Below are 56805 nucleotides of genomic sequence, written 5' to 3' on the forward strand. Positions count from 1 at the left end.
GCTATCGCGAATGCTGGCCAGGAAGCCGAGAATGCTGGTGGCCATCGCATTGGCAAACAAGATGGCACGAACGATTTGGGCCATGTTGACGAAAGGACAAGATTATCAGAATCCGGCGGAGGTTGCTGCTGCATGACAGAGGTGCGGCTCGGGGCAGTCTAATGCCGGTGATGGAGGTGTGAGAACGTCGACGATCCATATGGGTAAAATGATCGAACAGATCTGGGTCAGGATAACCAGATAGGGGCTTGGAGCAATCAGCTCGCTGAATAGATTTGGACCTGATCCGCTGATCACCATATCGGCCAGCGGCTTCCTAAGTGCCGCAATTGGAGGCCTGACAGAAGACTGCACTCGATCGCACCCAAGGGTCAGAAACTTCTTGCACTACGAGCGGCAACCACAGAAGCCCCGAGTTTCGTGGACGCCCTCGGGTTACATTTCCTGCTGCCGTTCGAACTCGACGGGTGACAGCATCCCGTTCCTGACGTGCTTGCGCTTGGGGTTGTAGAACATCTCTATGTAGTCGAACACGTCCTTCCTTGCCTCCTCGCGTGTTCGGTAGGTCTTGCGCCGTATCCTCTCGCGCTTGAGGAGATTGAAGAAGCTCTCCGCCACGGCATTGTCATGGCAATTGCCGCGACGGCTCATCGAGTGCTCAAGATTGTGCTGCTTCAGGAACGCCGCCCAGTCCATTCTGGTGAACTGCGAGCCTTGATCGGAATGGACCAGAACCCTGCTCTTCGCCTTTCGACGCCACACCGCCATGAGCAACGCCTGCAGCACGACATCAGTGGTCTGCCGACTCTGCAGCGTCCAGCCGATGACGCGGCGCGAGAACAGGTCGATCACCACGGCCAAATAGGCAAAGCCCTCCTGGGGCCGGATATAGGTGATGTCAGTCACCCACGCCCTGTCCGGCGCATCGACATCGAACTGCCGAGCAAGGGTGTTGTCGATCACGACTGACGGCTTGCCGCCATAGGAGCCGGGCCGACGCTTGTAGCCGATCTGCGCCTTGATCCCGGCCAGCTTGGCGAGACGAGCGATGCGGTCGGGGCAACTGGTCTCTCCCTGATTGAGAAGGTCGTCATGCAGCTTGCGATAGCCGTAGACCCTGCCGCTTTCCTTCCAGGCCTTGCTGAGAAGCGCGGTCTGACGGACATCTTCCCGAGCCCATTTGCCCGGCGGGTTCTTCAACCAGGCGTAGAAACCACTGGGCCGGATACGCAGGCAGCGGCACATCGCCCGCACCGTGAACTGCTGGCGATGCTCGGCAACAAACGCGTATCTCACTTTGCATCCCTGGCGAAATACGCGGTGGCTTCCTAAGAAACACACTCGGCGTCGGGCATTGGCTCTAAGGAATATCCGAGCGTCTTGGCGCGGCGTTGGAGATTGGCGAGCACGCGACTGCGATGTCGCTCGTCATATGCTGTAGCGCCGGGATCACGATAGACCATGCCGAAGCGCAAGGTGTTGTAAAAGAGAACAGCGATCTTGCGAGCGGTAGCCGTGACAGCCTTCTGCTTTCCGATCCGCGCCGCCAGCCGGCGATAAAATGCACCCAGCGCCGTGTCGCTTCGACCAATCGTGACGGCAGCCAATCGCAGCAGAGCCGCCGCCCGGCTGGAAGATCGACGCGTCCGCGATGAAAGCAGCTTGCCGCCCGAGATCTTGTTGCCGGGCGCGAGGCAAAGCCAGGATGTGAAGTGCTTGGCACTTGGCCATGCCTTCAGATCCGAGCCACATTCGCCGATCAGCTTGAGCGCCAATGAAGGACCGAGACCATGGATTTGGGTCAGGTCAACGCCGAGCACACCATAAAGCGCAGCGCGAACGTCGAAGGATGGCGCATTCACCTGCTTTGTCTTCGTCCTCGCCTTCGGCAGAGGTGGCAGCTGATGTTCAGCCCGAACCGTCAAGTCCGAGATGGCCGCCTCCAGCTTTCGGTCACATTCCAGCATCTTGTCCTGATAGAAGTCATAGAGTTCCAAGGACTGGATCAGCGCGAACACGTGCTCGTCGCGGTCATTGCCGACTAACGAAGCACGGATAGTCTCGATTGAGGAATGGCACCGCACGTCGCGGAGTGACGCCAACACATCCGGATCGCGTTCACCCGCCGCTATTGCCCGGATGATCCGCATTCCCGTTGCACCAGTGATATCGGAGACGACGTGATGCAGTTGCAGATTCATCTCCACCAGGGCCTTCTGCATATGCTGGATATGGGCGGCGGCGTATTCCACCAATCGCTCACGTTGCCGTAGATAGGCCCGTAAGGTCGCAATCTCCGCAGCAGGTCTGAAGCTTCCCCGAAGCAGGCCGTAGGAGTGAAGCTGCCGGAGCCATCCAGCATCGCTGACGTCGGTCTTTCGGCCTGGAACGTTCTTGGCGTATCGGGCATTTACGAGGATCACCTCGAAGCCATGCTGCTCGAGAATCTCGAAAGCAGGAATCCAATAGACGCCGGTGGATTCCATTGCGACGCTAGTCACTCCGCAAGAGCGAAACCACTCGGCCAAATCATGTAGATTCTTCGTAAAAGTACCGAATGCGCGCACTGGCATGTCGTCAGTATCCGGGTTCACTGCGGCCATATGCATGGTCGAACCAATGTCGATTGCCGCAGCGCCCGGATTGACCATCTTCAAAGCTGGCTGGTCGTCGGTGGTAGTCTTCATCATGGCATCTCCTCCACTCATCCTGGAGGGGCTGGGCCGTGCAAGTCCGTCATCTTCCTAACCGGGATCACCGTCGAAACGGCGTCACCATTCTCAAGTGCGCATCGGCCCATGTGCCACGTTTTTTAACGGGGTCGAATGCCTCCAATAAGCCATCGGCAACTCCCCTCCGCATGCAAGAGTAGCAGGTGTTTCTACCGCGCACAGGCGGGCCACGGCCCTGCGACGGTTTTTTAAGATGTCGCGTTCCTCGGTGACGCGCGCCAGCTCCTTCTTCAGACGACGTATCTCTGCCGCCTGATCCCCATCGCTTTCTGATGGCTTCGAGAACTTCTTCTTCCACGCATAGAGCGAGTGTTGGCTCACGCCCAGGCTAACCCAAAATCGGGAACATCCCAGGGGAGAACGTCACTTCATCGCTCTCCGCTCCATTCCAGCCGGGGAAACCTAAGCGGAGAAATCTAACCATAAGCCATCCAATTTGCGGGGATCAGAGCACTCTCCGCCATCGCTCTCGCTGCAACCGTGATCTTCTGGCTCTAATCAATGAGCCCTGAGCCTAACGAAGAAATCTTCAGCTTGGCTTTCAAAGGGGTGCGGCAGAATGCGTGGAGGAAGCAGGTCTGCTCCGCGACTTCGAGCATCGTCTTCGCAAATGAGTCTGACTCATCACTTTGAATGTGAACATGAGTTTCGAGTGGTGCGGCTTCGCCGGCCTTGCCGGTTTTGCCTGTGGCACCTCCTCTTGAAAAGTGGAAATCCTGGATGATCTGGTAGCTCTTGAGAGGTTTCTTGATCATCGCTGCGTAACGACCGAACTGCGTCATAAAGCAGAATCCGATACCCGCACTGATCAATGCTGCAGCCGATGGGGCTCTGCCAGCTTCATCCGAAGTGAAGTGAAAAGCAGAGCCGTGCGGATTGTAAACGTGCTGGCGGATTTTTACGATGCCGTCCGGCTGGCGCTTCGCATGCACCCGCAGGTGAAGCATTCGATTTTGCGTTTCCGTCAACGCGCCGCCGGCAAATGTGGTGGTGTCCTCCATGATGGGGGAGGGCTGCCTCGTGTGTTCAATCACGGCATCCCAGTCACCCTCCATAATGTCGAATTTCTCATCATCGAAGGCAGGCAGCAAAGGAGCTGCTATCTCCTTGCCATTGGATATACCGATCTCGGAACCATTGTGGCAAAGCCGGAAAAGGCTTTCCTTCGCGCCCCTCATCAATCCGTTTAGCGGTGAAGATGCTATCGAATCGAGGATCAGCGATCGAAGTGTGTCGGAATCATGCCTGGATTTGATTTTGGCTTTCAGTTCAATGTCGTGCGCAGATGCAGTCATTGTGCCTTTGGCGAATGAGCCGTTCATCGAATAGAAATTGTCCTGTATGATCTCGATGTCATCAATTTCTATCTGTCGAATATCTGCCAGCGCATGGATTTCATTCAGATAGGACGCCACCATTCCCGCAGACAGATAGGCGAGAGGGGGAGGTGCTTCGTCATGGCCGTTCAAATACGCCCCTTCATCTGACAAAAGCCGCCAGGTCCGGTCGCTGTTCGCTTCGGATATGAGCGCTTCCTTCTGCATGACTGTCAACGAACGCACTACGGTTCGAGTTGAGTTTCCCAGTCGGGGAGACGGAGCCAGAAGAGTACCGGGAGCAGCCCGCAGCGGGATCGCCAGCGGGTGGTTTTGTTCAGCAATGATGTTCGCAGGTCTCATTGTTATGGAAGTCCGTCTGTTGAACCATGGTCCGTTAAACTAAGGCTGGTACTCCTGACTCGTCAATCCCGATCGAGCACTTTCTCGGTCTGAAACAGGCTTCAGAGTTTGCTTTCTGATTTTATGGACCGTGGTCCAAAAAATGTGTATGGCTATGATGAACGCACGGAGGCCGCGATGGCGGGTGTGTGGTCTTGATGCTGGGAGGGACGGGAATGCGATACGAGACGGATGTTGAAACAGGGATATTCATCGATGGTGTGGCTCGGTCCGCACAAGATGACCGAACCTATGCGGTCCACAATCCAGCGCGTCCTGATGAGTGTGTTGGCCATGCCGCGAGAGGTTCGGTATCCGATGTGGATGCTGCAGTCCGTGCTGCTCACAGAGCATTTCCGTCCTGGGCCGAACGATCTTATTCAGAGCGTGCAGAACTGCTGGGAAAAATAGCCGAACTTCTCGTTGCCGATGAGGAGGATGTTTCCTTCCGCTCAAATCTCTTTTGCCGCGAGCATGGCAAGATCCTGAAGGAAACCCGGCTGGAGATGACGCGTCTCGGTGATCGTTTCCTGCTTGCGGCCTCATATGCGGACAGGTTGCAGAAGGATGAGACACTTCCCGGACCTCCTTTTGATACGATCATCACGCGTCAGCCTCGCGGCGTCGCCGCCTTGATCGTGCCCTGGAACTGGCCGCTCTCAATCCTGGGTGCCAAGCTGCCACAGGCGCTCATTGCCGGAAACACAGTGGTCGTTAAACCATCACAGAATTCCGCCTTGGCACCCACGCTGACATTGCACAAGATGGCAGAACTCCTGCCACCCGGCGTGCTCAATGTGGTGACGGGAAACTCGAGCGAGATCGGCGATGCTCTGGTGGGGCATGAACTCGTTCGGCGTGTTAATTTCACGGGTTCCATCGCTGTTGGCAAACATGTCATGCGAACGGCGGCTGAGCACCTGACCCCGGTGACACTTGAGCTGGGCGGCAATGACGCGGGCATTGTCCTTTCCGATGCCACCCTCGATGCGGCCGCGTTCATCCGCATGTATCTGGGCGCCTTCATGTCGACCGGCCAGATCTGTATGGCGCTGAAACGGCTCTATGTGCATCGCTCGCGCTATGATGAGGTCGTCGATGGCCTCTCTGCTGTCTGCGCACGGCAGGTGGTGGGCGATGGTCTGCTGCCGGACACCACGATGGGGCCACTCAATAACCGCAAGCAACTCGGCATTGTCCAAAGCATGATTGCTGAGGCGCGCGGTTCGGGCGCTGACGTCAAGGAATTTGGCACGGTGCCTGATATGGAACTCTACGCGAACGGCTATTTCCAGAAACCGACGCTGGTCTTTGGACCGGAACCCAGCCTCAGCGTCGTGCGCGATGAGCAGTTCGGCCCGGTCCTGCCGATCATCCCCTTCGACGATGAAGCGGAAGCCGTGCGGCTCGCAAATGACAGCGATTTTGGCCTCTGTTCCTCTGTCTGGACAGAGGATCGGGAGCGCGCGCTGACCATCGTCCGACGGTTGGAGGCCGGCTATACCTATATTAACGGGCATGGCCCTACGGCGCAGGACAGCCGTGGCCCCTTTGGCGGGTTCAAGCAGTCGGGAATTGGTCGCAACCTCGGCTATGAGGGTGTGCTCGAATTCCAGGGTTACCACTCGATCTCAGCGCCGGCAGGCTGGTTGAACGGCGGCTGAAGACGCGTACGCTGCAGCCGGCCTGAGACTGGCCGGATGGGGTTTCGCTCGAACAATTTTCTATATGGACCACGGTCCATTATCAAATCAGATGCGCGACAGAAGACCAAAGGAGCACAGCGCATCCACGGAGGAGACTTTAATGCGCCTTTTTTCTCACTCTCAACGCCCGGTTCATCTTGGTCCATATCCCTCGGAAAAACTGGGCCGCATGCGGGAGGCGCCGGACCTGTCGCGGGTGAAGGGCAACGGCACGCTGCGCGCAAGCTTTGACAACGACCCGTTGCATCTGGGCAAGACCGTCAGTGACTATATGTGCGCGCTTGACGCCGTGCGCGACGGCGACCACAACCCCTCGCGTGCCGAAATTCCTGACAGTCCGCGAGAGCGCGCCCAGCATATGAAGGCGGCGGGCTATTTTCTCGACAGCGCGCTGGTCGGCATCTGCAGACTCGATGCCGCGCACCGCCTGAGCGAGCGTATCGAGCACCCGTTGCTACGCAGCACTTCCTACGCCCATTCGGAGGAAAAGCTGCGTCTGCGCTTCAATCCTGGCGCGGTGATACGCCAGATGGGCCGGGCATTGGAACTGGCCGACAGGTCGATAGATCATCATTCCCATGCGATTGTTTTCCTGGTCGAGTATCCACGCGATCCGGGGATCGATGAGCCGGGCGCAGACTGGATCACCGACCTGCAGGAGTGGCGCGCCGCATTGCGCAGCGCCGAAACCGCGGCGGTGATGGCCAATTATCTGCGTGTACTCGGCTACGAAGCCCGCAGCCACACGGCCACGACAACCAATTTTGATCTCAACAGACTGGCCGTTTCGGCCGGCCTTGCCCATGTTCGAAACAATGGCGAAATAACCAATCCGTTCATCGGCCCGCGCTTCGGTCTGGCCGCCGTGACGACGACGCTGGAGGTGGAGCACGACGCGCCGATCCGTGAACAAGGGCTCGCCGACCGCTTGCGCGCCAAAGGTGCGGCCTGGTGGATCGGTTACGGCAGCCCGAAAAATGCCCGCAACCGGACCGATTTCGCCAAGCGCAACTTCAAGGACAGCCGGTACCCGGTGGAGAAGCTGAAACGGGTCGAAAAGACCACCACCTATGTCGACGAGGAGCGCATTCCGCGTGTGCCCAAAAGCAGCGAGTTCTTTCTGCGCGCTGCCTTTGGTGATCTGGGCAAAGGCCCGATGGAAGCCTCGAAAGACGGACACTCGGTCGCCAAGGCCCCGTTGGCGGCGGCGTTGCGTCTGGCGCTCAACACCTATTCGCTTCTGCAACGCGGACAAGAAGCACCGCAGCGGGCCAAGGGTTATGAGGACCCGAAGCGCAATGCCGAACTGATCAAGGCGACCATGCACTTTCTCGGGGCGGACATTTGCGGCATTTCGCGTGCGCCCGACTGGGTCTGGTATTCGCACCGCCAGGACGGCAGCGAAATGAAGGTTCAGCATAAGCTGGCTGTCTCGGTGATGATCGATCAGGGCTATGAGACCATGGACGGCGCCAGCGGCGATGACTGGATCTCCAGCGCCCAGTCGATGCGCACCTATATGCGCGCTGGCCTTGTCTGCGGGGTGGTGGCTCAGCATCTGCGCTATCTCGGCTTCTCCGCAACGGCGCACTCGGCTGCTGACAGCGACGTCATCCAGACGCCGCTGGTACTTCTGGCGGGGCTGGGCGAGGTGAGCCGCATCGGTGAAACTATCCTCAACCCGTTTCTCGGGCCGCGGCTCAAGACCGGCATCCTGACCACTGACTTCCCGATGGAAGTGGACCAGCCGATCGATTTCGGCCTGCAGAAATTCTGCGGCTCATGCAACAAATGCGCCCGCGAGTGCCCCTCCGGCGCTATCTCCTCCGGTCCGAAGGTAATGTTCAACGGCTATGAGATTTGGAAGGCGGATGTGGAGAAATGCACCCGCTATCGTGTCACCAATCTCGGCGGATCGATGTGCGGCCGCTGCATGAAGACCTGCCCGTGGAACCTAGAGGGTCTGGTCCGCGAGGCGCCATTCCGCTGGGCGGCGATGAATTTTCCTTCTGCTGCAAAGCTGATCGCCCGCCTCGATGATGCGGTGGGGCGCGGCAAGATCAACCCGGTCAAGAAATGGTGGTGGGACATCGCGAATGACGGCACGGGCAAGGTGCTAAAGGCAGCTGAGACCAACCGCCGCGAGCTCAACCGCCATATCGACCTGAAATATGAAGACCAGACGCTGGCTGCATACCCCGCGCCGCTGGCCCCGCCGCCGCTGCCGATGCCCAACCCGGTCGACCGCGAGGCAGGCATTGCCGCCTACAAAGGCCTGCTTGATCCTCAGGACTATCAGGCGCGAGTGAAGCGCGGTGAAACCAAAGGGCTGACGCCTGGCCTGAAGAAGCTTGCCGGTCCCGCGCCCGTCATTGTCGCGCAGGTCAAAAGCCGACGTAGAAGCTCGGCGGATGGCAAGATCGACCTGTTCGAGATCGAGACGCGCGATGGCGCGCCGATGCCGGCCTTCACTGCTGGTGCCCATGTCGATATCACAGTGACGCCGCAGTTCATCCGACAGTTTTCACTGGCCGGTGATCCCCAGAAACTGGACACTTATCTGGTCGGTATTCTTCGCGAGGATGAGGGGCGCGGCGGGTCGAAGAAGATTCACCAGATGCTGAAGCCCGGCGCGCCGGTGGTCATCTCGCAGCCGCGCAACCATTTCCCGGTCATTGCCGAGGGCAAGCGGCATCTGTTGCTCGCCGGCGGTATCGGTGTCACCCCGCTGATCGCCATGGGGCACGAACTGCACCGGGCCGGAGCCGATTTCATCCTTTATTACAAGGCGCGCACACGCGCTCAGTCTGCCTTCATCGAAGAATTGGAACAGGTGCCGTGGATCGACCGCGTGCGTTTCCATTTCAGCGACGAGAACCGGCTCGACATCGCCGACGTGCTCGGCGACTACCGCCCCGGTGATCACCTTTATACCTGTGGCCCATCGCCCTTCATGGACGCGATCTTCGATACGGCGCTCGCCAAGGGTTGGGCGGAGGACGCACTGCACCGGGAGTATTTCTCCGTGCCGGACGGCATGGAGTATGAGAACCATCCCTTCACGCTCGAACTTGCCAGTTCGGGAACGGTGATCGAGGTGCCCGCCGAGCAAAGGGCGACCGAGGCTCTGAAAGAGGCTGGCTATAGCGTCGATGTCAAATGCTCGGATGGCCTGTGTGGTGTTTGCTCGACCGGCTATTTGTCGGGCGAGGTGGAGCATCGCGATTTCGTGCTGAGCAAGGAACAGCGCCAGAAGCGCTTGATCCTGTGTTGCTCGCGCGCAGCAACCGCTGATGGGCGCATCGTTCTCGATCTGTAGGTGCGGGAGTGGCCCGGCTTGTTTCAGCCGGGCCTGTCGGCCCCTGAAAAGCTGGAAATCAGTCGAGGCGCGTGAGGATCTTCTGCGCGAGAATGCGGTAGTCAGCCTTGTCGTTGTCGCTCAGGTCACCGAGCTGCAGGGCTCCGATGATCCCCTCCCATTCGGCCGTGGCCTGGGCCATGCGGCCAGAAAGACCGAGATCGGCGGCGGTCTTGGCTGCTTCCTCCATCTCAGCGGCGCGGCGGGTGCCGTGCACCATGGCGCGCTCCAGCATATAGGCTGTGCGTTCTGGCCATCCAAAGCCCGTAAAGGTTTCTTCCAGGGAGGACAGGACAATTTCGTCAACACCCTCGCGGGTCGCTGACAGGACGCATTCAAGAACCAGCGCTTCAATGCCCTTGACCATGATGCTGCGGATCATCTTGATCGCGGACGCTATTCCTACTGGACCTTCGGCGAGCGTCGGGCGCATGTCCATTGCCTGTAGGGCAGTCAGCGCTTCGGCTGCATGCGGGCCACTCACCAGAAGTGGCGCGTGATGGCGCAGGGGCAGAACGGGCGACATTACCGCCACATCGACATAGCGTCCCCCGTTGGCCTCGATTGCTTTTGCCGCTTCTCTCTTGGACGAGGGGGCACAGGAATTCATATCGCAATAGAGGGCGCCTGCGCCAAGGTGTTTGGCCGCCTCGCGTGCGGCTTTTCCCGCCTGATCGGCGGTTACCGTGCTGAAGATGACAGTTGCACCTTTCAGTGCTTCTTTCATGGTGGCGCAACCCGAAATGCCGGCGCGCAGGTAATCCGTGCGCTTGGCATGTGCCACAGATTCCATCGGATCGTCGGTTTTAATGTCGAATGCCCTGACGCCTTGATTGCGACTTGCTCCCCATCCTTCGGTGAAGGCGGTTGCCGCTTCGCCGAAACCGATAAAGGCTATGGTTTGCATGGCAGGTCCGCTTTCGTTTCTCAGTTTTGAAGAAGAGCGTTGATGCGATGAATGACACGCATGGCCGGCATGACCTCATGGATGGTCGACCGGGCCGGCTGGACGCCGTTTATGGCATCGATAAAGGCCTGGTCCTGATCGAGGAAAGCAGCGCCGGTCAGAGGTATCGGCTGATGTTCATGATCTTCCAGTGCATCGCGGAATACATGGAACGTGCCGCTGTCGCCGATATAGCGATAGAAACCGCCGAATGGACCGCGATTGTTGAACGACAGCGCAAGCGACAGCAATGCTCCGTTGGCGGCTTTGAGCGCGATGCTCATATCCATCGGACTTTTGAGCTCCGGATGCGGCGGCCCTGCCTGGCCGAAGGCTTGCGGCTTGGGATCTCCCGACAGCCAGAGGAACAGGTCGATTGTGTGGCAGGCATGATGCCACAGCAGATTGTCGACCCAACTGCGCGGCTCACCATGCATGTTGAGATTGGTGCGCCGGAAGAAGAATGTTTCCGCCACGAGATGCTGGAGCGTAAAGGAGCCGTCTTCGATCCGTGCCTTCAGATGTTTGTGGGCGGGTGAAAAGCGTCGGGTGTGGGCTGCCATCGCCACCTGCCGGGGCCGCGCGCCGGCGGTGGCCACCAATGCTTCGCATGCGGGAAGATCAAGGCCGATGGGGATCTCGGTGAGAACGTGTTTCCCGGATTCCAGAGCCTTGATCGTATGCTCGGGATGTAGCGCCGACGGGCTGGCCACGATGACCGCGTCTATCCCGTCGTGTTCCAGCACAGTGTCGAGATGCGATGAGGTCGCGGCAATGTTCCATTTGGCAGCGAAGGCAGCCCCCGCCTTCTCCTCGCCATAGATCAGAGTCGCGACCTCCACTCCGACGATGCGCGATAGTGACTGCATATGTGTGTCGGCAATCGCGCCCTCGCCAATGATAGCGATCCGCACCATGTTATTCCCCGCTTCTGGGCTCTACTTGTTGCGATAGCAGGCAAGGCCCGCCGCAGTCAGCGAGGCAGACACATGGTAGTGCTGGTAAACTTCCTCCACTTCCAGATTCATGGCACCCCGTGCAACAAGCCACATGATGAGCTCAGCACCCTCATGGCCAGCTTCCTTCATGAAGACGCCGTTGGGGATTTTTGTGAGAGCCATCGGATCGGTGACCATCTTGTCGAGGAACATGCGGTCGAAATTCGGCTGCATGAAGCCGGAACGCTCTCCTTGAAGCTGGTGCGACATGCCGCCCGTGCCCACGATCAACACACGCGTGTCGTTCGGATAGGCGTCGACCGCTTTTCTGATTGCCTGCCCGAGCTTGAAACAACGCGCCGCCATTGGCAGAGGAAACTGGATGGTGTTGACGGTGATGGGGATCACACGCGTGGGCCATTCCTCCACCTCGCCGGCCGGGCCGCCGAAGAACACGCTCATGGGAACGGTGAAACCGTGGTCCACACTCATTTCCTGAAACATGGTCATATCGAACTCCTGGGCAACCAGATGTTCGATCAGGTGCCAGCTCAGGTCCGGGTCACCCTGGAATGGGGGGATCGGGCGAGGGCCCCAGCCTTCATCGCCTGACAGATACTGTGCTGCAGCACCGATGCCGAAGGTTGGCACCCGGTCGAGAAACACTTCAAGGCCGTGATCATTGTAGACCACGATGGTGACATCAGGCTTGAGTTCCTTGACGAACTCCTTGGCCGGAAGATAGCCGTCGAATAGCGGCTTCCAATATGAATCCTGGGTTATCCCGGTGTCCATGGCGATACCGATAGAGGGGACGTGGCTTGTCGTGACGGCGGCGATGATTTCAGCCATGGAAACCTCCTACTGATCCCGGTGGGCGTTGAGTTTGGCGCGGAATTCCTCAAGCGTCATGCTGTTCTGCTGGGCGCCAACATGCTGCATCGAGACATGATTGATCGATGCAAGCTTGAACACGTAATAGATGTTGCCGCCTGAGCGGATCATGCCGATCCAGTCGCGCTCCAGAACCAGCTTCTTCGATTCCTCGCTGAGGCCAAACCGATCGCAATAAGCCGCCTCATCGGCGGCGAAGGCCTCGCGGTTCTCCGGCTTTGTCAGGGACATGCACATCTTGTTGAGGGGATAGTTCTTCTGGCTGCGCGGGCCATCAAACAGGTAGGTGCCTTCGAGTGAGCGGGCCAGCCGCTTGTCCTCCTCGATGCGTTCGGTGATCGACGGTGTGCTGCCGTTTTCTTCATTGGATGATGACATGAATGCCTCCTTGTTCGCACAGAAGCGGACACTGTCGTTCCGCACTAGCATCGGGGATGCGGCAACTGAAATTGGAATTGCGCGCACGATTATTCATTTTCTGCACAACCCTTGACGCATGATCTCAAAAAACTGTTGTTTCACAATGAGATTGCTTTTATTAGCAGTGAACGGCATGGGAGTTGTGAGATCAATCTTCAAACGGCAGTCCGATATATTGTTCGGCGAGAGCCGCCTGGGCGCGTTCCGACGCACAGAGATGATCGTAGTCGTTGATGCGAACCTTCTTTTCGAACGGGGTTTCCTGCGGGAAGACATGCAGGAGCTTGGTCAACCACCAGGACAAGCGCTCCGCTGACCAGACGCGTCGTAGTGCGGTTGCCGAGTAATCATCGAGATAGGCACTGTTGCCTTTGGCGTAATGTGTTTCGAAGGCGCGGGCCAGATAGTAGACATCCGAAACGGCCAGATTCAGGCCCTTCGCGCCGGTTGGTGGCACGATGTGAGCGGCATCGCCTGCCAGAAACATGCGTCCATACCGCATCGGTTCGGCGACGAAACTGCGCAGCGGGGCGATGGATTTCTCGATGGATGGGCCAGTGACAATCTGTCGGGACAATTCGTCAGGAAAACGCACCTTCAGTTCTTCCCAGAATCGATCGTCCGGCCAGTCGTTCAGGTCGGCGTTCACATCACACTGGATGTAGTAGCGGCTGAGCATGGGGTTGCGCTGGGAGGCCAGCGCGAAGCCATTGTCGTGCTGGGCGTATATGATGTCCGGCAGGGGCGGGGTCTCGGACATGATGCCGAGCCAACCAAACGGATAGACCTGCTCGTAGGTTCTCAGAATATCCGTGGGAATCGACTGCCGCCCGACGCCGTGGAAACCGTCGCAGGCGGCTATGAAGTCACAGTCGATCCGTTCCTGCCTGCCGTCCTTGACGTAGGTCACAAAGGGTTTGTCGTCGGTCAGATCGTGCAGTTTCACGTCGGCAGCTTCGTCGATGATCTCGGCGCCGGCTTTCTCACGCGCCGCATACAGATCTTCAGTGATGGCGGTTTGACCATAAGCCATCATCGGCTTGCCCGTGTACTTCACGGTATCGATGAAGAACGGGTCGCGCTCTTGCCAAACAATATGTGTGCCATCGTGGAGATGGCCCTCCCGGTCCATGCGGTCGCCGAGGCCAACGTCACGCAGCAGCTTGATGGTGCCATACTCCAGCACGCCTGCGCGGATGCGTTTCAGCACGTAGTCCTTGCTCTGCCGTTCCAGGACGATGCTGTCGATGCCCTTCAGTTCGAGGATATGGGAAAGCAGCAGCCCGGCTGGGCCTCCACCGATAATCGCGATGCGCGTTTTCTTCATTGTTCGAAATACCAGTGTGGTGATTCTTGTTTGCAGTCGGTGCGCCCAGCATGCCAAGCGCAATGATCTGCCCGGACAGGCCATGGCAGGGGCTTCAATAAGAGGGGAAGGGAATTGCCTTGTCAAGAAAATGAACTATGGTCTGCATAGCGAACCTTTGTAGGGTTGCTTTTTGACATGGTGGTATGGGATCGCGGCGAATTGACAGAATCGCCGTTTTGGAAAACTGTCCCCCTCATCTGGGCACGATCCTGCAGGCATGGAGTTGTTATGAGCGAAACCGATGAAGAGGCCGCACCGACAGGCGTAAGATCGCTGTTGCGTGGGCTCGAAATCCTTATCGCTGTCAATGAAAATCCTCCCGCGACAATTACCCGGCTCGTAACGCTCACGGGATTGCCGAAGGCAACGGTGATCCGTCTCCTTGCGACGCTCAAATCTGCAGGCTATGTGCGCCAGAACAGCGATTCCGGTGCCTATGAGCCCCTGCCGCAGGTGCGCCGATTGGCGAGCGCGATGATGGTCGAGAATCCATTTCTTACCGAGGCGCGGCAGAGGCTGAACGCTTTTGGACTGCAAGTAGGCTGGCCATCCGATCTGTTGATGGCCGAACCGGAGGCAATGGTGACTGTCGCCTCCAACCGCGACGCTGCCCCCATCCACCTGCGCCGCTTCGAGCAGCGTCGATTTCCAATCCTCGATTCGGCTGCCGGACTTGCGTATCTGTCAGCGCTGCCGGAGAGCGAACGGATTTCAATCGTCAAACGCCACTGTGCGACAATGGCCGAGAAAGACGATATCCGGAAGCGTGTTGATGAAACGCTGCGGGACGTTGCCGAGGTTGGCAAGCAGGGCTTCTCAATACATGACTACAACGCACCGATGGAGGGCACACGGGCGGTTGGTATTGCGGTCCTGTCAGAGGGGCGGCCTGTCGGAGCGCTGGTGCTAATCATTCTCAAAGGAGCAGTCACACAAGGGCAGCTTCATGAGCAGTATCTGCCAGCGTTGCGAGACTGTGCCGAGGGCCTCGGTGGTGCCTATCACCTTCATCGGGGAGATCAGACAGTGCTCGCAGAAAGCTGACTGAAAACTGATCAGATTTTGGCGACCAACGCCTTCAAATGCTCCAGCAATCTTTGTTGCGGCACAGCCGGCAGCCATCCTTCGCGCATGGTGACACCGATGGAGCGTTCGCTGTATTTGAGCGGATAGACGATCTCGGAGAGAAGACCGAGCTTGATTTCATAGTCTACCTGGCCAGCAGAAATGATGGTCAGCCGGTCGCTGTTCATCAAGAGGCCCCGCAAGACGGTAAGGGAACCTGTTTCAATTGGATGTGCGTCCCCGTCGGGGCGTTGCAGTGCGGCGTAGAAATTGTCGAAATAATCGCGGGCAGGGGCTCCGGCGCGGGGTGCGACCCACGGATATTCTGCAAGACGTTGCGGTGTTACGGGCTCGCCGGAAAGAAGCGGATGTCCGCTCCGCCCCACGATGATCAAGGGATCGACAAACAGCTCTTCCTGTACGAGTTCAGGCGGCAAGCGAGCGCGCCGGAGCGCACCGATAATGATGTCGATATCGCCGTGCCTTAGCGCCTTGGAGAGATCCAGATAAGGGGCGTCCACCACAATGATGTCGAGCATCGGGTACTCTTCGGTCAGCTGCATCAGCGCACCGGGCAGAAGACTGGTTTTTGCCAATGGAAGGCAGCCGATGGCGAACCGTCCTGCGAAGCTGCCTTTCCAACCCTGAATATCGATCTGCGCTTGCGCAAACTCCCCGAGAGCCAGTTTTGCCAGTCGTGAAAACTCGACAGCCTGACGGGTCGGTTTGATGCCCGCGCTGGTACGCTCGAACAGCTGGCAGGTGAGCTGCGCCTCAAGTTCCCGACAAGAACGATGCACGGTCGATTGTTGTACGGCAAGTTGCTGTGCCCCCAGGCGAAAGCTCTCGTGCTCGACCACGGCAATCAATGCCCGCAACTGGCTGAGCGTGAAGCGGCGGTGGAGGTGCGGCGGTGCTTTGCTGGCGAAGCGTGCTGCATAGTCACCAGCTCGTCGCAGGTAGTGCGTGCCGCGGCAGATGCGTTTCAGGTAGACCTCGCCTGGCTCCGTCATGACCATGCCGCGCCGCCGGTTGAACAGCTTCACGCCAAGCTGCGTTTCGATCTTGGCGATCCCTTGAGTCAGTGCCGGTTGCGAGAGATTCAGTTGCTCGCAGGCGCGTGTAATGCTGTGGGTCGCGCCGATCGCTTCCAGCGCCTGCAGGTGCTTGAGGTTGGGGATATCCGCGTAAAGGTCCAATTCTGCTCTCCGTCGATGGGTCCGCAGCACGCTGCGCACCTTGCAATAGCTTGAAATGATAATTGCGCAAAATGAATAGTTGGCCACGCCCGGGGCGACATTCAAATTGGCGGTTGCCACGTGAATGGCGCTAGCCTCCTAACTTGAAAGACCACAACAGCAAGGTAGCGTTCGCCAATGGTTCACGACAAGACTGCTCTCGTTATCAGCGCCCATTCCGCCGATTTTGTCTGGAGGGCAGGAGGCGCAATTGCGCTGCATGCAAAGCTTGGCTACGAGGTGACAGTCGTCTGCCTGTCCTATGGCGAGCGTGGCGAGTCCGCGAAGCTTTGGAAGTCGGAAGGCATGACTCTCGACAAGGTCAAGGCGGAGCGTCGGCGCGAGGCGGAGAACGCTGCGCAGGCCATCGGCGTTCACGATATCCAATTCTTCGATCTCGGAGACTACCCGCTCGAGGTCGACCGGGATGCAAAGTTCCGTCTGGTCGATGTCATCCGCGCCGTGCAGCCCCGCTTCATGCTGAGCCATTCGCATTATGATCCCTATAATCTGGACCATTCACTCGCGACCAAGATTGCGATGGAATGCCGGATGATCGCTCAGGCCTGGGGGCATAATCCGGGTGAGAAGGTGCTGGGCGCACCACAGCTCTATCTGTTCGAGCCGCATCAGACCGAACAGATGGGCTGGAAGCCTGACACGTTTCTCGACATCACCGAGGTGTGGGAGCAGAAGAAGAAGGCGATCGAATGCATGGAAGGTCAGGAGCATCTCTGGCACTTCTACACCAATGTCGCCGAGAATCGCGGCAATCATTTCCGTCGTAATTCGGGAGGTCAGTCGGGCGGCCGTGCGGCCAAATATGCAGAGGGTTTCCAGTCGGTCTATCCCCGCACGGTTGACGAGCTATAGGGGGCTTTCCGGATGAACGTTGTCGTACAGAACATCGAACGAGTGGATCGAAAAATCATCGAGGGCCTCGGCAAATGCGGTGTGTCCACGGTGCATGAAGCGCAGGGGCGCAAGGGGCTTCTGGCCTCCTATATGCGGCCAATCTACCCTGGCGCGCGGCTGGCCGCTTCCGCCGTTACAATTCTGGCGCCGCCCTGCGATAACTGGATGGTGCATGTCGCCATCGAACAGGTGCAGGCGGGTGACATTCTGGTTCTCGCAACTACATCGCCGTCCGATGCCGGTTACTTCGGCGACCTTCTGGCCACATCAATGCAGGCGCGCGGTGGCGTGGGACTGATCATCGACGCTGGTGTGCGCGATGTGCGCGACCTGACACAGATGGGTTTCCCCGTCTGGTCCAAGGCGATCTGCGCTCAAGGGACCGTCAAGGAGACGCTCGGGTCGGTCAATGTTCCGGTCGTCTGTGCCGGCGAGCTTGTTCATCCGGGCGATGTCATTGTCGCTGATGATGACGGAGTTTGCGTGGTGCGGCATGCGGAAGCGGCTGACGTGCTCGCCAAGGCCCGCGAGCGCGAGGCTAATGAAGAAGCCAAGCGCGCCCGACTGGCTGCCGGCGAACTAGGGCTCGATCTATATGCAATGCGCCCGCGCCTCGATCAGAAGGGGCTGAAATATGTCTAACGGCGTGCCCTGTATGTGGATGCGTGGCGGGACTTCGCGGGGCGGGGTCTTCCTCGCTGCCGATCTGCCAGCGGATACGGCGGCGCGAGACGCGTTTCTGTTGGGTGTGATGGGGTCTCCGGACCCGCGTCAGATCGACGGACTTGGTGGAGGCGATCCGCTGACCTCGAAGGTCGCGATCGTTTCGCCTTCGAAGCGTGATGATGCAGATGTCGACTATCTGTTCCTGCAGGTTTTTGTCGACCAGGCCCTGGTGACCGATGCGCAGGGGTGCGGAAATATGCTTGCGGCCGTTGGCCCGTTCGCGATTGAACGGGGGCTGGTTCCACCATCGGACGGCGAGACCCGCATCCGCATCTATATGGAGAACACGCAGACTTTGGCGGTCGCGCGCGTTGCCACGCCCGGAGGGCAGGTAACCTACCGGGGTGATGCGCGCATTGACGGCGTTCCCGGTACGGCCGCCGCAGTACCACTTGAGTTCCTTGATGTCGCGGGCTCCACTTGTGGCGCTTTGTTGCCAACCGGGCGTGCGTTCGACACCATTGATGGTGTCATTGTGACCTGCATCGATAACGGAATGCCCGTCGTGGTTCTCGCTGCAAGCGATATGGGTGTTGCCGGTTACGAAACACGTGAAGAACTTGATGCCAATACCGCGCTCAAGACGCGGCTTGAGGCCATTCGCCTCATTGCAGGCCCGATGATGAATCTTGGCGATGTGACAGAAAAATCGGTGCCGAAAATGACCATGGTCGCGCCGCCCCGTGATGGCGGGGCGATCGCAACGCGGACGTTCATTCCGCATCGCTGCCATGCCTCCATAGGCGTCTTCGGTGCGGTGAGCGTTGCAACGGCATGCATTCTGCCAGGCACGCCGGCAGCGGCGATCGCCACCGTGCCGGAGGGCTTTGACAAGGTGCTTCAGATCGAACATCCCTCGGGTGCTACACCGGCAATTTTGTCGGTTGACGCCGAAGGCGCTGTAACCGGGGCTGGCATGCTCAGGACGGCACGCAAGATCTTCGATGGCGAGGTCTTCGCCCAATGACAACGGAAATGACGACCATGACGGCCGAACCGCCGACCTTTCATCCCAACCCCTCGAAGCCGGTCTATGTGCCACCCGCAGGTGCGGTCGACGCCCATTGCCATGTCTTCGGCCCAGCGACGCGCTTTCCTTATGCGCCGGAGCGAAAATACACGCCCACCGATGCGTCCAAGGAGATGCTGTTTTCCCTGCGCCGGCATCTGGGGTTTGCGCGCAATGTCATCGTGCAGGCGAGTTGTCACGGCAAGGACAACACAGCGATGATCGATGCGCTGGAGGCGGAGCCAGAGACGACGCGCGGGGTCGCGGTGGTTGACCCGACCATCGCCGATGAGGAATTGCACAGGATGGATCGTGCTGGTGTGCGTGCCGTGCGGTTCAATTTTCTGAAGCGGCTCGTGGATGCAACGCCCCGCGAACACTTCCAGCGTATCGCCGAACGAGTGGCCGAACTCGGCTGGCATGTGGTCGTCTATTTCGAGATGCCGGACCTTGCCGATCTTGCGCCTTTCCTGCGCGGTCTCCCGACGACGGTGGTCATCGATCATATGGGCCGGCCAGATGTCGGTCTGGGCGCCGATGCTACTGCGTTCAGCACATTTGTCGAACTGCTTGAGGACGAGAAATTCTGGGTTAAAGTCGGTTGCCCTGAGCGTTTGACGGTTGAGGGCGTGCCCTATCGTGATGTCATCCCTTTTGCCCGCCGTTTGGTCGATACCTATTCCGACCGGGTGCTATGGGGAACCGATTGGCCCCATCCGAACATGAAGAGCCACATTCCCGATGACGGTTTGTTGGTGGACCTCATCCCCGCGATCGCCACGACCCCGGAATTGCAACGCAAGCTGCTTGTCACCAATCCCTCGCGCCTCTACTGGGGCGAACACTAACGGTAGTGAGCTGCCGTCAGGAGATAGAAATGAACAAACGCCTTTCTTCGCTCATCCATTTCGCCCTTGCGGGTACCCTCAGTTTCGGGCTGGTCGCAGCCGCGTCGGCTAGGGAATTGCGGCTCGCCCATTTTATGTCGCCCATGCACCATATGCACAAGCGCATGATGCAACCCCTGGCAGACAAGCTCGCTTTGGAGACTGGCGGTGAAGTGACGATCCGCATCTTTCCTTCGGGCGAACTAAGCAAGAGCGGCGCGGCCCAGTGGAGAACGGCACTGACGGGTGTCGCAGATATCACGTTCGGCCTGCAAGGCTATACCAGCGAGACGTTCCCGCGCACCATGTTCGCCGTCGCGCCGGGTCTGTTTCACTCATCGGCGGAAGCCACAACAGCGATGTGGGAGAATATTGATGCATTGGCTCCTGACTATGAGCGCGCCAGGCTGCTCGCCATGTGGGCTGCCGAGCCGGCGATCATCATGACCAAGGATGTGCCGATCCGCACTCTGAACGAAATGAAGGGGCTGAAGATCCGCACTGCGGACCAAGTGGGCGCGGCCATCGTGCAGACGCTTGGCGCAACTCCGGTGCCGTTGCCGGCCAGCGAGATGTATACGGCCATCGATACCGGCGTCATTGACGGGATCATGAGCGATGCCAGCACAATCGAATCGTTCAAGCTGCAAGAGGTCGCCAATTATTTCACAGTCGGTCTGCCATCCAGCACATCGGCGTATTTCCTGGTCATGAACCGCCGCAGTTTTGACGGGCTGACTGCCGACCAGCAAGCCGCGCTCAATGCGCTGACAGGACGCGATCTCAGTATGGCGGCGGCAAGCTCCTACGCTACGGAGGCTTCGCGCGGGCTCGATATGGTGCGTGCGGCTGGCAAGACGATCATCGAGGTCGAACCGGAGGTGCTTGAGGACTTCAACGCCAGGTCGGACATCGTGATGCAGTTGATGCTGAAATCGGCAGATGAAGCTGGCGTAAACGGAGAGGCGATCGTGGAGGGGTTGCGCAGCAGTGCGTCGGCAACACGGTAGACGGAATCAGCATGCCCGGCAGGGGGGGGAGCCTGCCGGTGGCGCATGGGGCGCCCAACATAAAACAGGGAGGAAAATATGAGACGTGCAGCAGCAGGACTTGCAGGATTACTCGGTCTGGCACTCGGTGCCACGGCAGGGACCGCCAGCGCCACCGAACTAAAGGTGTCGCACTTCATGAGCCCGATGCATCACATGCAGGCCCGGGTTCTGGAACCATGGACGCAGAACCTCGCCAGCGAGGCTGCCGGTGACCTGACGTTCCGCATTTTTCCGTCGGGCGAGTTGAGCAAGAGCCCGGTCGCGCAATGGAAAACCGCGCTGACGGGTGTGACGGACATCGCGTTTGGATTGCCCGGCTATACAACCGAGAATTTCCCGCGCACCATGCTCACCGTGTCGCCGGGTCTGTTCGAGACCGCAGCCGAGGCGACCAACGCTATCTGGGACAATATCGAAGATATCGCGCCGGACTATGAGCGCGCCAAGCTGCTCGCGCTCTGGGGCAGTGAACCGGCGGTGCTGATGACCCGTAACACACCGGTCAAATCGCTTGCCGATGTGAAGGGCCTCAAGATCCGTACGGCTGATCAGGTGTCGGCATCGATCATTGAAGCATGGGGCGGTACACCCGTTCCTTTGCCGGCAAGCGAGATCTACACTGCCATGGATACCGGAGTGATAGATGGCCTGTTCATCGATCCGAGCGGCGTCCCTTCCTTCCGCCTCGACGAGGTGGTGAACCATGTGACGCTCGGATTGCCGACCCCGTCCTCCGCCTTCTTCCTAGTGATGAACCAGAACGCCTGGAACGGCCTCACCGATGCGCAGAAAGCACTGCTTGACGGCTTGAGCGGCCGACAACTCAGCCTCGATTCCGCAGCCTCTTACGCAAAGGAGGCTGAGCGGGGCATGGACATCCTGAAGAGTGCCGGCAAAAACACTGTCACACTGAATGCCGAGGCTCAGGCGGAGTTTGTCGAGGCGACGAGACCGGTTGCAGACAAGCTTGTCGCTGATGCCAACGGACGGGGTGTGGAGAACGCCGCCGACATTGCATCGGCTCTTGGCGGAAAGAACTAGGATACAAAGACGATGATGCGTGCGAAGGAAACTAGGCCGACGGTCGCCGACCGTCTGGCCGACGGGTTCGGTCTTCTGGGCGGGATAGCAATCCTGTTCCTGGCCGGGCTGGTCTTTTGCGATGTGGTGGGGCGTACCTTCGGGGTGCCAATATTCGGCGCGCGCGATATCATGGTGATGACGCTGGCAGTGATCGCTGCCAGCGGCTTTGCCAGCGGGGCGACGCAGGGTGTTCACATCGCCATCGATGCTCTGCAGCACGTCTTGCCGCCCTGGTTGCGGCGGGGCCAGCTCCTGCTGGCGGACCTGATCAGTCTGACAATCCTTGCCATTCTTTCCTGGCGCAGTTTCGTCGGCGGTACGGAAGCCGGCGATTTCGGCGAGCGGACGATGCTCCTGTCGCTGCCGCATGCGCCATTCTATTTCGCCCTATCTCTCGGCCTTGGTCTGTATGCCCTGGTGGTCGTGTTCGATATTGTCAAACGATTCAATCCGGGGAACGACGATGCCGAATGAGATGTATGGTCTGCTGGGCATTATCGGCCTGGCGGTGCTCCTGATCCTTCGTGTGCCGGTGGCGCTGGCAATCGGTATGGTGGGTTTCGTCGGCATCACTGCGCTGAGCGGTGTCAACACCGCGTTTTACATGGCCTCGTCGGAGGCTTTCGCCACCGTGACCCAGTATGAACTGGTCGTCATTCCTCTGTTCGTTCTTATGGGCAATATCGCCAGTGCGTCCGGCCTTAGCCGTGACCTTTACGATGCGGCCTTTGCCTGGATTGGCCGGCTGCGTGGCGGTCTTGCCTCAGCAACGGTCATCGGCTGTGCCGGTTTCTCGGCGCTGAGCGGCTCGTCCATCGCTTCGGCGGTGACCATGGGCCGTGTTGCCCTGCCGCAGATGAAGCGCTTTTCTTATTCGGATGCGCTGGCCACCGGATCGGTGGCTGCCGGCGGCACGCTTGGCATCCTGATCCCGCCTTCGACCGGCTTCATCATCTATGCCACGCTGACAGAACAATCGATTGGCCGCCTGTTCATGGCCGGGATCCTGCCGGGTCTCCTCCTCACCACGCTGTTCGTTGTGGCGATCTATATTGTCACGCTGATCCGTCCTGCCGACGGGCCTGCCGGTGAACCGTTCACTTTGAAGGAGAGCCTTCGAGCCGGTCTGCGTGCGTCTTTGATTGGCGGTATTATCGTCGTCACCATCGGTGGGATCTATCTTGGTTTCTTTACGCCCGCAGAGGCTGCAGGTATCGGCGCGATATTGACGCTGTTCGTCTCGTTCTTCCGTGGGCGGCTGAGCCTGACGCAGTGGAAGAATGTTCTGATGCAGACGGTGCGCACCACGTCGATGGTCTTCCTGATTTTGGTTGGCGCCAATATCTTCGCACCCTTTCTTGCGCTCAGCGACCTGCCGCATTTCATCAGTCAGGGACTGACAGCCCTTGATGTCGGGCCCTATGGAGTGCTGTTCTTGATCCTGGCGGCATACATTATCCTTGGGACCTTTCTTGAGGGCCTCTCGCTACTGGTCATCACCTTGCCCATCGTCTTCCCGGCCATCATTGCCGCGGGCTTCGATCCGATCTGGTTCGGCGTCATTGCAGTGATCGTTCTGGAAATGGGGCTGATCTCGCCGCCTGTCGGGCTCAATGTGTTTGTCGTTGCCAGCATTGCCGACAACGTGCCGCTGTCGACCGTCTTCCGCGGGATCATTCCGTTCTGGATCGCCATGGCGGTCTGTACGGTTCTGCTGATCCTGTTTCCCTCAATTGCGCTCTACATTCCGCAAACAATGATGGGAAACTAGCGTGACCGCGATATCGCCGGTTCATCGCTAGATTCCCGTCACAGCAAAGATTGCTTTCATGACTAATGCACGCGACAACCCAACCGGCGCCGATGCGGTGCTGTTCAGTCTTAAAGCCAACGGCGTCGACTACCTTTTCGCCAATGCGGGCAGCGATTTCGCGCCGATAATTGAGAGCTACGCCCGTCGCGGCGTAGAAGGAAAACGCGCGCCGAAGCCGGTCATCGTTCCCCATGAGGCGGCGCTGGTGGCCATGGCACACGGCTACTATCTGGTTACCGGACGGCCGCAGGCGGCCATGGTGCATGTCAATGTCGGGTTGGCCAACGCCGTCATGGGACTGATCAATGCCCATGCCGACGACGTGCCGGTGATCATGATGTCCGGCCGCACACCCCTGACCGAGCATGATCGGCCGGGTGCGCGTCGCACGCCGATCCAATACGGACAGGAACAGTTCGACCAGAGCGGCATGGTGCGCGAGTTGGTGAAGTGGGATTACGAACTGCGCTACGCCGAGAACGCGGCCAACCTGGTGTCGCGGGGCTATGCTATCGCCATGTCAGAGCCGGTTGGCGCGGTTTACTTGAGCCTTCCGCGCGAGCCACTGTGTGAGCCCGCGCCGGAATCGCGGGAGGGGGGGACGCCGCTTCAGGTGGCAGCGAGCCCGACTGCTCCCGATCCGCAGGCCATCGAACAGGCAGCTGCATGGCTTGCGGGGGCGAAGAACCCGCTTATTATTTGCCAGCGCGGCGACCCGGCGGGCAGGGTGGCGGCTCTTCTGGGCGTCTTGGCCGAGCGGCACGGCATCGCCGTCAGCGAAGTGTTCGCCACGCGCAACGTCATACCCAGCGATCATCCGATGCTCGTGGGTCCCAATCTGGCCGAGCTCTTGCCGGCCGCTGATGTTGTGCTCGTCGTGGATGCGCCGGTCGCCTGGATCGAAAGCGCTGCGCAGCCTGCCGAAACGGCCAAGGTAATCCATGTCGGTCCTGATCCGCTGTTCGCGCGCATGCCCGTGCGCTCTTACCGCGCTTCACTTGCGATCGCGGGAAATACCGCGCGCACCCTCGCCGCGCTCGATGCCGCGCTGGAGGAGCATCCGCCAGCCACAACTGCGCGGCGCAACACCATTGCCGCGGGACATAGCGCCTATCGCGCGAAGGTGGCAAAAACGGCCGAAGCGGGAAGCTGTGACGTGGCCAGCAAGGCATGGGTTGCGCACTGCGTTTCCGAGATCCTTGGCAATGACGGCATCGTCTTTAACGAACGGGGAGCGCCTTCCCCGTTCTACACACTCAAGGCCGGCAACAGGTTTTTCGGTAACACGCCAGCTGGCGGTCTGGGTTGGGCGTTGCCCGCTGCACTGGGCGCGCAACTTGCTGATCGTGAACGGTTGGTTGTGTGCGTTGTCGGCGACGGATCTTACATGTTCGCCAATCCCGTTGCGTGCCATCAGGTCGCGGAAGCTCACGGGTTGGCCCTGATAACGGTCATACTCAACAATAGTGCCTGGGATGCTGTGAGGCTCTCGACACTGGAGGTCTATCCCGAGGGATATGCCTCGCGCGCCAATGATTTTCCCCTTTCCGATTTATCACCGGCGCCCGACTACTGCGCCATTGCCGCCAGCTCACGTGCCTGGACCTGCGTGGTGGAGGAGGCAGGGGAACTGCCTGCTGCCCTCTCCAAAGCAGTTGCGGTTGTTCGTGAAGAGCGGCGGCAGGTGGTGATCGATGTGCGCGTGCGAGCGGAATGATGGAGTCAGTTTGCATCCCGCGTTTTAACGTCCCTCAGTATGAGTTCTAGATAGGTTGTACATTCACATTGAGGCGATATCCGTTGAAAGCAAAGTCCGGCCCGATGATGGGTCGAATGCGCCGGTTGAAACGTGTTTTTACCTGAAATGCATTCTCATTCAGGAGATGTTGATATGAATGTCGCCTGGGACAATTTCGCCATGATAACCGCTTTCCTGCAGACGTGATTGCTGAAAGATCAATTCGCGCGCAGCCATCGCGCCACGCTAATCTCGCGTGATTTTGTTATGCGAGAGCGCGAAAGCATCCCTGAAATCGCACTGTTTCCATACAGAGCGCCTCTTATTGTAACCTCTTCGTGGTATCTCATGGAAGTGATGCTGCTTGATCTTCTCACCACCGGTGACCTGCGCTGCGCTTTCTGGTGGGAGTAGCAACTCTCCTTTCCATCGCCTTTGTAATTTTCTCCGAGACTGAAGGCCGCAGAGACTGGAATAGCCCCCTGAAAGTGGTCCACCAACTGGGATAGTTTTGTCCCGCATGCTCTGAGACCGAACTTTGGAGCGCCGGTGGCTGGAGTTTTCCGGCTTTTGCTCTGAGACCGAACTTTGGAGCGCCGGTGGCTGGAGTTTTCCGGCTTTCTTCACGGTGACTGGCTGGCATCGCCACCGGGATTTTGTAATGCGATCGGGACGTTGTATCCGATCGCCGAGTGAGGCCGAACCTCGTTGTAGTATCTACGCCAATCCTCCAACTTTTCGCGGGCATCCGCAAGACTCAGGAACCAGTGTGCGTTCAAACACTCGGCCCGCAGCTTGCTGTTAAAGGCTTCGATGAAGCCGTTGTCCGTAGGCTTGCCCGGCCGTGAGAAGTCGAGGGTGACATCGTTCGCATAGGCCCACAGATCGAGGTCCCGGGAGATGAACTCGCTGCCATTATCGACCCTGATCGTCTTCGGATAGCCGATACGGCCACATACTCGCTCGAGCGTCTGGACGACATCCTCGCCGCGATAGGAGAAGCGCGGATCGACCGCTGGGCAATAGCGGGAATGAGTGTCGACAATGGTCAGGACACGGAGCTTCTTGCCGGTCGCGAGCTGGTCATGGACAAAATCCATGGCCCACACATCGTTCGGTCCGATGGCCTCCTGGCGATCCTCCCTGAGCTTGGCCTTCACCCGTCGCTTAGGGTGCCTGTTCCTGAGCTGTAGTCCCAACTCATTGTAAATCCTACGGGTCTTCTTCATGTTGATCGTCCATCCCTCACGACGCAACAGCACGTGGACACGCCGGTAGCCGTAGCGAACCCGCGTCTCGCAAATTTCCTTGATCCTTCGTTCGAGCGCGGCCTGACCGGTGCGACGGGACTTGTAGTGGTAGGTGGAGGTCTCGAACTTCAGTGCCTTGCAGGCCCGTCTGATCGATATCCCCCACTCCACCAGCATCCCGTCGACCAGCTTGCGCTTCCGGGCAGGCCTCAGAGCTTTCGGCGAATGACGTCCTGCAGCATCTCGCGATCAAGCGTCAGGTCAGCGACGATCTTCTTCAGCCGACTGTTCTCGTCCTCAAGGGCCTTCAGCCGGCGCATCTCATCTGGCAACAGTCCAGCATACTTCTTCTTCCAGTTGAAATAGGTCGCCTGGCTGATCCCGGCCTTGCGGCAGATCTCTGCCACGGGCACGCCGTCATCGCCCTGCTTCAGAATGAACGCCTTCTGCGCGTCCGAAAACTTCGATGCCTTCATCGCTCTCCGCTCCATTCCAGCCAGGGAAAACTAAGCGGAAAAATCTAACCAAAAGCGATCCAGTTTGTGGGGATCAGAGCAACCGAGCCGGTGCTGCATGCACGGCGGCTGGAACTCAAGGCACAGGGCAGGGCCCATGCGGCAAAAGCGCAGGCCTGACATTGGGCGTAACCGCACCGGCAGGGTCTGCCGGTGCAAGCGCCCGATCGCGCCGATTGGGGCGGCGCGGTCGGGACGTCTTCAGCTGCCCCAGATTGAGAACGGCGGTGGAAAACTAGACCACGGTAGCGGCAGGATTGTCCTGCTGCGGGCGTCGCAAAAGTCGTCCACTTTTTCCCTTTTCTGCTTGGCGCTGGGAGGGACGAGGGATCTACACCGTGGAATTATATCTGAAGGTTCGAGTTGCTTGCGACGGCGCTATGAGCCAGCGCGAAGCGTCGAAGCATTTCGGCATATCGCGCGACACGGTTCGCAAAATGATGACGTATTCGGTTCCTCCCGGCTATCGACGGCGGGCTCCGGTTCGGCGTCCAAAGCTGGAAGCGTTCATCCCAATCATTGACGGATGGCTTGAGGCGGATCGGACGGTTCCGCACAAGCAGCGTCATACGGCCAAGCGGGTGTTCGACCGGCTCCGTGACGAACACGGGTTTGCTGGCGGGTACACGATTATCAAGGACTACATGCGTGATCGGGATCGGCACGGCCAGGAGATGTTCGTGCCGCTGGCGCATCCTGCCGGGCATGGACAGGCGGACTTCGGCGAGGCCGTGGTTGTCATCGGCGGTGTCGAGCAGAAGGCGCACTTCTTCGTGCTCGACCTGCCGCACAGCGATGCGTGCTATGTTCGCGCCTACCCTGCAGCCGTGGCAGAGGCATGGGTGGACGGCCATGTCCATGCCTTCGCCTTCTTCGGCGCTGTGCCGCAGTCGATCGTCTACGACAGCGACCGCTGCCTGGTGGCAAAGATACTGCCCGACGGCACACGCAAGCGCGCGACACTGTTCAGGGGCTTCCTGCCCCACTACCTGGTCCGGGATCGTTACGGCCGTCCTGGTAAGGGCAATGACAAGGGCAGCGTCGAAGGTCTGGTCGGCTATGCCCGGCGCAACTTCATGGTGCCGATCCCGTGCTTTGCGACGTGGGAAGACTTCAATCTGTGGCTTGAGGATCAATGCCCCAAGCGTCAGGGCGACCGGCTGCGTGGCGAGAGCGAGACGATCGGCGAGCGTCTGCAGCGTGACCTTGCCGCCATGCGGCCGCTGCCGGCTTCCCCCTTCGATGCCTGCGACCAGGCCGGTGGCCAGGTCTCTTCCCAGGCGCTGGTGCGCTATAGGACCAACGACTACTCTGTTCCGGTCGCATATGGCCATCAGGACGTGTGGATCCGGGGCTATGTCGACGAGGTGGTGTGAATAGATGGAGTGGTTGCCGCTCTACCCACCCGACGATCCTCCAACAGAACGCGTCGGGTGGGTAGAGCGGCAACCACTCCATCTATTCAACCAACTTGTTTAAAAGAGAATGCGGAAACCCACTTACCGGCAATAACGAGCTCAGTACCAGAGCAAAGAGCCTATCCAGCTTGACCGTGAGCAATGATTGTTTAGCCGACCTTACAAATCTCGATGCTTCTCAAAATGTTTGGATGACTGTTCGGGTATCGCACAGCTGATTGATTGTGTCCGAGCCACCAATTCGACCCAAACCGCTGGATTTGCCGCTTGCGCCCCCGAACGGAATATGGGGCTCCCAGAATATGCTCGCATCGTTGATGTTGACGATCCCGGTTTGCAGGGCGGACGAGAAATACTCAGCCCGCTTGAGGCTCTCGGTATAGACCGCCGCGCAAAGTCCGTAACGATTATCGTTCGCGGCTTGCAGGATCGCGTCTTCGTCGTCAAACGACAGGATCGGTATGACCGGGCCGAAAGTCTCCTCGCGGTTGAGCAGGCTCCCGGTATCCAGACCGGTCACCACGGTCGGTTCGAAATAGTGAAGGTCGGCATTGCGCCGGTCCCGGCTGCCGCCGCGCAGGATCTCGGCGCCACGGTTCCGGGCATCCGTGATATGCGCTTCGATTTTCTCCAGCACGGCCGCGTTGTTGAGCGGCCCCATCGTCGTCGCGGGATCCAGCGGATGACCGAGGCGCACCCGGTCTGTCGCCGCGAGCACCTTCTCGACGAAACGGTCATGAACCGACCGCTGAACCAGAACCCGCTCGGATGCCGAGCAAACCTGCCCGGCGTTCAGATAGGCGCCGAGCGCTGCCCCTGCCGCTGCGCTGTCTAGATCGGCGTCGTCGAGAACGATCACCGGCCCATTGCCGCCTAGTTCGAGAAGCTGGCTCTTGCCGGCGGCAGCACGCGCCACCTTCAGCCCGGTCTCCGGGCTTCCGGTAAAGCATATCGCATCGATGCGGGGATCTTCGGAAAGCGCGGCACCGGCCTCGGCGCCGCTTCCGATGACGAGGTTCAGCGCGCCGCGCGGCAGGTCTGCTTCAACGAGGACTTCCATGAAGACTGCGGCGCAGAGGGCAGTCGTCGGCGCGGGCACCCAGACCACGGTATTGCCGGCTGCAAGAGCGGCGGAGATGTATTCGGTGGGGATGTTCACCGGAAAGTTCCAAGGCGTGATAACCCCGACGACGCCCTTGGGCACAGCAGAAACGGTCACGCGCTTGCCGGGAGTCGCGGCGCTGGGCATGCGCCCCTCCTGCCATCGCACAAGTTCGCCGGCATGACGGAAACCTTCGGCTGCGAGGTCCGTCTCGGCCAGCGCCTCGGCCAGGGTTTTGCCCTGGTCCCAGGACACCGCCTCGGCGATCCTTTCTCGCGCATTGTGGATCGCCTCGCCGATCCGCTGGCAGAGCGCGGCGCGGTCCCAGACGCCGAGCTTCGCCATGCGTGCAGCACCAGTCCGCGCTGCATCGAGCGCGGCGCTCACCTCGGCCTTGCCGGAGCCGGGCAAGGTGCAGAGAAGCCCACCGTCGGCGGGCGCGATGGCCCTAAGAGGCGCCCGGTCGCATGCACGCCATGCACCGTCGATGAAATTTCCCGCCACGCGGTAGGAGGGCGGCGTAAAGGCGGTGGTCATGGACGGGTCTCCAGCGAGCAGCTTTCCACAGTCACGGCGTCGAGCCGTGCGATATCCGGAATGGGGGTTTCACCCGCGCCGGCGGGCATGAAGCGGCAGCCTTCCGAAAAGCTCAGTGGCCCCGTGATGTCGCTGTCATAGTGTGCAGCGGTGGGGAACAGGTCGCCCGGATAGGCAAAGTTGGGCAGGCTCGCCAGCGCGATCAGGGCCGACATGCCGACACCGCTTTCCAGCATCGATCCGACCCAGCAGGGAATCCCCGCATCCCGCGCCATATCGTGAAGGCGGACCGCCGTGGCGATGCCGCCGGTGCGGCCGATCTTGATGTTCAGCATGCGGCAGGCGCGAATCGCCAGCGCCTGCTCGAAATCGTGAACACTGGTCACGGATTCGTCGAGGCAGACCGGCGTCCCGATCCGCTCCTGAAGCCAGGCATGGTCGATCAGGTCGCGGGTGCCGAACGGCTGCTCGATCATGGCGAGCCCGAATCCGTCGAGTTGGCGCATCAGCGCAAGGTCGTCGCGTCCGTAGCCCGCATTGCAGTCGACATGGAATGTCTGCCGCGGGAAAGCTTCGCAGACAGCCCGGACGACGTCCCGATCCCAACCGGGCCGTATCTTGAGTTTGATGCGGCTGAACCCGTCATCGGTGGCCTGTCCCACCTTGTCCAGAAGCATGTCCAGGCTGTCCTGCACTCCGAAATCGGCGCCGGCCTCGACTGGCTGTTCCTTTCCGCCGAGCAGGGCGGCAAGGGAGATGTTCCGTGCTTGCGCGAACAGGTTCCAGACCGCCATTTCGAGAGCGGACTTGGCGAAGGGGTTGCCGCGGAACAGGTCGAAGAGGGGACCGACGTCCGTCGGATGTTCGAGGCGCGCGCCCAGGAGCCTGGGCGCCAGGAAGTCGCGGGCAACATGGAAGCAGGTTCCCGCAGTTTCAGGCGAATAGGTCGGCGCATGGAGAGGGGCCGCCTCGCCCCAGCCGGAATGTCCGCCGGCGCACACCTCCACGATGATCCCGTCGATCGAGGGGTCTTCGCCATAGGCCGTCCGCCAGGGATAGCGGAGAGGCCGGGCCACACGGTGGATGCGGACGGTATCGATGCGGAGTGTCATGCAGCGTCACCCCGCATCCGCTCGATGGCATGGAGCATGCCGCGCAGTTCCGCCGTGGCCTTGGTCATCCCGATGGGCGCATAGCCGGGATTGCCGTCCTGGACGTCGAGATCGCCGAGAATGTGTTGCCCATGGTCGGCGCGGAAAGGAATGTCGCAGCGCAGCGCGCCCTCTCCGGCGCCACGCCTCGCATGTTCCTCATCGACCAGCAGCCGCGCGAGTGCGAAGAGATCGGCCTTGTCGCTCAGATGCTCGGCTTCCTGGAAGCTCCAGCCGGCCTCCGCGTGGTATTCGAGATGCTCGACGGCGCGAAGATGCGCATAGTGCACGCGGCCGCGCAGGACCGAAGCGATCTTCACAAGATCGTTCTTTGGCGAAGCGCCGAGCGCACCGGAGCAGAACAGGATGCCGTTCGTGGCCGACGGCACCGCGTCGAACAGCGACTGATAGTCCTCGAGGCAGGACATGATCTTGGGAAGGCCGCAGATTTGCCATGGCGGATCGTCCGGATGGACGCCCAGCAAGCCTCCCTCGGTTTCAAGAACGTCGCAGACGGCGCCGATGAAATCATAGAGATGCGCGCGATACTCCGCGCGGCCGAGCCGGTTGTAGTCAGCAAGAAGGGCGTCGAACGCGGATCGGTCATGCCGGCTGTCGCCGCCGGGCAGGCTTGTGGTGAGCATCGATTTCAGTTCGGTGCGACGGGCGTCGTCCATCGTGTCGTAGCGGTCTTTCGCGGCGGCGAGCACGCGGGGGGAATAGTCGGTCTCGGCGCCGACCCGGCGGATCAGGAACAGATCGAAGACGGTCACGTCGAGCGCGTCATAGGCGACCGTTTCTGCGCCGGTGGGGAGAGGGCGGGTCAACTCTGTGCGCGCCCAGTCGATCAGGGGCATGGCGTTGATCAGGATGCGCCGCACGCCTTGCCCGCAAAGCCGGCGCACGTTTTCTTGCATCGTCCCGATGTAGCGCCTGGCGTCGCCGCGCCCGAGCTTGATGTCATCGTGTATCGGGATGCCGCCAAGCACCTCCCAGCGAAGCGTCTGGCCCTCGGCGTTCCGGTGCGCTTCCACCATCTGCCGTCGCTCGGCGATCAGCGCATCCGTCCACGCGGCGCCGGCGGGCAAATCGCTCAACGAGGTTTCGAGCATGACCGCGCCGGTTTGACCCACCCGCGAAAGGGGCATTGGATCCGAGGGGCCGAACCATCTCCAGCTCGACCTCATGCGGCGGTATCCTTGTGCGCCGCCAGTGCTGCGTCGAGGGCCTCGCGGGTCCGCGCAAGCTTTGCGTCGGTCGCTGCATGCTCGGAGGCGGGGATGTCATGAACGGCGCGTCCCATCCGGAAGCCCCGCATCGCAAGAGCCTCGCGGAAGGCAATGGGCACTTGGACTGCGTAGAGTGCTTGGATCAACTCCATAAGCGACATCTGCAACGTGTTGGCCTCCGCCAACTTGCCGGCGCGGAACAGGTCGCGGATGCGCACCATGACCTCGGGCACCACGGCGTTAATGGCGCTCATCGAGCCCGAACCGCCGACCGCCAGGCTGGCGTAAAGCAGTTCCTCGCGGCCGGTCATCAAGCCGATCTGGCGGCCGGTGGCGCGAATCCTGTCGAGAAAGTGGAGATAATCCACCATCGACCCGCTCGAATCCTTGAGGCCCGCCACGGCGGGGTACTGCGCAAGTTCGCCGAAGAGCTCCGGCGTGAGCGGCTGGGCATAGGCAGGAATATTGTACAGCACGATCGGCAGGCCGGCGCCCTCAATCACGTCGCGGAAATACTGGCGCAGATAGGCTGGCTCAAACCGATAGTAGATGGGTGGCGGCGTGACGATGCCGTTGCAGCCTGCGTCCCGGGCAAGCCTGGCAATGGCCAGGGCGTCCCTGGAGTTTGCCGCAATCGCGCCCGGCAGGACCTGCGTCCGCCCGGCGGCGCGCGAGGCGACCCGGTTGATCAGCGCTTCCTTCTGCGACAGATCGAGATGCAGGGCTTCGCCGGCCGAACCGCAGGGAAAGATCCCGTCGACCCCAGCGTCGCAATAGAAGTCGACAAGCGCGTCGACTGTATCCAGGTCGACGCGGCCACCACCGTCAAACGGCGTGAGCATGACGACGAAGACGCCAGAGAAATCCAGTTTCTTCATATGGTTACTCCGCAATGGATAGGCATTTTTCTGCATGGAGCTGCAGGATTGACGATTTGGCATACATAGTATACCAATACCTTCGACATAGCAAGAGCGCTCGTCGCGTGCTCCAATCCAATCAAGGGGGAAGTTCATGTTGAAACTGACTTGTCTGAGCGTTGCTGCGCTCGCCTTCACGGCGGCGGCATCAAATGCCGAAACACTGCGGTTCGGCCATGCCTACGAGACGTCCGAGGCATTCCATGTCCGCTCCCTGGAGGCGGCGGAAGAAATCAAGGAACGCACGGGCGGACGCTACGAGATCGAGATATTCCCGGCCTCTCAGCTCGGCAGCCAGGCCGAAATGAACGAGAGCATCAATCTCGGTACACTCGACATGGGCTATGTCAGTCCCGGCCTCATGGCCGAAATCCATGCGCCCATCCAGTTGCACCTCGCCCCGTTCATCTGGCGCGACATGGATCATTTCAACGCATATCCGGGTAGTGATATCTACAAGGACATCACGGCCGGCTACGAAGCCGCCAGCGGCAACAAGATCCTCGGCCTGACCTATTATGGCCAGCGCCACGTGTCTTCCAATAAGGCGATCGAGAAGCCCGAAGACATGCGCGGCCTCAAGCTTCGCATTCCGCCGGTTCCGCTGTTGACCATGTTCGCCGACTCCGTAGGGGCCAATGCCACCCCGATCGCCTTCGCAGAAGTCTATCTGGCGCTTCAGCAGGGCACCGTCGATGCGCAGGAGAATCCGCTGCCGACGATCAAGGCCAAGAAGTTCCATGAGGTTCAGAGCCATATCGCCCTCACCGGACACCTTACCGATGGCTTCTTTGCCGTCGTGAACGGCGATGTCTGGTCGCGCATGAGCGACGAGGACAAGGCCGTTTTCCAGGATGCCTGGACCAAGGCCGCCAGCAATGCCTCCGCCGACATCGTCGCCCAGGAGGCTGAACTCGTCCAATGGTTCCGTGATCAGGGCGTTACCGTGACGGAGCCTGACCGGGCCGCTTTCGCCGCGCTGGTCGAGCCGAAATGGACCGAAGGAAATGTCGGCTGGACCACCGAGCAGGTGGAAGCCATCCGCGCGCTGGGCAAGTAAGCTGCAACGCATCGCGCGCGCGCCGTTCGATTGGAGCGGCGGGCGCGACCAAGCTGGAGGTGGCCCGTGCTCCCACGCATCTATCGTCTGCTCGGCAGCGCCGAGAATAGCGCTGCGATCCTGTTGATCAGCGCCCTCGCACTGGTCGTTTTCCTCCAGTTCTTCACACGCTATGTACTGAACGCCTCGTTCGGCTGGACCGAGGAGGTCGCCCGCTATCTCATGATCGCGACGTCTTTCCTTGGCGCGGCGATCTCGGTGCGGCACGGAACCCAGCTTCGGATCGAGCTCTTCGAGAAATGGTTCGGCCGCAATGCCGCGAACTGGGCGGAGCGCTATGTCATCCTCCCGGTGAACATCGCCACCTTCTTCTGGATCACGTTCTACGGTTGGGAACTGGCTTCGCGCACGCGGCGATCGATGACGATGGTCGACCTGCCGCTGACCACACTCTATTGGCCCGTCGTAGGCTTTTTCGCACTCATGGTTCTGCACAGCGTGGTGCATGTGTTCACCGGCACGCCGCGCCCCGATTTTTCCGCTGAGGAAGGTGCTTCCCGATGACCGTCCTTCTGTTTGTCCTGCTGTTCGCTGGTCTGTTTCTGGGACTGCCGGTCGGCGTCGCCCTGCTGGGGTCGTCGATCCTGTTCTTCGTTGTCGAGGGCCTGCCCGAACTGACCGTCCTGCAGCGCATGATCGGTGGGCTGGACAGCTTTCCGGTGCTCGCGGTCCCGTTCTTCATTCTCGCCGGCTCGCTGATGAACGCCGTCTCCGTCACGGATCGCATCTTTGACTTCGCGCTGGCCTGCGTCGGCTGGCTGCGCGGCGGTCTGGGGCATGTGAACGTCGCGGCCAGCGTCATCTTCTCCGGCATGTCGGGGGCCGCCGTCGCGGATGCGGGCGGCATGGGCAGCATCGAGATCAAGGCCATGCGCGACGCGGGCTATGACGATCGCTTTGCCATCGGCATCACCGCCGCCAGCTCGGTGATCGGCCCGCTGATCCCGCCGTCGCTGCCAATGATCTTTTATGGCGTGGTGGCTTCCGAATCGATAGGCCGCCTCTTCATGGCTGGTGTCGTTCCCGGATTGCTGACGGCGCTGATGCTCTCGCTCATGGTCGTGGTGATTTCCAAGCGGCGGGGCTATGGGCGGGACCGCTCCTTCGCCTGGATCGCCCTTGTTCACAGCTTCCGCCGTGCCTTCCTCTCGCTGTTGACGCCGGTGATCATCATCGGGGGCATCGTGAGCGGCATGGTGACCCCGACCGAAGCGGCCATCGCGGCGGTGTTCTACACGCTGTTCCTGGGACTTGTGGTCTACCGGAACCTGACCATGAAGAAGCTGGCGTCCGTCATGCTGGAAACAGTCGAGGCGACCGGTTCGGTCATGTTCGTCGTCGCGTCGGCCACCGTCTTCGCCTGGATTCTCACGGCGAACCATCTCACAGAGCAACTCGCGGGCCTGCTTCTCTCAATCGCCGACAACAAGATCGCGATATTGCTGATCATCAATCTGATCCTGCTCATTGTCGGGTGTTTCCTCGAAACCATCGCCGCGATCACCATCCTTGTTCCGGTGCTCCTGCCCATCGCGGTGCAGTTCGGCGTTTCGCCCGAACATTTCGGCGTGATCGTCGTGTTCAACCTGATGATCGGCCTGTTGACACCGCCCATCGGAATGGTGCTGTTTGTTCTCAGCCGGGTCGCGCAGGTGCCTTTCGAACGCGCGGTCGCGGGCACGATTCCATTCTTCATTCCACTGTTTATTGTGCTTGCTATCATCACTTTCGTTCCCGCGGTTTCAACATGGCTACCGGGAGTGATATACGGCCCCTGACAGGGCGGAGCAGAGACGTTGGAATTCAAGCAGGACGAAGTAAGGGCTGAACGGCTTTACGAGCAGGTCGAGCGCATTCTCGCCAAGGAGATCGTTGGCGGGAAGTATGACGAAGCCGGTTACCTCCCCTCCGAGCGAAACCTGATGGAGCGCTTCGGCGTTGGTCGTCCGGCAATTCGCGAGGCGCTCTTTTCGCTTGAGCGTCGCGGTCTGGCTACCCGTCATCAGGGCAAGAGGGTGAGGCCGCTCAAGCCGGGTTTCGAGACGGTTATCCAGCAACTCGACCTCGTGGTCGAGAGCAGTTTGCGGGAGCGGGCCAACCTGCGGCACCTGATGGAGCTGAGGCGTTTCATCGAAAGCAGCCTGGCCGAAAAGGCGGCGCAAACGGCCACCAAGGCGGAGATCGCCAAATTGTGGGCCATACTTGAAGAAACCCGGAAGAGCACCCACGACCAGGAACGCTTCTGGCAGGCCGATATCGCTTTCCACGAAGCCCTGGCGGAAATTTCCAACAACCCGATCCTCCCCGAGATCGTCAAGGCGATCGCCCGCTGGCTCATCGGCGAGCGACGGATTACGTTGCCGGACGTGGAGCGGAACAAGCAAGTCTGCGATCACCATGAGGCGATCATCACGGCGATCGAGGCCGGTGATGGCCCGGCCGCATCGCAGGCGATGAGCCGACATTTTCGCGACACCGAGCAGGTCTTGGGGCTTTCAAGTTAACTTACCGGGTTGGTTTGCAAAGCTTGAGGTGGAGTGGCGGCTCTGCCACTGACAGGAGAGCCTTCTGCCGTTGGTTTCGTAAGCTAGTGGGTTGACCCAAACGAAAGAGTCCGATTTGAAGATTCTCGTCTGATTGCATTTGTGCGAACCTGCGCAGCGCACCGGAATGTTCATCAATGTTTCGGCTTGGGACCGCCGCAGGCTTGAACAATCATCTCTGATCGGAACACGGCCCAGAAGCATATCTGGCGGGCGCATATCATCGTGCTTACCGACGGGAGATTTGGCACGCACGCTATCATGGCCTCTACGGGGAAGCCGGAGACAACCATCTGGCGCTGACAAGAGCGGTTTGCTGAGTCAGGGGCGAGGCCAGTTGTCCGACAAGGCCCGCCCGCCGCAGGCGCCTCCACCGCACGAGGCGGCGCTTTGGACGGCACGGCCATGGCGAAGGCCGTCGGGCTCGGTGTCGCGACCGTGCAGCGGATCTGGGTCGCGCACGGGCTCGCGCCGCACCGTTGGCGTGTTTTCAAACTGTCGAAGGCCCCCGCTTTCGCGGACTAATTGCACGATATCGTGGGCCTATACGTCCGTCCGCCCACCTATGCCGTTGAGAACGGCGGTGGAAAACTAGACCACGGTAGCGGCTTGATTGTCCTGTTGCGGGCGGCTGAAAAGTCGTCCACTTTTTCCCTTTTCTGCTTGGCGCAGGGAGGGACGAGGGATCTATACCGTGGAATTATATCTGAAGGTTCGAGTTGCTTGCGATGGCGGTGTGAGCCAGCGCGAAGCGTCGAAGCATTTCGGCATATCGCGCGACACGGTTCGCAAAATGATGACGTATTCGGTTCCTCCCGGCTATCGGCGGCGGGCTTTGTCGGCCACCGGCAAGCATCCGCCACGGCATGGCGACATGGGGTTTCCCGTTCGCTGCTGACGGCTTGGCGCCGGCAGTATCGAAACGGTGAGCTCGGCGCTGTCGGTTCGGCGTTGTTTGCACCGGTGGCTTTGGCGGCGCAGGCTCCCGCCGCCCGGATGGAAACGGGTGATGCCTGCCCGGCACTTCGGCACGTGCAGGTTGAGATCGTGCTCGTCAACGAGCGTCGGCTGATTGTGCCGACGGTTGTCGACCCCGAGGCTCTGACCCGGATACTTTCCGTGGCAGACAGGGCGTGATCGCGTTTCCTGCCGGCACGAAGGTCTGGATTACGGGCGGTGTCACGGACAAGGGCGTCATGTCGGTGGGTTGCCGCTGGCGAATATCAGCCTCGATAAGCGCCTGCTCCCTCACATTCGCCACAGCCGGTTTGCGTCCGTTCCAGATCGCGGGTCACCGAAACAGGGAGGAGGTGCTTTACACACGTCTTCTAAATCTAATTGCCGATCTGGGCTATGACGCCCGCTTGGGGCTGAATACAAATCCATCGGTGTTTCCGAGAGCACACTCGGTTGGTTCGCTGAAATGAAATGAGGGCTGTAGCTGACCGCCCGCCTTTGCTTCAGGTAAAACCGGAGCGAAGCTGCAACCTAACGTGCGCCTCCGGCGATCATGTGAATTGCGCGCGCCGTATCACCATCCACCACAAGCGTTTTGACGATGCCGCTTTCGAGCAAGGCGCAGGTGGCTTCCGCTTTCTCGATGCCTCCGGAGAGCAGCACCGTATGAGTGGCACGCAATGCTTCGAAATCCACTGCCAGGGTGCGCTGGTTAAGCACATGCTGGACAGGCGCCCCGTGGGCGTCAAAGAAAATTCCGTTCGTGTCACCAATCGCGCCTGCCTCGTGAAGCTCGTTAAGCTCGACTTGCGAGATCATGCCTGAACGACGAAGCAATGAGTGCTCCGTGAGTTCGCCGACAGAGATGATGGCCATATCCGGCTGCCTGGCCATTTCGAGAACGGAGCGCACGGTGGTCTGCGACAACAGTATATCGCGGTCCTCCGGAGTGTTGGCAATGAACGGCACCGGCAGGAAATAGCCTTCGGCGCCGGTCGCCCTTGCCAGAGCCTGCACCACTTCAAATGGATTGAAGGCGCTGTTGGCGGTGAGTGAGCCCATAAGACTGACAAAGCGCGCTCCGGGTGCGCTGACGCCGGCCATGTTGCGCGTGATGTGGTCAAGGGTGCGGCCCCAGCCCGTGCCGATCACGGCGTCACCCTTGCGTGTGATCAGTTCTCTCACCAGCGTCGCCGCCAGCGATCCGACCGCGCGACGTGGGTATTCGGAAAGAGCACCTGGTAATTGAGCGTCTCTACCGAGGCCCAGAGCGGGGGAGCAGATGCACCGTTCGAGATTGAAGCGTTGGCGCAGCTCGTCCTCCACCTCCAGAAGACCGTTGCTCCGTGAATCGATCGAGATCGACACGATGCCGGCATCCTTGGCGCTTTGCAGCAGCTTGTTCACGCGCGCTCTGGTGGTGCCCAGGCGGTTTGCGGTCTCTTCCTGATTGAGCCCCCCAACATAGTAGATCCATACCGCACGGCTCATCAGTTCGTGGTCGTCACTCTCGATCATGATGATCTCCTAAACGGTGGCGCTTGGACTGACAATCGAATATCGGCATCGAATTACAAATGTATCGATGCTTGACAAATGTATCAAGCCGCGTCACGTTTGGCTTGTGGACGCCATCGGGAGGGCCGTGGGCATCTTCAGTTCAGGGAGGAAATCATGAACAAGTTTGCAAAGAGCTTGGCACGCTGCGTGGCCGCAGGCGCTGTAATTGCAGCCACCACTGCTGTCGGCTTCACGCAGGATGCGCTGGAAATCGCGTGGGTTCACTCAAATGCTGCGGCGCAGTCCGAGCAGCGCGTGAAAGCCGGGTTCGAGGAATGGCTGGGTGAGAGCGGAAACTCCTGGAATGTCAGTTTCCTCGACAGCCAGGGCTCGGGCGAGGCCACCGCGTCGAATCTTCAGGATGCTGTTTCGCGCGGTGTGGACGCGATCATCATTACGATGTCGGACTTGCGCGCATCCAAGGCAGCAATCGACGTGGCCATCGAGGCCGGAATTCCGGTTTTCTCCGTCGATAGTGGCTTCGTTGAAGGCATTCAGGTGGATGTCACCACCAACAACTGGGCGATGTCGGCCGATGTCTCACCGTATCTTCTCGATCAGATTGGCGGCGAGGGCAATCTCGTCTTCTTCCGCATGGCCGAGCATCATGGAACACGCAAGCGCGGCGACGTCATGGAGAAGGTCCTTCAAGAATACGGCAATGTGAAAGTGCTGGCCGAGCACAATATCGATTACACGGCCTTCTTCGAGGACACGACGTCTTCGATGCAGGACTATGTGGCGCGCTTCGGTGACGAGATTGACGCTGTCTGGGCGCCCTGGGATGAACCGGCGCAAGCGACCATCAACGTCATGAAAGCTGCCGGGCTGACCGATGTGAAAGTCATCGGCATCGACGGACACCCGCAGGCCGTTGCCGAGGTCTGCAAGCCAGACAGCATGATGATTGCAACTGTGAGCCAGCCTTTCGAGGGCATGGGGGCGCAAGTTGGCGAATGGATCAAATCCATCGTGGTGGACGGCAAGGCGCGCGAGGAGGTGATTCCGAGCGACATCGTCTACATGGACGCGCCTCTCGTGACGAAGCAGAACTGCAAGGACTTCATGTAGTCCTGACGACCTTGCGGACGGGGCGCATCTGGCGGCCCGTCCCGCGCTGTCCCATTTCACCAATCTCGACAGGAGACCGTGCATGTCGGTGCATCTTGCCGATATCCTTATGGAATTTCCGGGCACGCGGGCACTGGATCGCGTCGATGTGACCTTCCGCTATGACGAAGTGCACGGTCTTGTCGGCGAGAACGGTGCCGGGAAAAGCACGTTCGTCAATATCCTTGGTGGTTCACTCCAGCCCTCGCGGGGATCCATCACCGTGAATGACAGCGCGGTGGTTCTTTCCAGTCCGCGCGTCGCGCTCGGCCATGGCATTGCGCATGTAAGCCAAGAGGGGAGCCTCGTTCCCTCGCTGACCGGTGCGGAAAACATCATGCTCGGGGCAGAACCGCGCCGTCCTTTCGGTATCGTGCGCCGGCGCACGCTGCGAAGCGAAGCCGAGCGGCTCATGTCCACTTGGTTTCCGGGTTTGGCGATGGATCTTCACCGACCGGTAAAGGACCTTGCGATGGCCGATCAGAAGGTCATCGAGATCGTGCGCGCGCTCAGGGGGAATATTCGGCTTCTCATTCTCGATGAGCCTACGGCGACATTGGAAGCGCGGGAGAAGAAGCGGCTTTGGGACATCATCCAGTCCCTGCCCCAAAGGGGCGTGGGTGTCGTGTTGATCTCCCATTTCCTGAGTGAGGTCGTGGCGCTTTGCGATCAGATCACCGTTTTGCGCGACGGCAGGCATGTCGGGACACTGGACAAGAGGAACGCCACAGAAGCCGATCTCACAAATCTCATGTTGCGGCGCGAAGAGGATGTCTATTCGGATATACCCGAAACGCGCCCGCGTGATGATCAGCCATCGCCGGCGACGACAGGACCGGTGGTTTTGTCCGTTGAAGACTGGAAGACCGGAGAAGTCGAAATAGATCGTTTCGTCTTGCGGCGGGGCGAGATTGTCGGGCTGATCGGTCTGACAGGAGCCGGCCATAACGGTTTTGCGCGCTCGCTCTACATGCGTCAGGGCAAACTGCGCGGGACGATATCCGTTAACGGCAGCGAGGTTCGCGCTGGGGGAATCCGCGCCATGCAAAGAGCCGGCGTAGCGCTGGTTCCGGACCAGCGTATGGAGAACGCGCTTGCCGGCGAGGGGAGCGTCGTTGAGAACCTGACAATGGTTCACTCGCAGTTTGCTGCGCGGGGCGGTGTGTTGAGCCGCCGCAGGGAAAGCCAAGAAGCGGCGCGTATCATCGATCTTTTGAACGTCAAGACACCGAGCCAGCGCCAACTGATCCGCAATCTTTCGGGCGGAAACAAGCAGAAAGTCTCCATAGGCAAATGGCTGTACGGTGCCGACGACAAATACAGCGTCCTGGTCTTCGTTGAACCCACGGAAGGCGTCGATATCGGGGCGAAGATGGAAATTTACGCTCATCTGCGCCGGCTTGCAGAGCGCGGGGCGGCAATCCTCATCGCCTCGTCAGATCTCGGCGAGGTTGCGCAATTGTGCCATCGCGCTGTCCCCTTTGTTCACGGCAGGCCAGGGGAGGACATACCGGCCTGTGAGTTCTCCGAAAGCCGTTTCATCAAAGCCATCACTGGAGATGCCGCATGACACCGCAAGCCGGCTCCCTCGGTAAGGCACCCGCTGCCGCCGAAAGCAAATCTGTCCGCTCAGACTTCATCCAGCGTTATTCGACGCTCGGGGTTCTGATTCTCATGTTCCTCGGGTTCTCCCTCTTCGTTGATCGCTTTCTGACGCCGTTCAACCTGACGAACATTCTTCAGCAAATCGCCATCCTGACGATTGTCGGTTCCGGGCTGACCTTCGGCTTCGCGGCCAGGGAAATCGACCTTTCAGTGGGCTATACGGTGGGCCTTTCGGGCATCTTGGTGCCGCTGCTTCTCACCATGGGATATCCACTTGTCGTCGCTCTCGGCGCCGGGTTGGCAGCGGGCATCGGGGTTGGTCTCGTCAACGGATTGCTGGTCACGAAAATCGGCATTCCATCGCTTATCGCCACTCTGGCTGTGGGATCCATCCTCTTCGGCGTGAACTTTCTGATGACCGGGGGGCGCGCAATATATGGCGGTCTGCCTGACGCTTATCTCATGCTTGGCCAGGGGCGGATTTTTGGAATTCCCAATCTGGCTTATTTCATGATCATCGCCGTGGCGATTGCCTGGTTCGTCATGGAGCGAACGGTGTTCGGCCGCTATGTCTACGCAGTTGGCGGGAACCAGAAGGCAGCAGAGCTTTCGGGTGTGCATATCACGCTCTACCGGATGGCGGCGCTGGTGCTGGTCTCCGTCTTCGCGGTTATTGCCGGCGCTTTGCTGGCCGCGAGACTGGGGTCCGGGCAACCCAATGCAGGCGAACGCTATCTGCTTGATGGGCTCGCCACCGTATTCATCGGCATGACCATGTTTCGACCCGGCACTGCGACGGTGCTCGGAACACTCTGCGGCGCGCTCTTCATCGGCGTGATCAACAATGGCCTGAACCTCATTGGAATGGACACTTACATCCAGAACATCGTGAAGGGTGTGATCATTCTCGTCGCGGTCGCCATCGTATCGCGCACCACCAAACTCAATCTCCTGTAAGGAAGGCAATATGACTGCACCCATCGACACGGCAGTTGCGGAAAAAGTGCCGCGCTCGAACACCGAGCTTCTTGCGCTCTACCGGCAGATGCGCCGGGTGCGCATATTCGAGGAGCGGGTTGGCGAGCTTTTCGTTCGCGGGCAATCGGCGGGCTCCATGCTGCATTTGTCCATTGGCGAAGAGTCGGCGGCGGTGGGCGTCGCCTCTCTGATGAGGGATGGAGACACATTCACCACTCACCACCGGGGCCATGGCATATTCCTTGCCCGGGGTGCAGATCCCAACCGCATGATGGCAGAGATCGGCGGCAAGGAAGAGGGCTATTGCCGCGGGAAGGGCGGCTCCATGCACATTGCCGACATGGGGCTTGGACACCTTGGCGCCAACGCCATTGTGGGCGGTGGCATCCCTGCTGTTGTCGGTGCCGGCCTAGCATCAAAGCGCGAGGGCAAGGGCGCGGTCTCCATCGCGTTCTTCGGTGATGGCGCAATGCAGCAGGGCATCCTCTACGAGAGCATGAACATGGCTGCGCTGTGGGACCTGCCGGTCATTTTCGTCTGCATCAACAACCAGTACGGTATGGGGACACGCATCGAGCAGGCAACAAAAGGCCGTGCGCTTCATGAGCGCGGGCTGGCGTTCGGGCTGAATTCAGAGACCGTGGACGGGCTGGATGTACGCGACGTGCGTGCGGCGGCGGGCCGGATTATCGACGGTGCCCGGGGAGGCACACCCGGTTTTCTTGCTGTCGAATGCTACCGCTTCTTTGGTCATGCCCGCATGGACAAGAGCCCCTACCGTACGCCAGAGGATGAAGAACAGGGACGCGCGAAAGACCCGGTTGGGTTTGCCCGCAAAGCTCTGGTTGAAAGCGGAGAGAGTAGCGAGGCTGACCTCGATGCCCTCGACGCCGAGATCGCGCAGGAAATGGACGCGACCATCGACTTCACGGTCGCCGCGCGTGAGCCGGCACTTCAGACGATGTTCCGCGACGTCTATGCGCCTGGTGAGCCGGAGCCGGAATCCGTGGCTGCCCGCATCGACCGCATTCTGGCAGGGGACTGAGACTATGGCAGAGATGACCTATAGAGACGCGCTCAAACAGGCTCTGCGCGATGCTATGGCCGAGGACGATACCGTGATGGTAATCGGTGAAGAGGTCGGTCGCTACGGTGGCGCCTACGGTGTTACCAAAGGCCTGTACGAGGAGTTCGGTCCCGACCGCTTGATCGACACGCCGATTTCCGAACCGGCGATCGTTGGCGCTGCAGTGGGTGCCGCCATGTCCGGCCTGAGGCCTGTTGCTGAACTCATGTATGTGGACTTCATCGGGATGACGATGGATCAGCTGGGAAATCAGGCAGCGAAAATCCGCTATATGTTCGGTGGTCAAGTGGGTGTGCCCATGGTGCTGCGGACCCAGGGCGGAACAGGCCGTTCGGCCGGTGCCCAGCATTCCCAATCGCTCGAAGCCTATGTGATGCATACGCCCGGTCTTCGGCTCGTCATGCCAGCAACCGTCTCGGATGCCTATCATCTTCTGCGGCAGTCGCTGAAGCAGCCTGACCCGGTCGTCTTCATTGAGCACAAGGCGCTCTACACGATGAAGGAAGATGTGGATCTGGCCGCCCCTGCGCCGGAGTGGGGGAAAGCCCGCGTTCACCGAACGGGAGACGATCTGGTGATCGTGACCTATTCCCGCCAACTGCACCATGCGCTCGCAGCCGCGGAGGCAATGGCCCGGAAAGGCGTGCAAGCGACGGTGATCGATCTCCGCTCTCTGAATCCGCTGGATTTCGATACCGTGCGGGCACATGTTGAACGTGTGGGCCGGGTGATGGTTGTCTCCGAGGGTGTGATGACCGCTGGCGTTGGGGCGGAACTCTCGGCCCGTATTCACGAGGAATGTTTCGATTTCCTGGCCGAGCCGGTGATCCGCGTCTGTGGTGAAGATATTCCGATTTCGGTTTCCGTCGAGCTCGAAAAGAACTCTGTGCCCACTGCAGCCTTTATCCAGACGGCCGGTGAAAAGCTTGTGGGTTTGAGGACTGCAGCATGAGCACCGTCATGCTCACAATGCCTCGCCTGGGCGAGACGATGGAAGAAGGTACCGTCTCTGAATGGCTTGTGCCCGAAGGGCAGGCCTTCGAGCGCGGGACGCCTCTGGTGGAGTTCGAAACTGACAAGACTGCTGTCGAATATCCCGCGCTCGGGTCCGGACGGTTGGTTCGCACACTGGTTACCCAGGGAGATCTTGTTCAGGTGGGTGACCCGATTGCCGAGATCGACCTCATGGGAGGCGAGGATTGGGTTTCGGGTGGGCAGGAGAATCAGTCTACGGCCAGCGATGAGCCGGAAGATGCCGGCATTGAAGAGGTTACGGATGCACAGAAGCATGCCAAGCCTCCAATGATTTCGTCCGGCCAGGAGGGGCGCGTGCGCGCCACTCCCTTGGCCCGCCGTGCGGCGAGCCGAGCTGGGATCAGCATAGAGACTGTTCCTGGGACAGGTCGCAGGGGACGTGTGGAGCTCTCTGACGTCGAGCGTTCTATCTCCGGCTCAGTCGTCTCCGCACTTGCAGCAGAAAGCTGGGGTTCGGAGACTGGCTCGCCCGTGCTCCTCGTTCACGGTTTTGCGGGAGATCGTCAGACCTTCGATCAGCTGGGCAGGGCGCTGGGGCGGGCGCAGCTTTCAGTGCGGGCGATTGATCTTCCCTCTCATGGAGGAACGGACGCTGAGGCTCAGACGTTCGATGATCTTGTCGACGCATTGTGCGGTGAGCTGAACCCGTCCCGTCCGGTCGCATTGGTCGGCCATTCACTCGGGGCGGCGGCGGCCATTGCTGCGGCCGACCGTCGGGGCGGTGTCTCCTCGCTCACCCTCATCGCACCGGCCGGTCTCGGATTACATATCGATGCGGAGTTCGTTGCCGGGATGGCCCAAGCCGACAGTGTTGGCGCGGTGGGTCATTTGCTGCGAAGGCTCTCAAGCCGCGCCGATGCATTCTCTCCGGCGCTGGTAGCGCAAATCCACGCCGCCCTCTCGCGTGGCCGTTTGCTACGCTTGGCAGACGATATTTGCCGCGAGGGTAGACAGTTGGTCAATGTGCGAAGCGCCCTTGCATCGCTCGCCAATCAAATTCCGGTGCGTATCCTTGTGGGTACGGAGGACCGAATTCTGGACTGGCGCGACACGCTCGATGTCTCGCCGGCCATCGCACTCCATGTTTTTCCAGGTGCTGGTCACATGCCCCACTGGGATGCACCAGCCGAGGCGGCGGCGATCATCAAAAAGGGGATGCCCCATGACTGAGGTAGATGTCCGTTCGAAGTTGAAGGCTGCAAAAGCGCGGATGGGGGGCTTTGCTAAATCCGCACCGGAGCTGATGAAAGGCTTCGCTTCCATTTCCGCTGTGGCAACACGGCAGGGCCATTTCTCCGCTTCCGACCGTGAATTGCTGGCGACAGCCATTGCCGTGGCGAGTGGTTGCGAGGACTGCATTCTCTATCATGTGGATGCGGCGAAGCGTCATGGCGCGGAGGAAACGGCTCTTGTCGAGGCGCTGGAGGTGGCGGTGGAAATGGGCGGTGGACCTGCCGTCATGTATGCCGGCAAGGCGGTGGAGGCGTTCAGGGACCTTTAGAGCAGCGTGGGGGGGCAGTTCGACAAAGCGAAGATTGCTTTTGGAGTCTCCGAACCAAAGAAATTTTGCCGCTTGATCGAGCTGAATGTCCATTCAGGCGGGCAACTGGGAGGAGTGCGTGGCTTATTTACTGACGGCTGACGGCGGGACCGAGAGCATACGAGCGCGTGTCTATGACTTGAAGGGAAACTGCCTTGGAACCAGTGCAGTTCCATACCAGACCGATTTCAAGCCCGGACGCGTGGAGCAAAATCCGGAGGATTGGTGGGCGAACTTCGTTCGTGCCGCGCGTGAAGCGATCCGCGAGGCTGGCGTGAATGCAGATGGCATCGAGGCCATTTGCTATGCCACAACCTGCTGCACCGTTGTCGCTCTCGATGAGAATGGCCGTGCCTTGCGCCCCGCCATCATGTGGATGGATGTGCGCGCGCATCAGGAAGCTCATGACGTGCTGGCCACGGGCGATGAAGCGCTGTTGTTGAACGGGGCTGGGCAGGGCCCGGTCTCCGCAGAGTGGATGATCCCGAAGGCTCTGTGGTTGAAGCGAAACGAACCGCAGACCTTCGCCAAGGCCCACAGGATCTGCGAGTATCAGGATTTTCTCACCTATCGCCTTACAGGCACATGGGCGGCGAGCCTCGACAATGCCGGACTGCGTTGGCACTACCGGTCGCGCGCGGGGGGATGGGCCTCAAGCCTGCTCGCCGCATTGGACCTGTCCGAGCTTGAACTAAAATGGCCTGAGCGGGTGGTCGCGCCGGGCGATGTGATCGGTACGCTTACCTCCGCTGCGGCTAACGAACTGGGTCTGTCAGCGAATGTGAAAGTGATACAGGGTGGCGCGGACGCTCTTATCGGCATGATCGGTCTGGGGGTACACAAACCCGGACAACTCGCCATGATCACGGGTTCCTCGCATCTTCAGTTTGGGGTAACTGAGAGCCCCATCCATGCGCCCGGCGTATGGGGCAGTTATGCCGATATTGTTTATCCCGACCGCTGGATTGTCGAAGGTGGACAGACTTCTACAGGCTCCATCATCAACTGGCTTTCGCGCCTGAAGGGCGCTCCACTCGATTTCGATGATCTCAACCGAAAGGCCGCAGCCCTGGAACCAGGATGTGACGGGCTCATTGTTCAAGATCATTTTCAGGGTAACCGCACGCCACATACCGATCCACTTTCACGTGGTGCAATCGTTGGATTGACGCTTGGTCACGAAATGCACCACGTCTTTCGCGCCATTATGGAGGGCATCGGCTTCGGTACCCGGGCCATTCTCGATGCTTTCCGGTCGGCCGGCTATGCCGGAGAGGAGATGACCGTGGGCGGCGGTGCCGCCGGTTCGGACCTGTGGCTGCAAATCCATGCGGATACGGCAGGCATTCCGGTGCGGGTGCCGGCTTCACCTGATGCGCCGTCGACGGGCTCGGCTGTTCTTGCCGGCGTGGGGGCCGGGCACTTTGCAACCATCGATGAGGGTATCAAAGCGATGGTCCATGCGGGCAGATTGATCAAGCCTCGTGCAGACAGTGTCGCGAGATACGATGAAATCTACGCGAAATACGCCGCGCTTTATCCGGCTTTGAAGGAGGTTTTGGCATGACAGAACATGAACATTCCGGCTCCGCCGGCAGAACGGCTCTCGTGACGGGGGCCAGCCGTGGCATCGGGGCGGCGATCGCCAAAGGGTTGGCGAAGCGTGGATATGATGTGGTGCTCAATGATATTGAGCGGCAAAAAGATGATCTCGAACGGGTGGCAGAAGACATTCGTACCCTGGGCCAGCGCGCGGAGCCGCTATACGCGGATGTCAGCAGCAAAGCTGAAGTCGAGACCATGGCCCAGAAGACGCTGGAAGCTTTCGACAAGATCGACGTCATCGTAAACAATGCCGGTATCCTCATTGCCGGTCAAGTCGACAGCCTTCCCGAGGAGACTTGGAGCGCGGTGATGGATGTGAATGTGAAGGGCGCGTTCATAGTGATCCAGGCGTTTCTGCCCTCGATGAAGAAACGCGGCTATGGACGTATCGTGAACATTGCCTCCATTGGCGGGAAGCATGGTGCACCGGGACAGGCACATTACTCTGCCTCCAAGGCTGCCGTTATGGGCTTCTCTAGGGTTCTCGCTCAGGAAGTCGGGCCGCTGGGGATCACGGTCAACTGCGTATGTCCGGGAATCATCCTGACCGATATGGGGCGAGTGAATCTGGATGATCCGCTTGTACGCGAAGCTTGGAAATCCAAGACGGCAATGGCCCGCATAGGCGAGCCGGAAGATGTGGTCGGTCCTGTCGCGTTCTTTGCGTCTGACGATGCGGGTTTCGTTACCGGACAGACGCTCAATGTGGATGGCGGTATCGTTTTCTCGTGATTTCACAGAGTAAGCAGCGCTAGCAGGGTCGCGTCTGGTACCCTGCAAGGGTGCCAACCGTTTGAGTTGGCGGACGATGATCTGTTCTGGAGTGCCCTGTTTGGGCTTGCTCCCATTGGAGCCAATAGCGGCGAATGCACAGAATCCCCGGGGCTGACTCCCAGGGAGCTGCATTAATGCTCACTCAAGGAGAATCTCTCCTTTATTAGTTCCGGCGATTTGCCACCGGGCGCGGAAGCTCAAAGGGGCAGGCTGAATAGATGGAGTGGTTGCCGCTCTACCCACCCGACGCGTTCTGTTGGAGGATCGTCGGGTTAAGTCCAATGGGTGGAGAGGAAGGCGAGCATGACCAAAGAGACGATGATCGGGATCGATTTAGCCAAGCCGCCAAACTGTCTCACCAAGCGGGGCCACCTCATAACATCGGTTAAGAATTTCGCCTCTTCGTATTGCCGAATATTATTCGACAGGAGCTTTCAATCTTGGCTCATGGCGCGAGGACGATCTTGCCGTGCACCCCACCTGCCGCGATAAGGGTATGCGCCTGGCTTGCGTGTTCTAATGCCAATACTTGAGCTATGACGGGCTTAATCTTCCCATCGGCAACCTCAGAAAAAATCCTACCAGCTGCGCCATTGAGTTCTGCATCAGAGATAGTGTCGAGGCTAAGCGTAGCGATGGGATTGCCAACTTGTCGTCGCCTGCGTTGGAGTTTAGGCGGTCGTCATGAAAATACCAGCTGAGATGCCCCGCCTGAAAGGTTACCGGTTCCCCCGCGAAGTCGTGGCTTACGCCGTGTGGGTCTACCACCGTTTCGCACTCAGCGCGGCGGATGTTGAGGACCTGCTTGCCGAGAGAGGCGTAATTGTCAGCCGGGAAACCGTACGCAAATGGGTGAACCGGTTTGGTCAGCATTTCGCTCGTTGTGTTAAGCGTGACCGGCCTGCGGCGGCGGACAAGTGGCACCTTGATGAAGTCGTGATCCCGATCAATGGCGTGAAGATGTGGTTGTGGCGGGCGGTTGACGGGAACGGGGATGTGCTCGACATGCTGGTGCAGCCAAGGCGAAACGCCAAAGCGGCCAAGCGCTTCCTGCGGCAACTGATCGCCCGTTTTGGCCAGCCCCGCGTTATCATCACGGACAAGTTGCGCAGCTATATCAAACCGATCCATCAGTTGGCTCCGGACGCCCATCACCGCGCCCACAAAGGGCTCAACAACCGCATCGAGGGCTCACACCGACCGACCCGGAAGCGAGAGAAAATCATGGGCCGGTTCAAATCACCCCGGCAGGCCCAAAGATTTTTGGCTGCCCATGATCAAATCAACACCGTCTTCCGACCCCGCCGCTATCAACTCTCCGCATACTCATACCGCCACGCCAGGGCCGACGCGTTCGGCCTCTGGGAAGACTATGCTGCCGAAATGGCCGCTTGACCTGCAAGGATCTCACCCTCGCAATCACGCGAAAATAAGTTGGCAATCCCGACTATAGACATCGCGACCCAGCTCGTCGGTTCCCAGCCAGTATGTCTCCCCAGGTGGTTGCAGCGCTTGCGAGAGATTCTGTTCGTAAGGCGAATAGTGAGCCAGTAGAGGGGCGAATGTCGCTAGGGTCAGGACCCATTAATATGGCCGCAATGGTCGGCCTGATTTGTGCGGATACGCGAAGCAAGGCTGCAGGAAGACTTCATGTTTTTCAAGGCTTTGCGACAAAGTAGCCCGTGCAAATCAGGCTGATCCGAAGGACGCTCGATAGACCGGCGAGCTGCTGCGTCAAACCCCTTGACCGGGGGGGGGGGAACCCCGCTCTGCGGGCTTTTCCTGACATCTCTTGGTCTATCGAACGCCATTGCGGTCATATTAATGGGTCCTGACCCTAGTTCAGGAGAACTTCGATATTGCGATCCGTGCTCATCGCGTCGAGTTGCCGGACTCGGAATACGTTCAAAGACGCTTGGGTTTTTCACCAAACTATATTGTGGCGTCGCCAGAATACCTGGACAGGCATGGTACGCCGAGCGAACCGGAAGAGTTGCGTGACCACTGCGGTATCTTCGTGGACAACATGCGCTCGCACCGGCTGACTTGGCGACTGAGCCGGCGTGGTGAAGTTGACATCGATATTCCGCTTACTGCGACGCTCTTCTCCGACGATCCATTGGTGACACTGAATGCGGCGCTGACCGGTATAGCGATCGCAAACCTGCCACACGGATTGTGCTGGCCCCACATTGAAGCAGGCAAGCTGGTACGGCTCATGCCGACCTGGGAGGCAGGCGGCACCACAACAACGATCCTCATGCCGCATAAGCGTGGTCAATTGCCCTCTGTTCGCGCTGTCGTTGATAACCTTGCAAAGGGGCTTGGACAAAGGATGGGATTGCGCGCTACGTAAAGTCGGAGGGAAGCGGTGTCCAGGTTCAGCGCCAATGAGACAATTTCGGCTTAACGGATAGAGGAGGATTTCTGGCTCATCGTAGCCCTTCAAGGAGCGAAGATGAGACGTAAATCTAGGCAGCAGATCGATCGCCAAAGGCAGCTGCGCTAATTCCTGGCAGCCTTGCGTGGCAGCACTTCTCCGATAGCGATGAAGGTTTGTCTGCTTCCGGTGGTGGAAAGCCGTTGAAAGGCGTCGTTTAAGGCTCCGATGCGCCCTTGCGTATCTGAATTGCGTTCGAAGTCATGGAAGGCATTTTCGTCCACCCATTCGACGATCACCCGCACCGTGGAGCTATCCGTTTTGGCGAGGAACCGCGCGCTGACAAAGCCTTTATATTGCGCGACCCAGTCCCTCTGGATTCTCCCGAAGGCTTCAGCAACGCTTGTCACGCTTTCAGACGCAGGCACTGTGTAATCTATGATGGAGTAGAAGCCTTCGAGATGTCTCATCTGCTGTTCCTTCATTCTGAACCCGACAGCGTCCGGGCCACCCGGCGGCGGATGAACGGAAACGCAGATGCCGTGCGAATGATGGCATTGCGCACAATGCGCAATGGCCGGTTCTGAAGCGTTGCAACCGCGGTAAGGCGATCTGTCATGCGGAGCACGTCCTCGGCCGCAATGCGGCGTGTTTTGGCGTAGGTCTCCAGCGGCAGTTCGGTATCACTCTCTAAAGCCTGCTGCAGCGCATCTGCGAGGGCCACGGCATCTTTTAAGCCGAGATTCATGCCTTGACCGCCGGCCGGGGAGTGAACATGCGCGGCGTCACCCATCAAAATGACTGGCGCCTGATAAAACCGGTCGGCCAGTTTGTGGTGAACCTGAAAGCGGGAACCCCAAAGCACTTCGCTCACGCGTGCACCAGTTTCGGGTCCGCGTTCGTCAATGACGTCCTGAACGTCCGCAATTGTCGGGTCAGAAGGCGCATTCTGCCTCTGCGCAACCACGCGGTAGCGGTCTTTCGACATGGGGGCGACGACCAGCGTTCCCTCGCGCGAGAAGAACAGCGTTACTTCATCCTTGGCAATAGGCCATGCCATTCGCACGTCGGCTAGCATGAAAGAGCCATAGGTTTCGCCCGGAAAGGGGATGTCGGCTAGTGTCCGAACTGTGCTTTTCTCGCCATCCGCGCCCACGACAAACCGGGCGCGGATGTGTGAGCCGTCATCGGTTGTAAGGATGGTGTCACCGGTACGGTGCTCAATAGCTACAACCTTGTGTGGCCTTTGCACCTGATGGCCAAGAGACAACAGCTTGGCGGTCATCAGCGCTTCCGACTCATCCTGTGGGATCATCAGGGCATAGGGGTGGGCGATTTCAGCACGCCGAAATCGGCGCGCAACAGGATCTCCGAGCGCTCACGAATGCGAAAGTTGCGGACCTTGATACCGGCCTTAATCAGATCGGCCGCAATCTCCAGCTTGCGAAGGGCTTCCAAAGTGCCGGCATGAATCACCGCCGCCCGCGATGTGTTCTGCGCTTCAGGGAGAGCATCTAGAATGACAAAATTAATGCCCCACTGGGCAAGGCCAATCGCAAGGGCAAGCCCGGTTGGGCCTGCGCCGACAATGGCGACATCCACCTTGAGGGGAGCGGCGTCATTCCTGCTCCCCTGCAGCTTTCGTTTGTGCGGCGATGGCGTCAGCCTGAAACCGGGTGTTCTGGCCGACAGCGATCAGCCAGTTTCCGTCGACCTTCGTCATGACATAGAGGGGGTGTCCCTCCGGTTCGTCTCCGTCCGGTTTCCCTTGTCCATCGATTGGCTTCTGCACCACATTCACCGCAACGACCGTTTCCGAAAGGAACGTGATATGCGCAATCTCGTAGGCAGCGTAGTGCTCGCCCAGCGCCGGGGTGAGCATCTTGTGGGTGAAAGCGTTGATCTCATCCCAGCCGGTCAGGCGTTTTCCCAGAGCTGTCACCCAGACGGCCTCGCTTGCAAGCAGGCGCATAAAACCTTCGGGGTCACGATTGCGCTGGGTCTTTTCGACCTGTGCGACGATCTCGTGAACGCGAGCGACATCGTGTGCGCGGGCATTCTGCTGCGAAGCGGTGCTTTCTGATGAGGTTTTAGCGGGCATGGAAGGCTCCGGTCCGAAGATGACTGGGGGGACTTGCCTCAATAGGCGACGGTGAAGCGCTCGCGGCGATGCTGGGGCACTTCGGCTTCATCGAGCAGGGCCACGGCGAGGTCCTCCATGGAGATCATGGATAGGCCGTTTTGATCGAGAATGAGGGTGTCCCGGCCTTTTCTGTAGCTTCCCGTCCGCTTGCCGGGTTGCAGCAAGGCAGGAGGGCTCAAATAGGTCCAGTCCGCATGTGTCTCTTCCTGGCAGACTGCATATTGCTGGCAGCAAGCGACGGCAATGCCGCGCCAGGCTGCGGCGACATAGCGGGGATCATCGACGATCGTGTCTCCCGTGTCCGGTGCGTGGAGGCTGCCGGCGCCGCCAACCAGAATGAGCCTTGTGCCTGTTAGCCGCAGGCCTTTCAGAAGACTTTCCGCAGTGCTTGGGTGTTCATGTTCGGAGCCCAGCTTCGGTCGGGTCGCACTCACCACGACATCCTGATCGGCGCTCAGCCGGGCAACATCCTGCGGAGCTGCCGCATTGCCGACGACAATGGTCGCGTTTTCCAGGGAACGGCGCGCGCGGTCGGGATCACGGACGACTGCGGTGACCTCGTGCCCGCGTTGCAGAGCTTCAGCGACGACGCGGCGTCCCACATTTCCCGATGCTCCAAAAACAAGGATGCGCATGGTTCTCAAACTCCGGTTCTGGCGGATGGATCGATTGCTGTTTGTGGTGCGGCAGCAGGGTTTGGCTGCCTTGTCGAGCGGCGCAAAAGGAGGAGGATCGCGAGGATCACGGCGATTCCACCCGGCAGCCAGCGCCAGCCCATTGTTTCCGGATCCTTGACGAACAGGACGAGCATGGAGACGAACGGGATGAGGTAGGTAAAGGCCGTGACTGTGCCTGGAGACAGGACCCCTGTTCCTCTTTGCAAAAGCCAGAAAGTGATGCCGCTTGAAAAAATGCCGAGATAGGCAACGAGAAGGAGATCGGTGGCGGTTATCCTGCCCAGTGCGTGAACCGGTTCGAAGACGAGGCCGAGGAGCCCCATCAGAAGACCACCGGCAATGAGACTCCAGAAGGTCCGGATTGCCGCTCTGCCGGACAGCCAGCCCCGTTTGAGGCCCCATTTGCTCAAGACGGGATAGAGAGCAGAGGCGGCGCAACCGAGGAAAAACAGCCCCTCTGCAAGTCCGAACGCCATACCTTGGGAAGTCCCTTCGCTTCCTGCCCATGCCAGTGCCAGAGCGCCCGCCGCTCCCAGAAACAGGGAGGCAAGAAGCGCCATGTCGGCGCTTTCCACGCCGATCATGCGACCGAACGCATAAGCAAGCAGCGGAACGCTCACATAGAGCGTGGCCATGGACAGCGCGCTAACCTGATGCGCAGCCGAGAACATCGCGCCGAAGAAACCGGCAAGGCATAGGCCCATGACGGCATAGAGGAAAAACCCTGGAGGGCTCGGCCAGCCGTCTGGCCCTCGCCAGATCAAGGGAGCGAAAGCGGTGGCGGCAATCGCAAACCTTATCGCTGTCAGGAAGAGGGGCGGCAGTCCTTCGCTCAACAACCCCACGGCTGGGAATGAGAGGCCAACGATGAGCGTCCATACGAACATGCCTCCATGGGCATTCTGTAGTGCCAAGCTGGGGGTTTTCCGCTCTGATGGCATGAGATCTATGCTCCGTAAGGATGGTTCTTGCGCGCTTCCCGCAGCGCCGCGGCCCACCAAAGGAGTTGATCCAGCATAACCCTGACAGCCGCTTCGGGACCTGCGGGCTCTTTCAGTTGTCCAGTCTTATCGAAACGCCCGTGACAATTGTGCAGGCTCACGCAATCGCGGGTCGAGACCATATGCAGCTCCGCACAAACTTGGCGAAGCTGCTCCACGGATCTGAGGCCACCGGCCATTCCGCCATAAGACACGAATGCGACGGGTTTGCCCATCCACTCTTCCCGGGCTGAATCGAGTGCTGTCTTCAGCGAGGCCGGATAGCCGTGATTGTATTCAGGCGTGATCATGATGAAAGCATCCGCATCCGCGAGACGAGTCTTCATCTCCATTGCGGCGGGTACGGGCATGTTGGTCAGTCTTGCAGGAAGGTTGGCTTCCGCGAGGTCGATAACATCAAGATCAACCATCTCGTTCAAGGCAGCGCGGCCGAGGAACCAGCGTGCCACGGTATCGCCAAAACGCCCTTCGCGGGTACTGCCAACGATCACGGCGGTGCGAATACGTGGTTCGTCCATGTCTGTCTCCGCTAAGCAATGACGATGAATTGGCCAATAGCCAAGCGGTACTCTGACGCGAACACGAGACGAGGTCTTGAACGGAAGGAAACAAAAAATGGAACATTCTTGCAGAATGTTCACGCCCATCTTTTGCCGTTGCCGTTGCCGTTGCCGTTGCCGTTGCCGCGGTCTGCGGTGGGGCGTCAGATCTGCGTCGACTGGCGGCGGTACTGTGCGGGTGAAATGTTCAGTTCACGTTTGAACAGCCGCGTCATGTGACTTTGGTCAGAAAAACCGCTGGCGGCGGCAATCGTCTTTAGCGAGACGTCCTTGCGGGAAAGTTGTCGCTTGGCGTGCTCCAGTCGTCGTTGAAGGACGTAAGCGTATGGCGGTCGGCCGAATTCTGCGCGAAAACGCCGGCTGAAGTGAAACACGCTCAAGCCCAGAAGGGCAGCAAGATC

The 56805-nt window shown here is 59.7% G+C and carries 53 protein-coding genes and 3 pseudogenes (2 of these 56 running past the window's edge); 30 read left to right on the top strand and 26 right to left on the bottom strand.

The features are described 5' to 3' along the window. On the top strand, positions 1 to 136 hold the final stretch of the coding sequence (locus tag DEJ54_RS19425) for an IS110 family transposase (RefSeq protein WP_113156442.1). Its footprint begins 896 nt before the window's first position; only the last 136 of its 1032 coding nucleotides appear in the window; its start codon lies beyond the left edge, outside the window; the stop codon is at positions 134 to 136. Between the two features lie 299 nt (positions 137 to 435). Here the strand turns inward: DEJ54_RS19425 and DEJ54_RS19430 are convergent. From DEJ54_RS19430 to DEJ54_RS19445, 4 genes and pseudogenes are all read right to left on the bottom strand, one after another. Beyond that, positions 436 to 1326, bottom strand: a pseudogene (locus DEJ54_RS19430) (IS3 family transposase); the annotation flags it as partial. 2 nt (positions 1327 to 1328) lie between these two features. After that, positions 1329 to 2690: an IS110 family transposase gene (locus tag DEJ54_RS19435; RefSeq protein ID WP_113156443.1), complete on the bottom strand. Its 1362-nt coding sequence runs from the start codon at positions 2688 to 2690 to the stop codon at positions 1329 to 1331. Positions 2691 to 2894: 204 nt separating this feature from the next. After that, a pseudogene (locus tag DEJ54_RS23540) lies at positions 2895 to 3059 on the bottom strand (transposase); the annotation flags it as partial. Positions 3060 to 3226: 167 nt separating this feature from the next. Beyond that, complete coding sequence (locus tag DEJ54_RS19445; protein ID WP_113156445.1) at positions 3227 to 4411, bottom strand: OsmC family protein; 1185 nt, start codon at positions 4409 to 4411, stop codon at positions 3227 to 3229. 215 nt (positions 4412 to 4626) lie between these two features. On the opposite strand from DEJ54_RS19445, the gene DEJ54_RS19450 reads away from it, so the two are divergent. Next, positions 4627 to 6114, top strand: a complete 1488-nt coding sequence (locus DEJ54_RS19450; protein WP_113156446.1) for an aldehyde dehydrogenase family protein — start codon at positions 4627 to 4629, stop codon at positions 6112 to 6114. 142 nt (positions 6115 to 6256) lie between these two features. Then, positions 6257 to 9475, top strand: a complete 3219-nt coding sequence (locus DEJ54_RS19455; protein ID WP_113156447.1) for a 4Fe-4S double cluster binding domain-containing protein — start codon at positions 6257 to 6259, stop codon at positions 9473 to 9475. A 58-nt stretch (positions 9476 to 9533) separates the two neighbouring features. Here DEJ54_RS19455 and DEJ54_RS19460 read toward each other — a convergent pair whose 3' ends face one another. From DEJ54_RS19460 to pobA, 5 genes are all read right to left on the bottom strand, one after another. After that, complete coding sequence (locus DEJ54_RS19460; protein ID WP_113156448.1) at positions 9534 to 10421, bottom strand: NAD(P)-dependent oxidoreductase; 888 nt, start codon at positions 10419 to 10421, stop codon at positions 9534 to 9536. 20 nt (positions 10422 to 10441) lie between these two features. After that, positions 10442 to 11377: a Gfo/Idh/MocA family oxidoreductase gene (locus DEJ54_RS19465; RefSeq protein WP_113156449.1), complete on the bottom strand. Its 936-nt coding sequence runs from the start codon at positions 11375 to 11377 to the stop codon at positions 10442 to 10444. A gap of 21 nt (positions 11378 to 11398) precedes the next feature. Continuing rightward, positions 11399 to 12250 carry a class III extradiol dioxygenase family protein gene (locus DEJ54_RS19470; protein WP_113156450.1) on the bottom strand — a complete coding sequence of 284 codons (852 nt, stop codon included), beginning with the start codon at positions 12248 to 12250 and terminating at the stop codon, positions 11399 to 11401. Positions 12251 to 12259: 9 nt separating this feature from the next. Next, positions 12260 to 12670 carry a protocatechuate 3,4-dioxygenase gene (locus DEJ54_RS19475; protein WP_113156451.1) on the bottom strand — a complete coding sequence of 137 codons (411 nt, stop codon included), beginning with the start codon at positions 12668 to 12670 and terminating at the stop codon, positions 12260 to 12262. Positions 12671 to 12860: 190 nt separating this feature from the next. Then, positions 12861 to 14039 carry a 4-hydroxybenzoate 3-monooxygenase gene (pobA, locus tag DEJ54_RS19480; RefSeq protein WP_113156452.1) on the bottom strand — a complete coding sequence of 393 codons (1179 nt, stop codon included), beginning with the start codon at positions 14037 to 14039 and terminating at the stop codon, positions 12861 to 12863. Positions 14040 to 14309: 270 nt separating this feature from the next. Here pobA and DEJ54_RS19485 point away from each other — a divergent pair, with 270 nt between their 5' ends. Next, complete coding sequence (locus DEJ54_RS19485; protein ID WP_162742393.1) at positions 14310 to 15125, top strand: IclR family transcriptional regulator; 816 nt, start codon at positions 14310 to 14312, stop codon at positions 15123 to 15125. A gap of 11 nt (positions 15126 to 15136) precedes the next feature. On the opposite strand, the gene DEJ54_RS19490 is transcribed toward DEJ54_RS19485, so the two are convergent. Beyond that, positions 15137 to 16465 carry a LysR family transcriptional regulator gene (locus DEJ54_RS19490; protein WP_113156454.1) on the bottom strand — a complete coding sequence of 443 codons (1329 nt, stop codon included), beginning with the start codon at positions 16463 to 16465 and terminating at the stop codon, positions 15137 to 15139. Positions 16466 to 16522: 57 nt separating this feature from the next. Between DEJ54_RS19490 and DEJ54_RS19495 the strand changes: the two genes are divergently transcribed. The 10 genes from DEJ54_RS19495 to DEJ54_RS23300 all read left to right on the top strand — a co-directional run bounded on the left by DEJ54_RS19495 (position 16523) and on the right by DEJ54_RS23300 (position 26021). Further along, positions 16523 to 17257 (top strand): PIG-L deacetylase family protein, encoded by a 735-nt coding sequence (locus tag DEJ54_RS19495; RefSeq protein WP_113156455.1) that lies wholly within the window; start codon positions 16523 to 16525, stop codon positions 17255 to 17257. A gap of 12 nt (positions 17258 to 17269) precedes the next feature. After that, positions 17270 to 17941, top strand: a complete 672-nt coding sequence (locus DEJ54_RS19500) for a 4-carboxy-4-hydroxy-2-oxoadipate aldolase/oxaloacetate decarboxylase (protein WP_090329079.1) — start codon at positions 17270 to 17272, stop codon at positions 17939 to 17941. Then, on the top strand, positions 17934 to 18992 hold the full coding sequence (locus tag DEJ54_RS19505) for a 4-oxalomesaconate tautomerase (protein WP_113156456.1): 1059 nt from the start codon (positions 17934 to 17936) through the stop codon (positions 18990 to 18992). Before DEJ54_RS19500 ends, DEJ54_RS19505 begins: the two co-directional genes overlap by 8 nt. A gap of 17 nt (positions 18993 to 19009) precedes the next feature. Then, a complete protein-coding gene (locus DEJ54_RS19510) occupies positions 19010 to 19882 on the top strand; it encodes an amidohydrolase family protein (RefSeq protein WP_113157092.1) in 873 nt (290 codons plus the stop codon). A gap of 29 nt (positions 19883 to 19911) precedes the next feature. Beyond that, the gene (locus tag DEJ54_RS19515) at positions 19912 to 20931 is read left to right on the top strand and encodes a TRAP transporter substrate-binding protein (RefSeq protein ID WP_113156457.1); all 1020 of its coding nucleotides are present in this window, start codon (positions 19912 to 19914) and stop codon (positions 20929 to 20931) included. A gap of 78 nt (positions 20932 to 21009) precedes the next feature. Beyond that, complete coding sequence (locus DEJ54_RS19520) at positions 21010 to 22014, top strand: TRAP transporter substrate-binding protein (RefSeq protein WP_113156458.1); 1005 nt, start codon at positions 21010 to 21012, stop codon at positions 22012 to 22014. Between the two features lie 12 nt (positions 22015 to 22026). Next, entirely contained in the window at positions 22027 to 22530 is a 504-nt protein-coding gene (locus tag DEJ54_RS19525) for a TRAP transporter small permease (protein WP_113156459.1), read from the top strand. Next, positions 22520 to 23827, top strand: coding sequence for a TRAP transporter large permease (locus DEJ54_RS19530; RefSeq protein WP_113156460.1), 1308 nt, complete (start codon positions 22520 to 22522; stop codon positions 23825 to 23827). Before DEJ54_RS19525 ends, DEJ54_RS19530 begins: the two co-directional genes overlap by 11 nt. Before the next feature lie 58 nt (positions 23828 to 23885). Continuing rightward, the gene (locus DEJ54_RS19535; RefSeq protein WP_113156461.1) at positions 23886 to 25586 is read left to right on the top strand and encodes a thiamine pyrophosphate-requiring protein; all 1701 of its coding nucleotides are present in this window, start codon (positions 23886 to 23888) and stop codon (positions 25584 to 25586) included. A 228-nt stretch (positions 25587 to 25814) separates the two neighbouring features. Then, positions 25815 to 26021 (top strand): hypothetical protein, encoded by a 207-nt coding sequence (locus DEJ54_RS23300; RefSeq protein ID WP_162742394.1) that lies wholly within the window; start codon positions 25815 to 25817, stop codon positions 26019 to 26021. A gap of 209 nt (positions 26022 to 26230) precedes the next feature. Here the strand turns inward: DEJ54_RS23300 and DEJ54_RS19540 are convergent. Beyond that, a protein-coding gene (locus tag DEJ54_RS19540; protein WP_113154401.1) for an IS3 family transposase occupies positions 26231 to 27333 on the bottom strand; the annotation gives its coding sequence in 2 pieces (ribosomal slippage) (positions 26231 to 27072 and positions 27072 to 27333; 1104 coding nt in all). 419 nt (positions 27334 to 27752) lie between these two features. On the opposite strand from DEJ54_RS19540, the pseudogene istA reads away from it, so the two are divergent. Further along, positions 27753 to 28745 (top strand): annotated as a pseudogene (istA, locus tag DEJ54_RS19545) (IS21 family transposase); the annotation flags it as partial. Positions 28746 to 28968: 223 nt separating this feature from the next. Here istA and DEJ54_RS19550 read toward each other — a convergent pair. The 4 genes from DEJ54_RS19550 to DEJ54_RS19565 are packed head-to-tail and all read right to left on the bottom strand — an operon-like array spanning position 28969 to position 33687. Beyond that, positions 28969 to 30429 carry an aldehyde dehydrogenase gene (locus tag DEJ54_RS19550; protein WP_113156462.1) on the bottom strand — a complete coding sequence of 487 codons (1461 nt, stop codon included), beginning with the start codon at positions 30427 to 30429 and terminating at the stop codon, positions 28969 to 28971. Beyond that, positions 30426 to 31541, bottom strand: coding sequence for an o-succinylbenzoate synthase (menC, locus tag DEJ54_RS19555; protein ID WP_113156463.1), 1116 nt, complete (start codon positions 31539 to 31541; stop codon positions 30426 to 30428). The genes DEJ54_RS19550 and menC overlap by 4 nt, the downstream gene beginning before the upstream one ends. Beyond that, positions 31538 to 32767: a mannonate dehydratase gene (gene uxuA, locus DEJ54_RS19560; protein ID WP_113156464.1), complete on the bottom strand. Its 1230-nt coding sequence runs from the start codon at positions 32765 to 32767 to the stop codon at positions 31538 to 31540. The genes menC and uxuA overlap by 4 nt, the downstream gene beginning before the upstream one ends. Then, positions 32764 to 33687, bottom strand: a complete 924-nt coding sequence (locus tag DEJ54_RS19565) for a dihydrodipicolinate synthase family protein (protein ID WP_162742395.1) — start codon at positions 33685 to 33687, stop codon at positions 32764 to 32766. Before DEJ54_RS19565 ends, uxuA begins: the two co-directional genes overlap by 4 nt. A gap of 136 nt (positions 33688 to 33823) precedes the next feature. Here DEJ54_RS19565 and DEJ54_RS19570 point away from each other — a divergent pair, with 136 nt between their 5' ends. The 4 genes from DEJ54_RS19570 to DEJ54_RS19585 all read left to right on the top strand — a co-directional run bounded on the left by DEJ54_RS19570 (position 33824) and on the right by DEJ54_RS19585 (position 37353). Next, positions 33824 to 34789 (top strand): sialic acid TRAP transporter substrate-binding protein SiaP, encoded by a 966-nt coding sequence (locus DEJ54_RS19570; protein ID WP_113156466.1) that lies wholly within the window; start codon positions 33824 to 33826, stop codon positions 34787 to 34789. Between the two features lie 66 nt (positions 34790 to 34855). Next, positions 34856 to 35353, top strand: a complete 498-nt coding sequence (locus DEJ54_RS19575; RefSeq protein WP_162742396.1) for a TRAP transporter small permease — start codon at positions 34856 to 34858, stop codon at positions 35351 to 35353. Next, a complete protein-coding gene (locus DEJ54_RS19580) occupies positions 35350 to 36627 on the top strand; it encodes a TRAP transporter large permease (protein WP_113156468.1) in 1278 nt (425 codons plus the stop codon). The genes DEJ54_RS19575 and DEJ54_RS19580 overlap by 4 nt, the downstream gene beginning before the upstream one ends. An 18-nt stretch (positions 36628 to 36645) precedes the next feature. Then, on the top strand, positions 36646 to 37353 hold the full coding sequence (locus DEJ54_RS19585) for an FCD domain-containing protein (protein WP_113156469.1): 708 nt from the start codon (positions 36646 to 36648) through the stop codon (positions 37351 to 37353). A 1527-nt stretch (positions 37354 to 38880) separates the two neighbouring features. On the opposite strand, the gene DEJ54_RS19595 is transcribed toward DEJ54_RS19585, so the two are convergent. Further along, positions 38881 to 39867, bottom strand: a complete 987-nt coding sequence (locus DEJ54_RS19595) for a sugar-binding transcriptional regulator (protein ID WP_113156470.1) — start codon at positions 39865 to 39867, stop codon at positions 38881 to 38883. A 156-nt stretch (positions 39868 to 40023) separates the two neighbouring features. Here DEJ54_RS19595 and DEJ54_RS19600 point away from each other — a divergent pair, with 156 nt between their 5' ends. The 9 genes from DEJ54_RS19600 (at position 40024) to DEJ54_RS19640 (ending at position 49601) form a co-directional block, all read left to right on the top strand. Beyond that, positions 40024 to 40980, top strand: coding sequence for a substrate-binding domain-containing protein (locus DEJ54_RS19600; protein ID WP_113156471.1), 957 nt, complete (start codon positions 40024 to 40026; stop codon positions 40978 to 40980). 82 nt (positions 40981 to 41062) lie between these two features. Further along, entirely contained in the window at positions 41063 to 42589 is a 1527-nt protein-coding gene (locus DEJ54_RS19605) for a sugar ABC transporter ATP-binding protein (RefSeq protein WP_113156472.1), read from the top strand. Continuing rightward, positions 42586 to 43581 carry an ABC transporter permease gene (locus DEJ54_RS19610; protein ID WP_113156473.1) on the top strand — a complete coding sequence of 332 codons (996 nt, stop codon included), beginning with the start codon at positions 42586 to 42588 and terminating at the stop codon, positions 43579 to 43581. The genes DEJ54_RS19605 and DEJ54_RS19610 overlap by 4 nt, the downstream gene beginning before the upstream one ends. Before the next feature lie 10 nt (positions 43582 to 43591). Continuing rightward, complete coding sequence (locus DEJ54_RS19615; protein ID WP_245447836.1) at positions 43592 to 44647, top strand: thiamine pyrophosphate-dependent dehydrogenase E1 component subunit alpha; 1056 nt, start codon at positions 43592 to 43594, stop codon at positions 44645 to 44647. A gap of 4 nt (positions 44648 to 44651) precedes the next feature. Continuing rightward, positions 44652 to 45641 (top strand): alpha-ketoacid dehydrogenase subunit beta, encoded by a 990-nt coding sequence (locus DEJ54_RS19620; protein WP_113156474.1) that lies wholly within the window; start codon positions 44652 to 44654, stop codon positions 45639 to 45641. Then, complete coding sequence (locus tag DEJ54_RS19625) at positions 45638 to 46894, top strand: alpha/beta fold hydrolase (RefSeq protein WP_113156475.1); 1257 nt, start codon at positions 45638 to 45640, stop codon at positions 46892 to 46894. Before DEJ54_RS19620 ends, DEJ54_RS19625 begins: the two co-directional genes overlap by 4 nt. Further along, positions 46887 to 47225: a carboxymuconolactone decarboxylase family protein gene (locus tag DEJ54_RS19630; protein WP_113156476.1), complete on the top strand. Its 339-nt coding sequence runs from the start codon at positions 46887 to 46889 to the stop codon at positions 47223 to 47225. The genes DEJ54_RS19625 and DEJ54_RS19630 overlap by 8 nt, the downstream gene beginning before the upstream one ends. Positions 47226 to 47343: 118 nt before the next feature. Further along, complete coding sequence (locus DEJ54_RS19635; protein ID WP_113157095.1) at positions 47344 to 48831, top strand: ribulokinase; 1488 nt, start codon at positions 47344 to 47346, stop codon at positions 48829 to 48831. Next, positions 48828 to 49601 carry an SDR family NAD(P)-dependent oxidoreductase gene (locus DEJ54_RS19640; protein WP_113156477.1) on the top strand — a complete coding sequence of 258 codons (774 nt, stop codon included), beginning with the start codon at positions 48828 to 48830 and terminating at the stop codon, positions 49599 to 49601. The genes DEJ54_RS19635 and DEJ54_RS19640 overlap by 4 nt, the downstream gene beginning before the upstream one ends. A gap of 487 nt (positions 49602 to 50088) precedes the next feature. Here the strand turns inward: DEJ54_RS19640 and DEJ54_RS23755 are convergent, their stop codons facing one another. Beyond that, on the bottom strand, positions 50089 to 50169 hold the full coding sequence (locus DEJ54_RS23755; protein WP_371686000.1) for a hypothetical protein: 81 nt from the start codon (positions 50167 to 50169) through the stop codon (positions 50089 to 50091). A 158-nt stretch (positions 50170 to 50327) separates the two neighbouring features. Between DEJ54_RS23755 and DEJ54_RS19650 the strand changes: the two genes are divergently transcribed. Continuing rightward, on the top strand, positions 50328 to 51038 hold the full coding sequence (locus DEJ54_RS19650; protein WP_113156479.1) for an IS6 family transposase: 711 nt from the start codon (positions 50328 to 50330) through the stop codon (positions 51036 to 51038). A 24-nt stretch (positions 51039 to 51062) separates the two neighbouring features. Here the strand turns inward: DEJ54_RS19650 and DEJ54_RS23760 are convergent, their stop codons facing one another. After that, complete coding sequence (locus DEJ54_RS23760; protein ID WP_371686002.1) at positions 51063 to 51221, bottom strand: hypothetical protein; 159 nt, start codon at positions 51219 to 51221, stop codon at positions 51063 to 51065. A gap of 307 nt (positions 51222 to 51528) precedes the next feature. Between DEJ54_RS23760 and DEJ54_RS19655 the strand changes: the two genes are divergently transcribed. Beyond that, the gene (locus DEJ54_RS19655) at positions 51529 to 51999 is read left to right on the top strand and encodes a LysR substrate-binding domain-containing protein (protein ID WP_245447837.1); all 471 of its coding nucleotides are present in this window, start codon (positions 51529 to 51531) and stop codon (positions 51997 to 51999) included. A 149-nt stretch (positions 52000 to 52148) separates the two neighbouring features. Here DEJ54_RS19655 and DEJ54_RS19660 read toward each other — a convergent pair whose 3' ends face one another. The 8 genes from DEJ54_RS19660 to DEJ54_RS19690 all read right to left on the bottom strand — a co-directional run. Further along, positions 52149 to 52493, bottom strand: coding sequence for an antibiotic biosynthesis monooxygenase (locus DEJ54_RS19660; protein ID WP_162742397.1), 345 nt, complete (start codon positions 52491 to 52493; stop codon positions 52149 to 52151). A gap of 11 nt (positions 52494 to 52504) precedes the next feature. Continuing rightward, complete coding sequence (locus DEJ54_RS19665) at positions 52505 to 53308, bottom strand: NAD(P)/FAD-dependent oxidoreductase (protein WP_256370547.1); 804 nt, start codon at positions 53306 to 53308, stop codon at positions 52505 to 52507. A 29-nt stretch (positions 53309 to 53337) separates the two neighbouring features. Beyond that, a complete protein-coding gene (locus tag DEJ54_RS23625; protein ID WP_256370548.1) occupies positions 53338 to 53625 on the bottom strand; it encodes an NAD(P)/FAD-dependent oxidoreductase in 288 nt (95 codons plus the stop codon). 16 nt (positions 53626 to 53641) lie between these two features. Continuing rightward, on the bottom strand, positions 53642 to 54124 hold the full coding sequence (locus tag DEJ54_RS19670) for an SgcJ/EcaC family oxidoreductase (protein ID WP_113156482.1): 483 nt from the start codon (positions 54122 to 54124) through the stop codon (positions 53642 to 53644). A 38-nt stretch (positions 54125 to 54162) separates the two neighbouring features. Then, positions 54163 to 54801 (bottom strand): NAD(P)-dependent oxidoreductase, encoded by a 639-nt coding sequence (locus tag DEJ54_RS19675; RefSeq protein WP_113156483.1) that lies wholly within the window; start codon positions 54799 to 54801, stop codon positions 54163 to 54165. Positions 54802 to 54806: 5 nt separating this feature from the next. Continuing rightward, on the bottom strand, positions 54807 to 55784 hold the full coding sequence (locus tag DEJ54_RS19680) for a DMT family transporter (protein WP_245447838.1): 978 nt from the start codon (positions 55782 to 55784) through the stop codon (positions 54807 to 54809). 5 nt (positions 55785 to 55789) lie between these two features. Then, complete coding sequence (locus DEJ54_RS19685; protein ID WP_113156484.1) at positions 55790 to 56362, bottom strand: NADPH-dependent FMN reductase; 573 nt, start codon at positions 56360 to 56362, stop codon at positions 55790 to 55792. A gap of 185 nt (positions 56363 to 56547) precedes the next feature. Then, positions 56548 to 56805, bottom strand: partial view of a helix-turn-helix domain-containing protein gene (locus DEJ54_RS19690; protein ID WP_245447864.1) — the 3' portion only. 624 nt of this gene lie beyond the right edge of the window; 258 of the gene's 882 nt are visible here — the last part of the coding sequence; its start codon lies off the right edge, out of view — the gene reads right to left on this strand; it ends in the stop codon at positions 56548 to 56550.

This window comes from Nitratireductor sp. OM-1, from assembly GCF_003296175.1.
GTDB lineage: Bacteria > Pseudomonadota > Alphaproteobacteria > Rhizobiales > Rhizobiaceae > Nitratireductor > Nitratireductor aquimarinus.

Bases quoted from the DNA above. Each gene is read 5' to 3' on its own strand.
- DEJ54_RS19485 (WP_162742393.1), top strand. From the start codon at position 14,310: ATGAGCGAAACCGATGAAGAGGCCGCACCGACAGGCGTAAGATCGCTG.
- DEJ54_RS19500 (WP_090329079.1), top strand. From the start codon at position 17,270: ATGAACGTTGTCGTACAGAACATCGAACGAGTGGATCGAAAAATCATC.
- DEJ54_RS19435 (WP_113156443.1), bottom strand. From the start codon at position 2,690: ATGATGAAGACTACCACCGACGACCAGCCAGCTTTGAAGATGGTCAAT.
- pobA (WP_113156452.1), bottom strand. From the start codon at position 14,039: ATGAAGAAAACGCGCATCGCGATTATCGGTGGAGGCCCAGCCGGGCTG.
- DEJ54_RS19550 (WP_113156462.1), bottom strand. From the start codon at position 30,429: ATGACCACCGCCTTTACGCCGCCCTCCTACCGCGTGGCGGGAAATTTC.
- DEJ54_RS19520 (WP_113156458.1), top strand. From the start codon at position 21,010: ATGAGACGTGCAGCAGCAGGACTTGCAGGATTACTCGGTCTGGCACTC.
- DEJ54_RS19685 (WP_113156484.1), bottom strand. From the start codon at position 56,362: ATGGACGAACCACGTATTCGCACCGCCGTGATCGTTGGCAGTACCCGC.
- DEJ54_RS19680 (WP_245447838.1), bottom strand. From the start codon at position 55,784: ATGCCATCAGAGCGGAAAACCCCCAGCTTGGCACTACAGAATGCCCAT.
- DEJ54_RS19470 (WP_113156450.1), bottom strand. From the start codon at position 12,250: ATGGCTGAAATCATCGCCGCCGTCACGACAAGCCACGTCCCCTCTATC.
- DEJ54_RS19625 (WP_113156475.1), top strand. From the start codon at position 45,638: ATGAGCACCGTCATGCTCACAATGCCTCGCCTGGGCGAGACGATGGAA.
- DEJ54_RS19530 (WP_113156460.1), top strand. From the start codon at position 22,520: ATGCCGAATGAGATGTATGGTCTGCTGGGCATTATCGGCCTGGCGGTG.
- DEJ54_RS19510 (WP_113157092.1), top strand. From the start codon at position 19,010: ATGACGGCCGAACCGCCGACCTTTCATCCCAACCCCTCGAAGCCGGTC.
- DEJ54_RS19650 (WP_113156479.1), top strand. From the start codon at position 50,328: ATGAAAATACCAGCTGAGATGCCCCGCCTGAAAGGTTACCGGTTCCCC.
- DEJ54_RS19580 (WP_113156468.1), top strand. From the start codon at position 35,350: ATGACCGTCCTTCTGTTTGTCCTGCTGTTCGCTGGTCTGTTTCTGGGA.
- DEJ54_RS19445 (WP_113156445.1), bottom strand. From the start codon at position 4,411: ATGAGACCTGCGAACATCATTGCTGAACAAAACCACCCGCTGGCGATC.
- DEJ54_RS19455 (WP_113156447.1), top strand. From the start codon at position 6,257: ATGCGCCTTTTTTCTCACTCTCAACGCCCGGTTCATCTTGGTCCATAT.
- DEJ54_RS19640 (WP_113156477.1), top strand. From the start codon at position 48,828: ATGACAGAACATGAACATTCCGGCTCCGCCGGCAGAACGGCTCTCGTG.
- DEJ54_RS19460 (WP_113156448.1), bottom strand. From the start codon at position 10,421: ATGCAAACCATAGCCTTTATCGGTTTCGGCGAAGCGGCAACCGCCTTC.
- DEJ54_RS19610 (WP_113156473.1), top strand. From the start codon at position 42,586: ATGACACCGCAAGCCGGCTCCCTCGGTAAGGCACCCGCTGCCGCCGAA.
- DEJ54_RS19495 (WP_113156455.1), top strand. From the start codon at position 16,523: ATGGTTCACGACAAGACTGCTCTCGTTATCAGCGCCCATTCCGCCGAT.
- uxuA (WP_113156464.1), bottom strand. From the start codon at position 32,767: ATGAGGTCGAGCTGGAGATGGTTCGGCCCCTCGGATCCAATGCCCCTT.
- DEJ54_RS19670 (WP_113156482.1), bottom strand. From the start codon at position 54,124: ATGCCCGCTAAAACCTCATCAGAAAGCACCGCTTCGCAGCAGAATGCC.
- DEJ54_RS19615 (WP_245447836.1), top strand. From the start codon at position 43,592: ATGACTGCACCCATCGACACGGCAGTTGCGGAAAAAGTGCCGCGCTCG.
- DEJ54_RS19600 (WP_113156471.1), top strand. From the start codon at position 40,024: ATGAACAAGTTTGCAAAGAGCTTGGCACGCTGCGTGGCCGCAGGCGCT.
- DEJ54_RS19475 (WP_113156451.1), bottom strand. From the start codon at position 12,670: ATGTCATCATCCAATGAAGAAAACGGCAGCACACCGTCGATCACCGAA.
- DEJ54_RS19620 (WP_113156474.1), top strand. From the start codon at position 44,652: ATGGCAGAGATGACCTATAGAGACGCGCTCAAACAGGCTCTGCGCGAT.
- menC (WP_113156463.1), bottom strand. From the start codon at position 31,541: ATGACACTCCGCATCGATACCGTCCGCATCCACCGTGTGGCCCGGCCT.
- DEJ54_RS19505 (WP_113156456.1), top strand. From the start codon at position 17,934: ATGTCTAACGGCGTGCCCTGTATGTGGATGCGTGGCGGGACTTCGCGG.
- DEJ54_RS19630 (WP_113156476.1), top strand. From the start codon at position 46,887: ATGACTGAGGTAGATGTCCGTTCGAAGTTGAAGGCTGCAAAAGCGCGG.
- DEJ54_RS19450 (WP_113156446.1), top strand. From the start codon at position 4,627: ATGCGATACGAGACGGATGTTGAAACAGGGATATTCATCGATGGTGTG.
- DEJ54_RS19525 (WP_113156459.1), top strand. From the start codon at position 22,027: ATGATGCGTGCGAAGGAAACTAGGCCGACGGTCGCCGACCGTCTGGCC.
- DEJ54_RS19465 (WP_113156449.1), bottom strand. From the start codon at position 11,377: ATGGTGCGGATCGCTATCATTGGCGAGGGCGCGATTGCCGACACACAT.
- DEJ54_RS19535 (WP_113156461.1), top strand. From the start codon at position 23,886: ATGACTAATGCACGCGACAACCCAACCGGCGCCGATGCGGTGCTGTTC.
- DEJ54_RS19660 (WP_162742397.1), bottom strand. From the start codon at position 52,493: ATGAGACATCTCGAAGGCTTCTACTCCATCATAGATTACACAGTGCCT.
- DEJ54_RS19565 (WP_162742395.1), bottom strand. From the start codon at position 33,687: ATGAAGAAACTGGATTTCTCTGGCGTCTTCGTCGTCATGCTCACGCCG.
- DEJ54_RS19515 (WP_113156457.1), top strand. From the start codon at position 19,912: ATGAACAAACGCCTTTCTTCGCTCATCCATTTCGCCCTTGCGGGTACC.
- DEJ54_RS19605 (WP_113156472.1), top strand. From the start codon at position 41,063: ATGTCGGTGCATCTTGCCGATATCCTTATGGAATTTCCGGGCACGCGG.
- DEJ54_RS19675 (WP_113156483.1), bottom strand. From the start codon at position 54,801: ATGCGCATCCTTGTTTTTGGAGCATCGGGAAATGTGGGACGCCGCGTC.
- DEJ54_RS19665 (WP_256370547.1), bottom strand. From the start codon at position 53,308: ATGACCGCCAAGCTGTTGTCTCTTGGCCATCAGGTGCAAAGGCCACAC.
- DEJ54_RS19570 (WP_113156466.1), top strand. From the start codon at position 33,824: ATGTTGAAACTGACTTGTCTGAGCGTTGCTGCGCTCGCCTTCACGGCG.
- DEJ54_RS19595 (WP_113156470.1), bottom strand. From the start codon at position 39,867: ATGATCGAGAGTGACGACCACGAACTGATGAGCCGTGCGGTATGGATC.